This is a genomic window from Borborobacter arsenicus, from assembly GCF_003934165.1.
GTDB classification, from domain to species: domain Bacteria; phylum Pseudomonadota; class Alphaproteobacteria; order Rhizobiales; family Rhizobiaceae; genus Pseudaminobacter; species Pseudaminobacter arsenicus.
In genome coordinates this window covers 172,237-229,060 of the sequence record NZ_RKST01000007.1, presented here as the reverse complement: position 1 = coordinate 229,060, position 56,824 = coordinate 172,237, and the positions used below count along the sequence as shown (strand labels likewise).

Annotated in this window: 55 protein-coding genes and 4 pseudogenes (2 of these 59 running past the window's edge); 20 read left to right on the top strand and 39 right to left on the bottom strand. The window is 61.1% G+C overall.

The annotated features are described in order from the left end of the window. The 9 genes from EET67_RS13350 to EET67_RS13315 form a co-directional block, all read right to left on the bottom strand. Positions 1-109: the beginning of a hydantoinase/oxoprolinase family protein gene (locus EET67_RS13350; protein WP_128626664.1), read on the bottom strand. 1,955 nt of this gene lie to the left of the window's left edge; 109 of the gene's 2,064 nt are visible here — the first part of the coding sequence; the start codon lies at positions 107-109; the stop codon falls past the left edge of the window. A gap of 676 nt (positions 110-785) precedes the next feature. Then, positions 786-1,181 carry a Rid family hydrolase gene (locus tag EET67_RS13345; RefSeq protein ID WP_128626663.1) on the bottom strand — a complete coding sequence of 132 codons (396 nt, stop codon included), beginning with the start codon at positions 1,179-1,181 and terminating at the stop codon, positions 786-788. A gap of 78 nt (positions 1,182-1,259) precedes the next feature. Continuing rightward, the gene (locus EET67_RS13340; RefSeq protein ID WP_128626662.1) at positions 1,260-2,225 is read right to left on the bottom strand and encodes an ornithine cyclodeaminase family protein; all 966 of its coding nucleotides are present in this window, start codon (positions 2,223-2,225) and stop codon (positions 1,260-1,262) included. Then, on the bottom strand, positions 2,225-2,662 hold the full coding sequence (locus EET67_RS13335; RefSeq protein WP_128626661.1) for a RidA family protein: 438 nt from the start codon (positions 2,660-2,662) through the stop codon (positions 2,225-2,227). Before EET67_RS13335 ends, EET67_RS13340 begins: the two co-directional genes overlap by 1 nt. Beyond that, positions 2,659-3,798 (bottom strand): ABC transporter ATP-binding protein, encoded by a 1,140-nt coding sequence (locus tag EET67_RS13330; RefSeq protein ID WP_128626660.1) that lies wholly within the window; start codon positions 3,796-3,798, stop codon positions 2,659-2,661. The genes EET67_RS13335 and EET67_RS13330 overlap by 4 nt, the downstream gene beginning before the upstream one ends. Continuing rightward, a complete protein-coding gene (locus tag EET67_RS13325) occupies positions 3,791-4,618 on the bottom strand; it encodes an ABC transporter permease (protein WP_210211125.1) in 828 nt (275 codons plus the stop codon). Before EET67_RS13325 ends, EET67_RS13330 begins: the two co-directional genes overlap by 8 nt. After that, a complete protein-coding gene (locus tag EET67_RS13320; protein ID WP_165899897.1) occupies positions 4,615-5,436 on the bottom strand; it encodes an ABC transporter permease in 822 nt (273 codons plus the stop codon). Before EET67_RS13320 ends, EET67_RS13325 begins: the two co-directional genes overlap by 4 nt. A 439-nt stretch (positions 5,437-5,875) precedes the next feature. Further along, positions 5,876-6,004: a hypothetical protein gene (locus tag EET67_RS26405; RefSeq protein ID WP_281011076.1), complete on the bottom strand. Its 129-nt coding sequence runs from the start codon at positions 6,002-6,004 to the stop codon at positions 5,876-5,878. A 245-nt stretch (positions 6,005-6,249) separates the two neighbouring features. Then, the gene (locus EET67_RS13315; RefSeq protein WP_128626658.1) at positions 6,250-7,068 is read right to left on the bottom strand and encodes an IclR family transcriptional regulator; all 819 of its coding nucleotides are present in this window, start codon (positions 7,066-7,068) and stop codon (positions 6,250-6,252) included. Positions 7,069-7,581: 513 nt separating this feature from the next. Here EET67_RS13315 and EET67_RS13310 point away from each other — a divergent pair. Together EET67_RS13310 and EET67_RS13305 are read left to right on the top strand one after the other, a co-directional pair. Next, positions 7,582-9,432: an acetolactate synthase catalytic subunit gene (locus tag EET67_RS13310; protein WP_245450904.1), complete on the top strand. Its 1,851-nt coding sequence runs from the start codon at positions 7,582-7,584 to the stop codon at positions 9,430-9,432. 18 nt (positions 9,433-9,450) lie between these two features. Next, on the top strand, positions 9,451-10,023 hold the full coding sequence (locus EET67_RS13305) for a MarR family winged helix-turn-helix transcriptional regulator (RefSeq protein WP_128626657.1): 573 nt from the start codon (positions 9,451-9,453) through the stop codon (positions 10,021-10,023). Positions 10,024-10,095: 72 nt separating this feature from the next. On the opposite strand, the gene EET67_RS13300 is transcribed toward EET67_RS13305, so the two are convergent. The 9 genes from EET67_RS13300 to EET67_RS13260 all read right to left on the bottom strand — a co-directional run bounded on the left by EET67_RS13300 (position 10,096) and on the right by EET67_RS13260 (position 20,463). Beyond that, entirely contained in the window at positions 10,096-10,524 is a 429-nt protein-coding gene (locus EET67_RS13300) for a hotdog family protein (RefSeq protein WP_128626656.1), read from the bottom strand. Further along, a complete protein-coding gene (locus tag EET67_RS13295) occupies positions 10,521-11,036 on the bottom strand; it encodes an FAS1-like dehydratase domain-containing protein (RefSeq protein ID WP_128626655.1) in 516 nt (171 codons plus the stop codon). The genes EET67_RS13300 and EET67_RS13295 overlap by 4 nt, the downstream gene beginning before the upstream one ends. Beyond that, a complete protein-coding gene (locus EET67_RS13290) occupies positions 11,033-12,601 on the bottom strand; it encodes an AMP-binding protein (RefSeq protein WP_128626654.1) in 1,569 nt (522 codons plus the stop codon). The genes EET67_RS13295 and EET67_RS13290 overlap by 4 nt, the downstream gene beginning before the upstream one ends. Before the next feature lie 176 nt (positions 12,602-12,777). After that, positions 12,778-13,572, bottom strand: a complete 795-nt coding sequence (locus EET67_RS13285) for an ABC transporter ATP-binding protein (RefSeq protein WP_128626653.1) — start codon at positions 13,570-13,572, stop codon at positions 12,778-12,780. Further along, entirely contained in the window at positions 13,569-14,603 is a 1,035-nt protein-coding gene (locus EET67_RS13280; protein ID WP_128626652.1) for an ABC transporter substrate-binding protein, read from the bottom strand. Before EET67_RS13280 ends, EET67_RS13285 begins: the two co-directional genes overlap by 4 nt. Positions 14,604-14,632: 29 nt before the next feature. Continuing rightward, positions 14,633-15,394 carry an ABC transporter permease gene (locus tag EET67_RS13275; RefSeq protein ID WP_165899896.1) on the bottom strand — a complete coding sequence of 254 codons (762 nt, stop codon included), beginning with the start codon at positions 15,392-15,394 and terminating at the stop codon, positions 14,633-14,635. A gap of 14 nt (positions 15,395-15,408) precedes the next feature. Further along, positions 15,409-16,335 carry a cyclase family protein gene (locus EET67_RS13270; RefSeq protein WP_128626650.1) on the bottom strand — a complete coding sequence of 309 codons (927 nt, stop codon included), beginning with the start codon at positions 16,333-16,335 and terminating at the stop codon, positions 15,409-15,411. 55 nt (positions 16,336-16,390) lie between these two features. Beyond that, the gene (locus EET67_RS13265; RefSeq protein WP_165899895.1) at positions 16,391-18,358 is read right to left on the bottom strand and encodes a hydantoinase B/oxoprolinase family protein; all 1,968 of its coding nucleotides are present in this window, start codon (positions 18,356-18,358) and stop codon (positions 16,391-16,393) included. Positions 18,359-18,363: 5 nt separating this feature from the next. Then, positions 18,364-20,463 (bottom strand): hydantoinase/oxoprolinase family protein, encoded by a 2,100-nt coding sequence (locus EET67_RS13260; RefSeq protein WP_128626648.1) that lies wholly within the window; start codon positions 20,461-20,463, stop codon positions 18,364-18,366. 103 nt (positions 20,464-20,566) lie between these two features. On the opposite strand from EET67_RS13260, the gene EET67_RS13255 reads away from it, so the two are divergent. The 8 genes from EET67_RS13255 (at position 20,567) to EET67_RS13220 (ending at position 30,158) form a co-directional block, all read left to right on the top strand. Next, on the top strand, positions 20,567-21,166 hold the full coding sequence (locus EET67_RS13255) for a flavin reductase family protein (RefSeq protein ID WP_128626647.1): 600 nt from the start codon (positions 20,567-20,569) through the stop codon (positions 21,164-21,166). Between the two features lie 92 nt (positions 21,167-21,258). After that, positions 21,259-22,074 (top strand): IclR family transcriptional regulator, encoded by an 816-nt coding sequence (locus tag EET67_RS13250; protein ID WP_128626646.1) that lies wholly within the window; start codon positions 21,259-21,261, stop codon positions 22,072-22,074. A 374-nt stretch (positions 22,075-22,448) separates the two neighbouring features. After that, the gene (locus EET67_RS13245) at positions 22,449-24,047 is read left to right on the top strand and encodes a class I adenylate-forming enzyme family protein (protein WP_245450902.1); all 1,599 of its coding nucleotides are present in this window, start codon (positions 22,449-22,451) and stop codon (positions 24,045-24,047) included. Between the two features lie 29 nt (positions 24,048-24,076). Next, a complete protein-coding gene (locus EET67_RS13240; RefSeq protein ID WP_245450900.1) occupies positions 24,077-24,853 on the top strand; it encodes an SDR family NAD(P)-dependent oxidoreductase in 777 nt (258 codons plus the stop codon). A gap of 22 nt (positions 24,854-24,875) precedes the next feature. Continuing rightward, a complete protein-coding gene (locus tag EET67_RS13235; protein ID WP_128626644.1) occupies positions 24,876-26,096 on the top strand; it encodes an acyl-CoA dehydrogenase family protein in 1,221 nt (406 codons plus the stop codon). Next, a complete protein-coding gene (locus EET67_RS13230) occupies positions 26,093-27,154 on the top strand; it encodes a phosphotransferase (protein WP_128626643.1) in 1,062 nt (353 codons plus the stop codon). The genes EET67_RS13235 and EET67_RS13230 overlap by 4 nt, the downstream gene beginning before the upstream one ends. Beyond that, positions 27,151-28,341 (top strand): beta-ketothiolase BktB, encoded by a 1,191-nt coding sequence (gene bktB, locus EET67_RS13225; RefSeq protein ID WP_128626642.1) that lies wholly within the window; start codon positions 27,151-27,153, stop codon positions 28,339-28,341. The genes EET67_RS13230 and bktB overlap by 4 nt, the downstream gene beginning before the upstream one ends. A 71-nt stretch (positions 28,342-28,412) precedes the next feature. Next, positions 28,413-30,158: an acyl-CoA dehydrogenase family protein gene (locus tag EET67_RS13220; RefSeq protein WP_128626701.1), complete on the top strand. Its 1,746-nt coding sequence runs from the start codon at positions 28,413-28,415 to the stop codon at positions 30,156-30,158. A 112-nt stretch (positions 30,159-30,270) separates the two neighbouring features. On the opposite strand, the gene EET67_RS13215 is transcribed toward EET67_RS13220, so the two are convergent. Then, the gene (locus tag EET67_RS13215; RefSeq protein WP_210211124.1) at positions 30,271-31,872 is read right to left on the bottom strand and encodes an FAD-binding oxidoreductase; all 1,602 of its coding nucleotides are present in this window, start codon (positions 31,870-31,872) and stop codon (positions 30,271-30,273) included. 200 nt (positions 31,873-32,072) lie between these two features. Between EET67_RS13215 and EET67_RS13210 the strand changes: the two genes are divergently transcribed. Continuing rightward, a complete protein-coding gene (locus tag EET67_RS13210; RefSeq protein ID WP_128626641.1) occupies positions 32,073-32,891 on the top strand; it encodes an IclR family transcriptional regulator in 819 nt (272 codons plus the stop codon). A 46-nt stretch (positions 32,892-32,937) separates the two neighbouring features. Here EET67_RS13210 and EET67_RS13205 read toward each other — a convergent pair whose 3' ends face one another. The 9 genes from EET67_RS13205 to EET67_RS13165 form a co-directional block, all read right to left on the bottom strand. Beyond that, the gene (locus EET67_RS13205; RefSeq protein WP_128626640.1) at positions 32,938-33,633 is read right to left on the bottom strand and encodes an ABC transporter ATP-binding protein; all 696 of its coding nucleotides are present in this window, start codon (positions 33,631-33,633) and stop codon (positions 32,938-32,940) included. Continuing rightward, positions 33,626-34,366: an ABC transporter ATP-binding protein gene (locus tag EET67_RS13200; protein ID WP_128626639.1), complete on the bottom strand. Its 741-nt coding sequence runs from the start codon at positions 34,364-34,366 to the stop codon at positions 33,626-33,628. Before EET67_RS13200 ends, EET67_RS13205 begins: the two co-directional genes overlap by 8 nt. Positions 34,367-34,419: 53 nt before the next feature. Then, positions 34,420-35,361, bottom strand: coding sequence for a branched-chain amino acid ABC transporter permease (locus tag EET67_RS13195; RefSeq protein ID WP_128626638.1), 942 nt, complete (start codon positions 35,359-35,361; stop codon positions 34,420-34,422). Positions 35,362-35,364: 3 nt separating this feature from the next. After that, the gene (locus tag EET67_RS13190; protein ID WP_128626637.1) at positions 35,365-36,252 is read right to left on the bottom strand and encodes a branched-chain amino acid ABC transporter permease; all 888 of its coding nucleotides are present in this window, start codon (positions 36,250-36,252) and stop codon (positions 35,365-35,367) included. A gap of 4 nt (positions 36,253-36,256) precedes the next feature. Further along, a complete protein-coding gene (locus EET67_RS13185) occupies positions 36,257-37,408 on the bottom strand; it encodes an ABC transporter substrate-binding protein (RefSeq protein WP_128626636.1) in 1,152 nt (383 codons plus the stop codon). A gap of 337 nt (positions 37,409-37,745) precedes the next feature. After that, positions 37,746-38,639: an isocitrate lyase/PEP mutase family protein gene (locus EET67_RS13180; RefSeq protein ID WP_128626635.1), complete on the bottom strand. Its 894-nt coding sequence runs from the start codon at positions 38,637-38,639 to the stop codon at positions 37,746-37,748. Between the two features lie 11 nt (positions 38,640-38,650). Beyond that, complete coding sequence (locus EET67_RS13175; RefSeq protein WP_128626634.1) at positions 38,651-39,163, bottom strand: LeuD/DmdB family oxidoreductase small subunit; 513 nt, start codon at positions 39,161-39,163, stop codon at positions 38,651-38,653. Positions 39,164-39,173: 10 nt separating this feature from the next. Next, positions 39,174-40,430, bottom strand: a complete 1,257-nt coding sequence (locus EET67_RS13170; protein WP_128626633.1) for a 3-isopropylmalate dehydratase large subunit — start codon at positions 40,428-40,430, stop codon at positions 39,174-39,176. 180 nt (positions 40,431-40,610) lie between these two features. Beyond that, positions 40,611-40,991 (bottom strand): hypothetical protein, encoded by a 381-nt coding sequence (locus tag EET67_RS13165; RefSeq protein ID WP_128626632.1) that lies wholly within the window; start codon positions 40,989-40,991, stop codon positions 40,611-40,613. A gap of 502 nt (positions 40,992-41,493) precedes the next feature. Between EET67_RS13165 and EET67_RS13160 the strand changes: the two genes are divergently transcribed. The 3 genes and pseudogenes from EET67_RS13160 (at position 41,494) to EET67_RS13150 (ending at position 43,523) form a co-directional block, all read left to right on the top strand. Further along, on the top strand, positions 41,494-42,156 hold the full coding sequence (locus tag EET67_RS13160; RefSeq protein WP_128626631.1) for a DUF433 domain-containing protein: 663 nt from the start codon (positions 41,494-41,496) through the stop codon (positions 42,154-42,156). After that, positions 42,153-42,503, top strand: coding sequence for a hypothetical protein (locus EET67_RS13155; RefSeq protein ID WP_170313233.1), 351 nt, complete (start codon positions 42,153-42,155; stop codon positions 42,501-42,503). The genes EET67_RS13160 and EET67_RS13155 overlap by 4 nt, the downstream gene beginning before the upstream one ends. Before the next feature lie 218 nt (positions 42,504-42,721). Next, a pseudogene (locus EET67_RS13150) lies at positions 42,722-43,523 on the top strand (IS30 family transposase). 65 nt (positions 43,524-43,588) lie between these two features. On the opposite strand, the gene EET67_RS13145 reads toward EET67_RS13150, so the two are convergent. The 8 genes and pseudogenes from EET67_RS13145 to EET67_RS13110 all read right to left on the bottom strand — a co-directional run bounded on the left by EET67_RS13145 (position 43,589) and on the right by EET67_RS13110 (position 49,071). Further along, positions 43,589-44,800, bottom strand: a complete 1,212-nt coding sequence (locus EET67_RS13145; protein ID WP_245450898.1) for an MFS transporter — start codon at positions 44,798-44,800, stop codon at positions 43,589-43,591. Further along, a complete protein-coding gene (locus EET67_RS26515; protein WP_128626629.1) occupies positions 44,797-45,393 on the bottom strand; it encodes an FAD-dependent oxidoreductase in 597 nt (198 codons plus the stop codon). The genes EET67_RS13145 and EET67_RS26515 overlap by 4 nt, the downstream gene beginning before the upstream one ends. Before the next feature lie 51 nt (positions 45,394-45,444). Further along, a complete protein-coding gene (locus tag EET67_RS13135; RefSeq protein ID WP_128626628.1) occupies positions 45,445-45,768 on the bottom strand; it encodes an ArsR/SmtB family transcription factor in 324 nt (107 codons plus the stop codon). A 64-nt stretch (positions 45,769-45,832) separates the two neighbouring features. Beyond that, a complete protein-coding gene (gene arsH / locus EET67_RS13130; protein ID WP_281011075.1) occupies positions 45,833-46,564 on the bottom strand; it encodes an arsenical resistance protein ArsH in 732 nt (243 codons plus the stop codon). A 115-nt stretch (positions 46,565-46,679) separates the two neighbouring features. Beyond that, entirely contained in the window at positions 46,680-47,102 is a 423-nt protein-coding gene (gene arsC / locus EET67_RS13125; protein WP_128626627.1) for an arsenate reductase (glutaredoxin), read from the bottom strand. Next, a complete protein-coding gene (arsB, locus tag EET67_RS13120) occupies positions 47,099-48,205 on the bottom strand; it encodes an ACR3 family arsenite efflux transporter (RefSeq protein ID WP_128626626.1) in 1,107 nt (368 codons plus the stop codon). Before arsB ends, arsC begins: the two co-directional genes overlap by 4 nt. Positions 48,206-48,220: 15 nt before the next feature. Next, positions 48,221-48,725: pseudogene (locus tag EET67_RS13115) on the bottom strand (arsenate reductase ArsC). 13 nt (positions 48,726-48,738) lie between these two features. Next, on the bottom strand, positions 48,739-49,071 hold the full coding sequence (locus EET67_RS13110) for an ArsR/SmtB family transcription factor (protein ID WP_128626625.1): 333 nt from the start codon (positions 49,069-49,071) through the stop codon (positions 48,739-48,741). Between the two features lie 285 nt (positions 49,072-49,356). Here EET67_RS13110 and EET67_RS13105 point away from each other — a divergent pair, with 285 nt between their 5' ends. Then, positions 49,357-49,722 (top strand): helix-turn-helix domain-containing protein, encoded by a 366-nt coding sequence (locus EET67_RS13105; protein WP_245450895.1) that lies wholly within the window; start codon positions 49,357-49,359, stop codon positions 49,720-49,722. Continuing rightward, positions 49,719-51,017: a type II toxin-antitoxin system HipA family toxin gene (locus EET67_RS13100; protein ID WP_128626624.1), complete on the top strand. Its 1,299-nt coding sequence runs from the start codon at positions 49,719-49,721 to the stop codon at positions 51,015-51,017. Before EET67_RS13105 ends, EET67_RS13100 begins: the two co-directional genes overlap by 4 nt. A gap of 854 nt (positions 51,018-51,871) precedes the next feature. Here EET67_RS13100 and EET67_RS13095 read toward each other — a convergent pair. Together EET67_RS13095 and EET67_RS13085 are read right to left on the bottom strand one after the other, a co-directional pair. Continuing rightward, positions 51,872-52,354 carry an SRPBCC family protein gene (locus EET67_RS13095; RefSeq protein WP_128626623.1) on the bottom strand — a complete coding sequence of 161 codons (483 nt, stop codon included), beginning with the start codon at positions 52,352-52,354 and terminating at the stop codon, positions 51,872-51,874. A gap of 78 nt (positions 52,355-52,432) precedes the next feature. Beyond that, a pseudogene (locus EET67_RS13085) lies at positions 52,433-52,767 on the bottom strand (transposase); the annotation flags it as partial. Positions 52,768-52,794: 27 nt separating this feature from the next. Here EET67_RS13085 and EET67_RS13080 point away from each other — a divergent pair. Further along, a pseudogene (locus tag EET67_RS13080) lies at positions 52,795-53,210 on the top strand (PIN domain-containing protein). A 158-nt stretch (positions 53,211-53,368) separates the two neighbouring features. Continuing rightward, positions 53,369-53,761, top strand: coding sequence for a GFA family protein (locus EET67_RS13075; RefSeq protein ID WP_128626622.1), 393 nt, complete (start codon positions 53,369-53,371; stop codon positions 53,759-53,761). Between the two features lie 54 nt (positions 53,762-53,815). On the opposite strand, the gene EET67_RS13070 is transcribed toward EET67_RS13075, so the two are convergent. Then, a complete protein-coding gene (locus EET67_RS13070; RefSeq protein ID WP_128626621.1) occupies positions 53,816-55,333 on the bottom strand; it encodes a winged helix-turn-helix domain-containing tetratricopeptide repeat protein in 1,518 nt (505 codons plus the stop codon). 134 nt (positions 55,334-55,467) lie between these two features. Between EET67_RS13070 and EET67_RS13065 the strand changes: the two genes are divergently transcribed. Both EET67_RS13065 and EET67_RS13060 read left to right on the top strand, forming a co-directional pair. Then, positions 55,468-55,680: a DUF1127 domain-containing protein gene (locus EET67_RS13065; RefSeq protein ID WP_128626620.1), complete on the top strand. Its 213-nt coding sequence runs from the start codon at positions 55,468-55,470 to the stop codon at positions 55,678-55,680. Between the two features lie 12 nt (positions 55,681-55,692). Next, positions 55,693-56,824: the 5' portion of an MFS transporter gene (locus EET67_RS13060; protein ID WP_128626619.1), read on the top strand. The gene runs 47 nt beyond the window's last position; 1,132 of the gene's 1,179 nt are visible here — the first part of the coding sequence; its start codon is at positions 55,693-55,695; its stop codon lies off the right edge, out of view.

The window sequence follows — 56,824 nt, the reverse complement described above, 5'->3', positions numbered from 1 at the left end:
CGGCGGGCGTGGAGGGCACCTTCGCGGTCAGCACATCCCCCGCCTCGCCGACGCAGACGAGATCGGTGAAAGTGCCGCCCACATCAACGCCGATTACGTAGCCGCTCATGCCTGTTCGAGCCCCATGCTCGAGAGGGGGGCGCCTGGCTTCGCCGTGGCTGTCAAACCCCGGACCGTGTCATCAATTCTGTGTCCCACCTCTACCCACTCCTTCATTTGAGATCTCCCAACCCGTCGTCGGCGAGCTTGCCGCGCGTTCGACGAGATGGCGGCCGCACGCCTATAGTTCGTATTCCGAACTCAAGTTCGTATTGCGTTAAAATCTTCTCCCATCCGCTGGTCTCTGTCAAGGGCTCTACGCCGAGTTTTGCGACTTCGCAGAGCCCGGCAGCACGCCCGCTCGGCGCGTTGAAGGTGGAGTTGGAGGCCTTGCTGAAGCAGCGGCAGTTGACCTGTTGAAGCAACGCAAAGTGAGCTCGGATCGGGCCGTTGCCGCCGCGAGGATGTCCTCTCCTAAGGCACTGGCCGGTCAGGACAGTTTTCGAGCAAGCCATGGTGTTTTGCATGGTAGCCGCACCGGCAAGCTGCCTTGATCGGCTCTTCGCCGGCCGCGGTGACGGTACTAACCCTTTAGGCCGCCATTGCCGTCAGCGGCGCCATCGATTATCGGGCGACAGCCTGTGTCGTCGGCTTCTGCGCGCCCCTTCGGGAACCGGGCAGGCGGCCGCGTCGAGGGGCCGCCGACTGGCCGAGAGCCCGGCTGCCGCCCCTGCTCGCACGTCGGGTCATCGCGCATCCTCGACATACGCGGTGCAGACGATCTCGATCTCGACGCCCTTCAGGGGCCATCCGGCGGTGAAGATGTAGTCGAGCGCCGGACGTGTCTCGGCGAAGAACTCCCGGTGCACCTCCCCCACGGCGACCCAGTCCTGCTGATCGCGCATATAGTATGATATGCGAACGACGTCCGCCAGCGTGGCCCCAAGCTCGCGCAGGGCCCCGTCGATGATGCCGATGATGTGACGCGCCTGGCCAGCCACATTGCCAAGGTGGACGATCGTCCCGTCTGGCTGGGCGGCGCATGTGGAGCTGACCTCGATAAGAGGGCCGACGCGCACCGCGCGCGAATATCCTGTCTCCAGCTCCCACCGATTTCCGCCCGAGGTCCTGATGCCACCCATGTCGCTATCTCCTTGTTGTTCATCAGGCGAGCGCGACAAAGTGCCCGCAATATCCGTGATGCGAGCCCGCGCCGTGCATCATTGCGCCGTGCCGACGAACGGGATCTCGTTCCCGAGGCCGGCGACGCGCGCCTGCCGATATGCGTGGGCGGCGACGACGACGTCCTGGGCGCCGAGGCCGAGCGATTCGAAGATGGTGATTTCTGCGCCGTTCCTTCGCCCCTGCCGCCGCCCGGCGACGATGTCACCGAGTTCGGGGAGCGAATCGACGTCAAGCCATCCCCGCTGATGCGCAGCGAGCAGATCGCCGGCTTCGGCGCGGGCCTGCACGCGCGAGTCGACGACGATGGTGCCCGCTCGGTGCACCAGGCCGTCATCGATCTCGCGGCGCAACAGCGAGTTCGAGCCGGCAGCGTTGATATGCGCGCCGTCGGCGACATCGGCGGCCTCCAGAACGGGCACCGTCGCGTTGGTGGCAGTGCAGATTACGGTTGCCCCTGCGACCGCGTCCCGCGCCGAGGCGCACGCTAGGCAGGCCACGGCGAACTCATCCTCGACTTGGCGGGCGAAGGCCGCACGCTGCTCGGGCCGGCGGCTGAAGACGCGTATCTCGCTCACCGCACATGCGCTGAGCACTCCTTCCACCTGCCCGCGTCCCTGCCAGCCGGTACCGATTATGGCCAGCGTGTGCGGACCAGGGGCCGCCAGATGCCTGGTCGCCACGCCGGAGGCCGCGCCGGTGCGGATCATGCCGAGATAGTCGGCCTCGATCATCGCCAGCAACGCGCCGCCGTCGAGGTCGAACAGCAGCACCACGAAGCGGGCAACCCCGCCCACGGCGATGTACGTTTTCACGCCGGCCACGCCGAGCGTCAGATCGACGGCCGGCAGGACATTGAGCGTCCCGGCCGGGAAGCGCACACGGGTCCGCGGCTGGCCGCGCATCTCTCCCATGCCTTGGCGCCCGAACGCCTCCTCGACGCAGCGTACGGCGTCGGGCATCGTCAGCACCGCGCGCACATCCGCCTCACGCAGCAGCAACATCAGACAACCGCCGCGGTCGGGGCCAGGTTGGACGGCGCGATGGCCGCCACCGCCTCGATCTCGATCCGCACCTCCTCGGTGACCAGCCGGCTGACCTCGACGGTCGATGAAACCGGCGGATTGGTCGCCCAGAACTGCCGGCGAATCTCCTGGACCGCATGGACGTCATCCATGTCCTGGAGGAAGACCGTCATCTTCACCACGTCGTCGAGCGTGGCCCCGACCTCGCCCAGCACCGCCGCAAGCTGCTCCAGGACCCGACGCGTCTGGCCCCGGATGTCGCCCGGAGCGACGGTGTTGCCCTCGGCGTCACGAGCGGTCATGCCCGGGGTGAAGAGGATGCCGTAGCCGGGCGGGATCACGATCCCCGCCGACCATGGCGAATACTCCTTGGGGCGACCGAAAAACGTTGTAGTGACTACCTGCTTGCCGCTCATGCTGCGCCCGTCACGATCGCCGGCGCCGTCCGCTGCTCGAGCAATACGGAGTCCCCTGGGTGCCAGCCTATGTCGACGGCATCGCCCTTCTGCACCGGGGACCACATGCCGGACTGTTCGCGCACTGAAAGATGGATCCAGGGCGAGACCTCGACGTCCACCCGGCGCGCCGATCCCAGATAGACGACGCGCTGGACAACGCCGCGCAGCGCGTTCGTCCCAGGCGAGCGCTCAAGACCCGCAGGCATGGCCCGGAGCCGCTCGGGCCGGATGACCACGGTTGCGCCATCACCGGCCGGCATCTGCGTATCCTCCGGCAGCCGGACGGGAACATCCAGCCCCGCCACGACCGCAATGCCGGGCTGACATGTGCGGGCCACCGACAGGCTGTTGGACTCGCCCAGGAACTCGGCTGCAAACAGCGTTCTGGGACGATCATAGACGTCCGACGCGGTACCGACCTGCTCGATGCGACCGTTATTGAAGATCGCAACCCGGTCGGACATGGTCAGGGCCTCCTCCTGGTCATGCGTGACGTAGACGAAGGTGATGCCGAGCTCGACATGGATGCGCTTGATCTCCATCTGCATATGCTCGCGCAGCTGCCTGTCCAGCGCTCCCAGCGGCTCGTCCATGAGCAGCAGCGAAGGCCGGAACACGATCGCGCGGGCCAGCGCGACGCGCTGCTGCTGCCCGCCGGAGAGCTGACGCGGGTAGCTGTGCGCGCGATCGCCGAGCCCCACGAGTTCGAGCGCCTCCAGAACCCTCGTCCTGATCTCCGCGCCGCCACACTTGCGCTGCTTGAGAGGAAACGCGACGTTTTCGAAGGCAGTCATATGCGGAAACAGCGCATAATGCTGGAACACCATCCCGATATTGCGCTTGTGTGGCGGCAGATGATCGATCTTGCCGCCGTCGAGCTGGATGCGCCCCGAGCTCGGGGTCACGAAGCCAGCTATCATGTTCAGCGTCGTGGTCTTGCCCGACCCGCTCGGACCCAGCAGAGTGAGGAACTCGCCCGGATCGGCGCGCAGATCGACGCTCTCGACCGCAACATAGTCGCCATATCGCTTGTGAAGCGCCTCCAGCTCGAGGGCCACGCCGCTACGGATACCCATGTGAAGTCTGCTATCCATGTGAGGTCCGTCTCCTGGCCTGAACGAGAACGCCGATAATCAGCAGCAAGGTCGTGCCCATGAAAATGACGGTCGCTGCCGCGGCCACCGTCGGGTCAATCTCGCGTGTCATGCTCTCATACATCGTGACAGGGAGAGTGCGCCTGGCAGGGGTGACGAGGAAGATGGACACGACCGTCTCGTCGAACGAGGCCATGAATGCAAAGAGGGCTCCGGTCAGCATTGACGGCGCAATAAGCGGCAGCGTGATGACGCGAAACGCCTTGATTGGAGACGCCCCGAGGCTTGCCGCCGCGTCGGTCAGGCGCGGGTCCATACCCTCCAGTCCTGCCGCCACCGTCACGAATACGAAGGGGATACCCAGCACGCAATGCGCGGCGACGAAGCCGGGAAGCGTGCCCGTCAGCCCCCAGGGCAGGAATACCGCGTACACCGCCACGGCGAAGATCACGACCGGAACCACCATGGGAGCGAGCAGGAGCACAAACATGACCTGCCGGCCGATAAACCGGCCCCGCATGCCGAGCGCCGCGGCCGTTCCGAGCACTGTCGCGACAATGGCGGACAGGCTCGCCACGATGAGCGACGTGACGAAGGCCCGAATCCATCTGCCGTCATGGACCAGATTGGCGTACCACTCGGTCGACCAGGACGTCGGCGGGAACCGGAAGGTCGGCGCGCCGGCGAAGCTTAGCGGGATGACGGCCAGCGTCGGCAACAGCAGCCACACCGTGACCAGGACCACGAATGCGATCAACGCCACCCGCCCGGGCCGCACGCGGCGCATGACCGGTATCCGAGCGCTCCACGCGACGGTCATGACCTCTCTCCGGAAGACGTCAGCGCCGCGTTGCGCCTTGTGGCCAGCGAGGCGAGCCAGATCAGGACCACCGTGACCAGGAGCAGGACCATCGCCATCGCGCCCGCGTGGCCCCAGTTGAGAACCCGTGAGACCTGGGTGACGATGAGCTGCGAGAGCAGGCTGTTCTGCGGGGAGCCGATGATTGCCGGCGTGAGATAGAAGCCCAGTGAGAGGACGAAGACCAGGAGGGACCCGGCCACGACGCCCGGCGCCGACAGCGGCAGATAGACCCGGACGAACGCGACGGAGGGGCGTGCGCCCAGCCCTTCGGCGGCTGCCAGAAGTCGTCGGTCGATGTTTCTCAGGGTGGCGTACATCGGCAGGACCATGAACGGCAGGAGTATCTGGGACATCGCGACCACGACGCCTGCGACAGTGCCCAGCAACTGCAGCTCACCGAAACCGAGCTTCCGGGTGATCGTGGCAATGGTGCTGCTGGGCTGCAGCAGCGCAAGCCACGCCAGGTTGCGCGTCATCAGGCTGGTCCAGAACGGAATCAGCGCGAGAATCAACAGTAAGGCGCGCCAGCGCGTGCCTACCACCGTCATCAGGTAAGCGTAGGGATACCCCACCAGGACGCAGACGAGCGTCACGATCATTGCCGTGGTGAAGGTGCGCAAAAGAACCTTGATGTTGACGCTCGTCTCGAAGAACCAGACGTAGTTCTCCAGGGACAAGCCAGAGGCCTCGCTCGAGAAGCTCAAGGCGAGTATCTTCGCCATCGGGTAGGCAAAAAACGCGAGGAGGAAAAGGCCCACGGGCGCAAGCAGCGCCACTCGCTGCCACCCGCGCCATCGGCGGAACCCGGAGCCGGCATCGCGACCGCTGGGCCCTTGCCCGCGAGCCGATGCAAACCTTTCCGACGTGGCGGAAGCGCTCATCGGGCGTCGGCCCGCGCCTGAACGCGAGACGGACCGGACTGTTTATCCAATTTTTTGTCCATCTCTCCCATTCCCTCGTTTGAGGTTTCCCAACCCGTCGTCGGCGGACTTTTGCCGCACGTTCGACCAGGCCGTGGCCGTATGGCCATAGTTCGTATTCCGAACTTTGGATCGTATTGTGCTAAAACTTCTCCCATCCGATGGCCACTGTCAAGGCCGATCTACGCCCGGTTTTGCGGTTCCCGGCACCGGACCGGCAAACAACCCTGAAGCGGTGCCGCACGCGCCGCGCCGGCCGTTACCATGGCCGCTCCACGCGCCATCCTCCCGGCCGCTAAAGCGAGCGCGTCGTCTCCGCCAGCGGCCATCCGAGCAGTGCCAGCACGGTGTCGAGGATCGTCACACGCCGGGTTGAAAGCGATGCAGCCATCGGTGAAGGAGCGCCGATTACGGAGCCGCCCATGCCTGTTCGTGCCCATGTTCGAGGGGGATTCGATCGGCTTTGCCGGGATCGATAAAAGCCGACACCGCCGTGGACGCAGCACCGGCTAAGGATCTGGCCCTTGGTCCGGGCACCTCGTCGCAGATCGGATCCGCGACGCGCATTTGCAGGCTGCGAACCGCTCGCTGCGCTGCCCGGCACGATATCAGCCCGCGCGCCCGCCGGGTACGGAGCCGGCCAAGGACATTCGCCCCGGCCCTGCGCCATCAGCCGGAGTTTCTCACGGACGAGGCTGAGCCGGAATAGCCAAGCTGCTCGGACAGCTTGGAGGCGGCCTCGACGACCGCATCGATGATCTCACTGCGCCGCGGCGGCTCGAACCGCGTGACGACGCCGTCGATGCTGATCGACGCGATCGCGACGCCACTATTGTCGAACACCGGCGCCCCGACCGCCGCGACCCCGGCCTGGTAATCCTCCAGGCTGAGCACGTATCCCTGCTCGCGCACGGTCGCTAGTCGCTGCTGGAGTTTATCGAAGCCGGCGTCGGTCCGAACTGCGTGTCCATGGAACTTGTCGCGATCGATCTTGGCGAGCAGGTCGTCCCGGTACGCCAGGATCGCAAGCGGCGGCGCGGCGAAAGAAAACGGCAGGCTCATCCCGATGTCGAAATTCGTGACCTTCACCGGGTGGTCGCCCTCGACTCGGTCCAGGCAGACGAAACGCTGTCCATCCGGCACCATCAGATAGCTCGTGTCGCCGAAGCGGGCCGCCAGGCCGCGCAGCAAGGGGCGCGCTGCCTCGCGCACGTCGAGCCGGCCGATCGCGGTCGAGCCGATGCGAAACAGCTTCACGGTCGGCGCATACCGACTGCCGCCCACCCGCTGCATCCAGCCCGCCTGCACCATCGTCGTCATCAGCCGGTTGCAGGTGGCCTTATGGATGCCCGTGCGCTCGGCAAGCTCGGCCACGCTGAATTCCGGCGTCTCGGGCGAAAACGCCTCGAGCAGCGCCAGCACCTTGAACACCGACTTGACGATGCTCTTCTCGTCCCCCTGCGGTTTGACGGTCTTCATGGTGGTCATGATATTTTCGTGGCCTCGTGCTCGTTCTGCGGCGCAATGCGGAGGTCCATGCTGTCGCCGGGCCCCATTGTCATCGGATTCCGAACTTTGACTCGGATGTCGCGAATTTAGGCGGTCGTGTCAAGGGCGGCTGGGCCGCTGACCATCGCACGCTTCGTCTACTTTGCTCAAGGTCCGACACGAAGTCGCGGCAATTGCCGAAACGGCAAACAGGGATCCGCATATCGGCGGTAGACCGCTATACGAGGCTCGAGACGTTCGGTCCGGTGCGCCGATCGAGGCCCTCTGGTCAAGACAGGGCGAGGCAAAATGGGCGCGGACCACTGACTTTCCGCCACCCGCTCGGCGCCCGCGCGCATCGCGCCATTGACACCTGAATTTCGTGAGTATACTCATTAAATATTCTGATGATCGGCAACCTTTCGGTCGCGCTGACCTTGAGACGACGGCACGCACTGGGTCTTCACCGGGACGGAAATCTTTATTGCTGACGCACATTGCCGCGACCGGTGGATGGTCACACCTTCGACGCTGCGCGCCGGCTCTACCTTCCAGCTTTGCGAGGTTGAAATGAACCAGACCGCCGATCCGACCAGATCATCGAGATATGATCCATCCGTCAATTCGGTCGCCGACGAAATCGCCCGCGCGCTCCATGATGCCGGCATCCGCGAGATATTTGGACAGAGTTGCCCAACCGCACTGATGCTTGCCGCCGAGCGGCTGGGCATCCGACAGATCGGTTATCGCACCGAGAATGCCGGCGCAGCCATGGCCGATGCCTATGCCCGCGTTTCGGGCCAGATCGCCTGCATCGCCGCGCAAAACGGGCCGGCAGCGACGCTGCTCGTGCCCGGCATGGCCGAGGCTTACAAGGCCTCCGTGCCGATGCTTGCACTGGTGCAGGACGTCCACCGTCGTCAGGTCGATAAAAACGCTTTCCAGGAATTCGACCATCAGGCGCTGTTCTCGTCCTGCTCGGTCTGGTTCCAACGGCTGACAGAAGGCGGGCGCGCCTACGAATTCACCCGCAAGGCGATCATCGCCGCCACCAGCGGCCGGCCGGGGCCAGCCGTATTGATGCTGCCGATGGACATACTGATCGAACCGGCGCGGCTGACCGAGGCGGCACCCGAGCCCTTCAGGCTCGGCCGCTTTCCCATGCTGCGCACCCGGCCGGCCGATGCCGAGATCGACACCGCCCTCGGCCTTCTGCTCAAGGCCAGGCGGCCGCTGATCGTCGCCGGTGGCGGCGTGCATTCCTCGGAGGCGCATGATGCACTTGCCGCCTTGCGCGACGCGCTCGCCATTCCAGTGGCCACGACCAATATGGGCAAGGGTGCCGTCGACGAAACGCATCCGCTGGCGCTTGGCGTTGTCGGCAGCACGATGGGCACGCGAAGCCCAGCCAAGTATATGAGCGAATATATTTCCAAGGCCGACGTGGTGTTTTTTGCCGGCAACAGGACCAACGAAAACGGTACCGGCGCCTGGAAGCTGTTCCCGCCAGACGCGGCATTCATCCATGCCGACATCGATCCCTACGAGACACAGCGCAACTACCGCGCCCTGCCGCTGGTGGGCGATCTGCGCGAGACGCTTGAGGCGATGCTGGTCCGCCATGCGGCGCGGCAGACCAGCGCCGTGGCAGCGCCCGGTGCCCGCGAGCGCCGCATCGCTGCGGAGCTTGCGCCGCTGCGCGAAAGAGCGGTGGCCAACCTGCAGCCATATCTTCAGCCCGGCAATCCGTTGCTGCGGCCAGAAAGGCTGGTTCGCGAGATCGAGCGCCATGCGCCAGAAGACAGCATCTTCGTGGCCGATGCGAGCTATTCGACGCTGTGGCTGACGCAGTTCCTGACCTGCAGGCAACCCGGCCGGCGCTATCTGTCGCCACGCGGTCTGGCCGGCCTCGGCTGGGGCTATCCGATGGCGCTCGGCGCCAAGCTGGCGATGCCGCAGCGCACGGTCGTGGCGCTGGTTGGCGATGGCGGCTTCGCGCATTGCTGGGCCGAACTCGAATGCGCGGTCCGGCACGACATCGATGCCAAGGTGGTGGTCCTCAACAACGCGGTGCTCGGCTTCCAGCGCAATGCGGAGCTTGGCTACTACCGGACCCATACGGATGTTTGCCGGATGGTGCGGGTCGACCACACGCTGGTTGCGCGCGCCGTGGGATGCGCGGCCTTCGCGGCATCCGATGACGAAAGTCTCGAGGCGGCCCTTCGCCAAGCCTTCGCGACTCCGGGTCCCTGCCTGATCGACGTGATGGTCGATCCGGAGGCATTTCCACCGATTACAGCGTTCGAGCGCCAGTTCGTCCGCTTATCGGAAAACGCAGCGACGCCCGTTGGCGACGATGCCTGATTGCGCCTGGAGACCGAAATGAATGCAGGACCAAAGAGCGGCCCCCTGGCTGCACCCAGCCAGAAAGCCGCCAGATCTGCGCGCGACAAAGCGGCTCCAGCATCCACGCCGGCTACGGAACGCGTCAAGCTGCCGAAGAGTCCCGGCTTCATGGTGAGGCGCCTGCATCAGGTTTTCGTTGCAAGTTTCCATCAGAAGCTCGAGCCGCTAGGGCTGACGCCGGCGCAGGTCACATTGCTCAGCATCGTGCGCGTCAATCCTGCGATCGACCAGGTCTCCTTGGCCGCCGAGGCCGTGCTCGACACCAGCACGGTGGCCGATGTGGTGCGGCGAATGGCAGAGCGTGGGCTGGTCAAGCGCGAGGCCGGTGTGGTTGACAAGCGCACCCGCACGGTATCGCTGACTCCTGAGGGCCACAAGGTTCTGGCGCAAGCTCAGATACTTGTCCATGACGCGCGCACGCAGCTTATGGCACCACTGAGCGGCGCCGAATTGGAACAATTCCTCGGCCTGCTCGAACGGCTGCTGGTCGCACATGAAAATGGCTCGTCGCCCTGGAGCCGGCTGATCGAGCCGGAAAAGGCCGGCTAAATCCCTTTGTTTTACGCATTTTCGGACGCAAAACCGCTAGGCACTTTTGCTGAAAATGCTCTGGCAGGCGCGTCACCCACGTCTGGGCAGCAGGATACGCGCCGAGCCGACCGCACATATCACGTGCTGATGGTTGCGTTCCCAGATATCGCATCCGACGATAGCGGCCGCATCATCCAGTTCCGTCACCGTCCCACCCAATGTGAGGATGTCGCCGGGCATCGCCTTGCCCCGGTTTGAATAGGTGAACTCAGTCACGCGCCCGGCGGGGCCTGCAAAGCCGGTGATTATCTGCAACAGGAAGGCGCCGTGCATCGTTGCCTGCACCAGCACTCGGTCATGTCCTTCCGAGCGCGCATAGGGTTCGTCGTAATGGATGCGGTGCGCATTCCAGGTGACGGCGCTGAACCGGAACAACATGCTCGTCGTCGGCTGCTTGACCAGTTCGGGAAGGACCAGCCCGACATGAACGTCTTCGATGCAGATCTGCTTCCCGGTCAAGACGCACCGCCTTCCACCCACTGGCATAGAAGGGTGTTGCGCAGCGTGAGCACAAGCTCGCCCGGTTCGGTCAGATACCGGAATTCATCTTCAATGATGACCAGCGGACCCTTGCGGCCCTCTTTTTCACTGACCCGGACAATCGTGCGCTCACCGATGATGCGCTCACCGCAATAGGCGGGCGCATAGAAGACCAATGTCTGCCCGCCGCCCATGCCGATCAGATTGGTCAGCGGTGGTCGGGCGGAAGGCGCCATGCCGTCACCCAGAAGCTCGCCTTCCGCAGGACCGAATCCCTGCTCTCCGCGCAACGTCGCCAGATAGTTCGGCGGCGCGACAATGCCGCGATAGCCATGGCTGCGGGCATAGGCATCATCAAAATAAAGCGGATTCATATCGTCTATGGCCGCCGCGTATCGCTGCGACCAGAGCGGATCGATGACACCGATGCTGAAATGCTCGGTGCGTCCGATGACGGTGTCGGCCCAGTGCTGCAGTTCGGGTCTCATCATCGCTTTGCCAGTTCCGGAGCAAATTCCACCGGCGGAAGTGAATCCAGCTCGCGCTTCAGCACCTTGCCGCTGGCATTGCGCGGCAATTCCGCAACGAAGACGATGAACTCGGGCACCTTGAAATAGGCAAGCCGCTCACGGCAGAACTCGCGAAGCTCGTCGCTTGTCGGCCTGCTGCCCGCCCGCAGCACCACAAAGGCCTTCACAGCCTGGTCGCGCACCGGATCGGGAACGCCGATGACAGCGACGTCCTTTACCGCCTCATGGCCGATCAGGGCGTCCTCGACCTCCTGGGCCGAGATATTTTCACCGGCACGCTTGATCATGTCGCCACGCCTGCCCTGGAAATACAGATTGCCCATCTCGTCGAACCATCCAAGGTCGTTCGTGTGCAGAAAGCCGCCTTCGAAAGCGGCTTTCGTCGCAGCCTCGTCCTTGTAGTAGCCGAGCATGACATCGCGCCCCGGCCGCCCGCGCAGCACGATTTCGCCCAGCTGAAGAGGCGGCAAGATGCGATTTTGATCGTCGACGATGAACACCTCGCGCCCCAGTCCCGGCCTGCCTATGGATGGATAAGTGGTTGGAGAGGTCACGGATTCCACACTGATATAGACCATCGCCTCCGATTGGCCGTAACCATTGCGGATGCGCATGCCGAAGCGCTGGCTAAACTCCGCTATTTCCTGCTCTGAAATATTGATGCCGTAGCCAGCAAATCGTATCTGGTGAGAACGGTCCAAGGGGCTGGACGGCTGCTTGAGCAGTGTCCGACACAGCATCCCCGAGAGGCTGCAGATCGTGGCCCCATGCCGGATCAACTGGTTGATGTAGCGCGATGCGCTGTAGCGTTCGCCGACAATCGCGGTTGCCCCAGCCATCAGGCAGGACAACACCGTCTCCTGACAATTGACATGGAACAGGGGCTTGTTGTTGAAGCTGCGGTCGGCTGGCGAGAGACTGGTATTGGCGACACCCGCAATGCCGCACCAGATCAGGTTCGCATGGGTCAGCATCACGCCCTTGGGACGTGACGAGGTTCCCGAGGTGAACAATATCTCGGCGAGGTCGTCGCTCGATAGCGAGACAGGCGTGAAATCCGGCGAGCGCTCTACGAGCGTGGCAAGTTCGATACAATCCGCCCCCCCGTCTGTCGACACTATCGCAGTGCGGCAACCGGAGCGTTCCACAACCTCACGGATCAGCGGCAGGAATTGGGATTCGGTTATTATTACGCTCGGCTCGGCAACCGTTGTCAGATGCTCGACCTCAGGCGCGGTCAGATAGATGTTTCCGGGCACCACGACGCCCCCGGCCAACATGACGCCAAACCACAGCGGCACAAAATCCGCGGTGTTCCTGAGAAACACGAACACCCGGCCGCCTTTCTCCAGCCCGACCGATTGCAATGCCCCCGCACAGGCCTGCGCACGTTCCCGCATTTCAGTGAAACTGAACGACGTCACCACGCCTTCCAGATCCTCGTGGACGAGGAAAGTGCGGTCGCCGTGAAGCGCTGCCTGCTCGTCAAGTATCACTGGAAAAGCGCGTTCGCCGACACGGTCCATTTGTCGCCTCTTCCAATTTTTTGACAGATGGAAACAGGATCAGCTCGGATATTGCCGACTTGCAAGCATGTGGCCTGCTCGCATCATCATGAGTATGCTGATTAGTTTTTTTATGTCAACACAACGACGCGGCTATCGGCGAGCATGAAGCCCCTACATTTTTGCACGGTGAACCTCTATTCAAGCCGCGCCCACAGATCGGCAACGATTTCATGGAACTCCGGATTGGAATGAAGATCCTTGACGCGTCGTGGCCGCGGAATATCAATCTTCACATCAGCCACTATACGTCCCGGACGGGGCGACATCACCACCACTCGGTCCGACAACGCAGCAGCCTCAGACAGATCGTGAGTGACAAGAACCACTGTCGAGTTGGTTTCGCTCCACAGTCTGATCAACTCCTCCTGGAGCGTGATCTTCGTGAGTGCGTCGAGCGCGCCAAATGGCTCATCCAGAAAAACGAATTCGCTATGCAACGAAAACGTCCGGACCAAAGCGACCCGCTGGCGCATCCCTTGTGAAAGTTGCCTTGGGTATGCATGCGCAAAATCCCCGAGTCCAACGGCAGCCAGAAGGGCAGCTATCCTGCGTCGGCGCGTCGCCGCGTCGGCGATCCTGGTCTTGAGCGCATAGTCCACATTCTGCTCAGCCGTCAGCCAAGGCAGCAGCGCGTCCCGAGCAAACATCCGGGCGGTATCAGGGCGTCCGGCCCTGGGCGGCAAACCACCGACGGTCACCGTCCCCTGCTGCCCTTCCGTCAGACCGCACATGATGTCCAGCAAGGTCGTCTTGCCGCAACCGCTTGCACCAACGAGGCTGACGAACGAACCAACCTCTATATCGAGATTGACCTCCCTCAATGCCTGCACCACGCGGTCTCCACCACCATAGATGTGGCTGACCTGATGCACCTTGATCCCCTGGCCTGGGGAAAGATTTTTCCCCAGGCCAGCAACATCAGCACTCATTGACATGGATCTGTACACTTCGGAGCACCTTCATAAACCACACGGTCGAATTGGACAGGAGCCGAAATCAAACCGTTACGGGCCGCATATTCGTTCCAAAGATCGATCGTCCCGGAGCTGATTTCATAACCCCAGAAGCGGTCATACTGATCGACGACATCGCGCAGCACCTGCTCATTTCCTTCAGGGAGCATCGATATCGGCGTATGTTCCTCGGCCAGCGAAACAAGTTCCTGCCTGTTGTCCGCCGACTTCATCCAATCGATTGCCTCTTTCATCGCGCTGATATAGGCGTCCATCTCTTTCTTCTTGCCGCTGATATTGCCCTCGGTCGTGACCCATCCTGAATACAGGTTGCGGAACTTGAGGATATCCGGCCCGTCATCGGCAAGAACCAGAAGCGGCTCAGCCAGACCGAGCTTTCCAAGCAGTTGAGGCACCGGGGGGAATGTCAATTGCACGTCCACCGTTCCTGCCTGCCAGGCTGCAAGCGTATTTGACGCCGTTCCCGTGGCTACAAATTGAACGTCGCCCTCGCTGAGCCCCGCCTCCTTCAGCATCATGACCGCTGCCAGGTGCAAAGTGGCGCCGATGGCATTGACACCGAAGCGCTTGCCCTTCAGCTCCCGGAATATTTCCGGATAGGACTTGCCTTTTGCAGCTTCAACAAATTCCTTCGACCCAATGAATGTCACATAGTTCTTTGCTTCATTGGCCATCAGGTACTTTAGCGGTATTCCTTTCTCGATGCTGGAGAGGACGAGATCCGCGCCACTTTCCACAATATCAAGGCTGCCGCCCAACATTGCCGCAATGGCAGCGGATGACGATTGAGCCGGCACCAGCTCCACATCCAGACCATTCTTGGTGAAGAAGCCCTTCTCCTGAGCCACATGCAGCGACATCGACGTGTAAGCGCCAGGAAACACATGGACCCGAAGCGTCCCAAGTTTCTCTTGCGCATGGGCGGTCCATGACACAGCCAATGACAGGACCGCCGCGATTGTGACAAATACTCTACGATACTTCATCTATTCAACCTCCCATTTTTTACGATTTACTAAATGCTTCTCCAGCGCCCAATCCAATTTTCGATGATGGACATCACATAGGAAACAGCGCTTGCAAGCAAAACCAGTACGATAAGAACGGCAAGGACTCCATTTGTATCAAATATATTTGAGTAATAACTTACACGCGTACCTAACCCTTCCCCGCCAGCTAGCATTTCTGCTGTAATGACTCCCAATATCGTATAAATCATACCCAGTCTCAGGCCCGAAAAAATGGCCGGAACAGCAGTCGGGATCACAATGGTCGTGAAAATCTTCCAGCGCGGGATTCCCAGGCTTCGCGCCAGCACAACATGATCCGGGTCCACGGACTTTGCGCCTGCGATGGTATAGGAGAGCACGATAAAGAACATTATCGACACCCCTGACGCCACCTTCTGGGTCATGCCCAGGCCAAACCAGATAATAAACAACGGTATTAGCGCAACACGCGGAAGCGAGTTGAATGCGTCAACGAAAGGGGAAAGAACTTTTCCTATAATTGGCGATGCCGACATGACCATGGCGACAAGCAGTGCAGCGACTGCGCCTACTACGAACGCCGCCAAAGTGGCTTGCATTGTCACAATGGTTGCTTCCAGATAACTTCCATCCCACAGGCTAATCCAGAATTGTCGGATAAATTTGGATGGCGTTCCAATGAATGCTGGCGGAAGCAACTCCGTCCTGGCAATCCATTCCCAAGCGCCCATCCATAAGCCAAGGAAGAGAGCGCGGCCGGTCCAGACTATCAGTGTGTCCTGCGACATTGTTTTATCCCGCATCAGATCACCGCCACCGGCGCCACCACCGATCCTGTCGCCCCCACAAGGTGCAACGGCGAAACCACGAAAAGGAAGTGAGTTCTACTGTGCCGAAGAAGTTCTTTCGCAAGCTTTTCTAAATCTAGATTATGTATAAGATGAATGCCGTAATATACGAGAGCGAGCGTATGCACCGGCGAACGACAGATGTGCTCATAGGGTGACGGGAACACATCGTTGCCCGTGTCGGAACCAAGCAAGCTGACGTCACGGGTGGCGAGCATTTCCACGCATTCAGGATGCAAGCCAGGCCAGGTGCCGTGTCTATTTTCGCCCGCGACAGGAGCCCTTCCTCCTATCAGCGTTCCACCCACCCTGATCAGTACGGCGTCGCCCGGCTCGATAATTGACAGATGTGGTTCGATGTCTTCCGGCCGGGCGCAGTCGCCCGGCTCGATATGGTCCACGCCCCTCGCGGCCGCGACATCTATAAGCAGCCCTCTTGTGACCGTACCGACTGCGGACACAACATCGCCGTGCTTCACCCCTTCCGACATCGTGACCATGTCGTCAAAGGGACGGCCGTTGAACCCCTTGCCCATGTAGCCCACATGGGCCAACGCATCGATATGCGTATTGACCATGCCGTGAGTTCTCACAGAGATCCTGTCACTTGCATTGAGCGATTCCGTGCGCTCCGGTTCAAGATCCCAAACACCTGCCGTCAGCATTTCGTGCTTGAAGGGCTTTTCGCCGCCGCTCCTCAACGGCTCATGATCCGACACCGGCCTCGAGCAGGAAATGGCCACACCTTCCCGGACGGTGCTCACTGCTCGAAGAACGACGGATGGATCGATGGTGTTCAAGGTTCCACGATCATCATTCCAACGGCCCCAATTGCCAGTGTGGCCCGGCCACCGTCCATCTTCAAACATCTGGCTACTCATGCGCTCCTCCTGCTATTCCTTATGGCTTGCCTGCAAGGTTTAGCTCGGTCATTTTTCAACGTTGCAATTCGTCAAGGTATCTTTCGGCCGCTGCGCGCGAGAGGCCTTCCGGGTGCTGCTGCCTCAGGGCCAGGAACGCGCGGACCTGGAAATCACGTCGGCTCCTTTGCGGCAGCTTGATTGCGCGAAGGTGGACCGCATCATAGGCATCGGCCCAACGGCGCTCCCATTCATCCCTGCCCGCCCCCCAATCGAATTGATCGCTGCTTCGGGTTCCGCTCATGTATTTCCTGGAGAGCTCGGTCTCGGTCACGTCCAGCGACCCATCCGGCGAGAAGACCACGCCATACACGTCCCGAGCCCGCCCAACCGAAATCAGGCCGTCCAGGACATCGCTCGAAACCTGGCCGGGCTCGCGTTCATGCGGCAAGCCCACACCGCCTCCACCGCCTCCGGCGACGGTTATGATGTCGCCTTGATCGGCAAACCAGAGCGCCTTCTTGCCAGTCGATTTCCGGCGTCCGTCACGCGCCGCCACGTAAGCATATGCACAGGAAGCAGCGCCGCCACCTGCCACGCCCCAGGCCGCAAATTTGTGGCGATCCTTGCCGCGACTGACGACGGTCACACCGTCCTGAAGTATCTCGAACACATATTCAATTCCGAAGCCGCCCCGCAATTTGCCCGGCCCCTCGCTGTCGGCACGCAAGCCAAATCTATGGACGCGAACGGGAGCTTCGGTCTCCAATACCTCGACGGGCACATTCTTCAGGGCTGCAGCCGGAAAATCCGTGCCCGATACGCCGTCGAGCCCACAGCCGGCCCCAGAGCCGCCGACCACGGCATTGGCACTGACGACCCGCCTTGCGCCATCAGCCGCGTGAAACGATAGCGACGTGATGGCAAGCTGGCTGCCGCCTGCTGCCGGCACATTGCCTGGGATAACGGCTGACAATGCGCCGAGCGTCAGGTCGTGAAGTCTCATGACGCTGATGACGCGGGCCCCACAGGCGGCCGGATAAGCGGCGTTTACGACCGATTGTTCCGGCAGCACCAGCTCTATGCATCGGATGATCCCGGCATTCACATCGATGTCTGCCGATTTGGTGATCGCGTAATTCATGAGCGCGACAGACAGCATGGGGTGATGTCTCTGGCCGCCCGTTGGCAGATTGACGGCGGAGGCGACTTCCGGGTCCGATCCCGTGTAGTCCAGGGTGCAATGCCCATCCGGCGCAACCGACAATGTCAGACAGAAGCGGACGGGCGTATCGGTGCTGAAATCATCTTCCAGATATTCAGTGAACCGGTATTTTCCGCTCGGGACCGTGGACAGGGCCAGGCGGGCCAGCTTCTCGGACCGATCCAGGACCGAATACATCGCTGATTTTATAGCACCGGCTCCATATCGCTCGACCAGGCGCAGTACACGTGTCTCGGCCATATGCAGAGAGGCAACAACCGCGGCCAGATCGCCCCACATCAGGTCGGGGCCACGGCAATTAGCTTGAAGGATGGCCTTGACGGATTCATTCACGGTCCCGCTCGAATACAGCTTGAGCGGCGGCAACCGCAGACCTTCCTGGAGTATCTCTTTATTTTCGCTGTCAATACTGCCGGGAACGCTGCCTCCCACATCGCTGCAATGAAGAAACGCCCATGCAAAGCATATTATCTTGCCGTCGACGAAGATCGGCCTCAGCATGAATATGTCATTCAGATGCATGACCATGCCGTCGGACGAATATGGATCATTCGTGACAGCCACATCACCCGGACGCCAATCGGTGATTGCGTCAATCAATGGCTTGATCGGAATGCCAATCAGCGAGATCCCGCCGGTATTGTTCGGAACCGCGAATTGTTCGCCCTCAGGCGTGATGAGCGCCGTGCCGAAATCCTGTGTTTCCCGGATAAAAGTCGTATGAGCCGCGCGGCGCACACGCCACGCCATTTCATCCACTATTGCTCGAAATAGATTTGAGAATATTTCTACAGAGATGGCATTGGTTTTGTCATTCATTATAGTCAACCCGCCCTGTGAAGAACCAACGCGCCACTTTGATGACACTCGCAAATCCAGCCATCGGGTATCAAAGTGGTGGTATCCATCTGCTCGATGATTGCCGGGCCTTCCAGGCGGCTGCCAATCTCCAGATTTTCTCTTGAGTAGACAGAGGCGTGGACGGCCGCGCCGCGCAGTCGGATGGTACGCGCCCTGGGGGCACATGGCTGGGCGGCTTCAGCCCCCTTGTGCGCATGGACTGTCTTGGCCAGATAGCCAACCGCGTGAGCCCGCAGTTCCTTTATCCAGACCCTCGCACTCTCACTTGCATAGCCGAACTCCGCTTGATGCGCGTCGTGAAAGCGCTTCAGAAGAACGGATCTGTCAAAACGCTCCAAGGTTTCCCGATCAATGTCGACAGCGACATCGAAGCCCTGGCCTTCATACCTCATGTCGAGGGAATAGGTGATGTTCATGCCGGTAACGGGCAGCCCCTCGACCTCCTCACCAAGCCAATCTCTTGCGTCGCGACTTATGCTGTCGAGCTGGCTGGCGAACTGTGTCGGGTCGATGATCTCGACTTCCTGATAGATGGGCCTGAGGAAATCGCCATGAATGTCCGAGCGGGCGGCTCCCATCGCACTCAGGGCACCCGGAAGCGGAGGGATGAGCACGGTGTCGATGAATACTTCCTCGGCAACCAGCGCCCCAAGGAGGGGACCGGCGCCCCCATACGCCACCATTCTGAACTCCGGCGCATCGACCCCTCGCCTGGAAAGCGTCGAAGTCGCCTCCGCTGCCATCATCGCAATGGCAATCTGAATGGCGCCATCGGCAATGCCCTCTGCAGGCACCCCGACCCTGTCGCCGAGCCTGGACATGGCCTGCAACGAGCGCTCCAGGGACATGACCAGCTTGTCCCCGAGCTTCCGATCGGCAGACAAGTAACCGACAACCAGAAACGCATCGGTCAAGGCGGGAACCAATGCATCGCTTCGGCCATAGCAGGCAGGGCCAGGATCCGCCCCCACGCTCCGCGGGCCAACCTTCACCGAGCCTGTGGGGTCAGCCCAGATGATCGACCCGCCGCCGGCTCCGATCGCCGAAACCGCAACCGTTGGGAACAGAATGGGAAAGTCCGCAATATGCTCTTCCGAACTGAGGATCGGCTTTCCGCGCCTTATCACTCCGATATCGGCGCTGGTGCCGCCAATATCCAATGTCATGAGGTCTGCATCGGCCCAGCCGGCATCGAGGGCAACGGAAGCTGCGCCAGCCACACCGGCCGCCGGACCAGAAAACAGAGCCACCGCAGGCTTTTGACCCATGGATGACAGCAGCTCCCGCCCTCCATTGGACCTTGCGCCGCGCGGCGCGGATGAAATGGACCGGGAAAGCAGCCCCTGCGCCAGGACGGTCACATATCGCTCAATTCGGGGCCTGACATATGAGTTGATTGTCGCCAGCATTCCGCGCTCAAACTCGCGGGCCTGCGGCCAGACCTCCGACGAAATGTCGACGGGGAGATCCGGGAATTTCTCGCCTATGATCTCTCTTGCCCGGCGCTCATGAACCGGGCTTCGGTAGCTATGCAGGAAACAAATAACGATCCCTTGAGCCCCGGCAGCGACTATCTCGGCAGCCGCTTCCAATAACTGGGAAGCATCCAATGGCGTCTCGATGCTTCCGTCCGCATTAAGACGCTCGCGCACCTCGCGAACAAGCCGCCTGGGAACGACTGCCTGCGGCCTTCTTGAGGAATAACGCATCGGGTCAGGTATGGAGAGCCTCTGGATTTCCATGAGGTCACGAAACCCCTGCGTTACCAGCATCCCAATATTTGCGCCTGTTCTCTCGATCAATGTATTCAGCGCAAGGGTATTGCTGTGCGTATGATGAATACTTTGAAATTGCCTTGCGCCGGCAGGCCCGATCAGTTCGTCAATACCCTGAAGAGTGCTCAGCGCCGGCTCACCGGGGGTGCTGGGAACCTTGACGCAGCGCACCGCGCCGCAGCCATCGATGAGAACGAGGTCGGTAAAGGTTCCGCCGACATCAACACCAATCTGGCACGAGGCTAACGGGCTGGGGGCAACGTCCCTCACAGGCTCAAGAATGCGCATGCGCTTTTTCCAAGTTGACCAACCACAGATCAAACCATATCGTTTTTCGTGTCAATAGGCAAAATACGTTTCGTATCGTGAAATAGCCAGCCGGAACCCGCCGATGTTCTACGAACCCCGTCACCGCGACACAGACAAGTTACCGCGCAGTCCAATCAATGCGATTGTGGCGCCCCGACCTATCGGATGGATTTCTTCCGTTTCCTCGCAGGGAGATATCAATCTGGCGCCATATTCTTTTTTCAATGTTTTTTGCAGCAACCCGCCAATTGTCGGGTTTTCAAGCATTGGCGTCAAAGACACGCTGAGTTTTATTAGAGACACGATGGAATTTACTTACAGTATGGCAACTGCCGATTTGATCGATCAGGTTCACATCACCTCATCGCAATCACCTCGGGGCGCGAGTGAATTCACGCTTGCCGGACTGACGACAGCCCCATCGAGGCTGGTATCTGCGCCGCGCGTTGCTGAATCACCGGCCGCGCTGGAATGCCGGGTGACGCAGGTGACCAGATTGATCGACGCTGCCGCGCAAGAGTGCGACGCCTATCTGGTGCTCGGTGAGGTGATCGGAGTCCATATCGATGACAGGCTGCTGGAAAATGGGCGGTTCGTCACCGGCAAGGCGGCGCCTTTGTCACGTTGCGGCTATAATGACTACGCGACAATATTGTCCTATGTATCCAGAACACCTGCCTGACGGGTCGGGGAACTGCCCAAGCTGGCGTCAGTCAGGCTGAAAGATCCCGAGCGCCTGGATATATTCAACGACACTTCGAGAAGGCCTTTTTAATGCTGGTTGCAAGCAACATGAGTGTCAGATCTGTTGCACGAGCAGCAGAAATCATAAAATCCTTCAGGCAAAATAAAATTCAATCCTTGTCTGAGATCAGCAGCGCCACGCAGCTTGACAAGGGAACAACAAGACGCATTCTTGTGACGCTTATCCAGTCAGGACTTGTCGTACAGGATTCCATCACCCAGAAATACGCGCTGGGATGGTTGATGCGCGTCCTGGCGTCATGCGTCATCGAACATCACGATCTGCGCATGGCTGCCCTGCCCTTCATGGAGCAGCTTGCTCACACCACGAAGTCTACCGTCATTCTTTCGGTGTTTCAGAACCGCTCCGCCATCTGCCTGGAGCGGATTCATGACATCAATGGTCTGGACATCAAGTGGTGGCAGGTTGGCGGCACTTTGCCCCTCAATCGCGGAACTGCGCCAAGGGTCCTGCTGGCATATCAAGACAAGAACGTCATCGAGGAGGTGCTAGGCTCCTTGTCGTTCGGCGACGATGTCGAGAACGTCCAGGCTGCAAGAGATGAACTTCGCTGCGAACTTGAAAAGATCAGAAGTCAGGGGTGGGCGATATTCGTAGATGGCGCCATCCAGGGATTGACCGCATTGGCGGTGCCCATAGTCGACAGCAATGGCCGTATCATCTGCGCCCTTTCGATGAGCACGCTGACTCCGGAAATGGTTAGGGATGATACGCCAATTCATCTTCCATTGATGCTGGAGACCGCTGCCCTTATTCGTCATGCACTGGGAGTTGACGACAATATTGAAGGCTCAAACCGATATATTGCGCCCCCTGCGAATTGAATCGCTTTATCTGGCAGGGCGCTGAAAGAGCGCCCGGCCGCAGCCATTCCACTTGCTGCATGCGCCCCCGACCAGGTTTCGGCTTGATCCATGCCGTCCGGAAATGTGGCTAAGACAACACGATAGGGCGGCTCTGCCGGTTCGCGACAAGTAGAACCGTGCCGGGGCGCTGCCGGGCACGCCGCCCGCCCATAAACATCATGTGCATGCGGACTGATCGAACATCGATACCCCGAGGCGGACGCCGGAGTAGTGCACGAGGATCGGCGCGCGGCCTGAACCAGAGCTTGCGCCTGAATGAATTGTGTGTCATTTACCAACACTCATGTTGTAGAATGGAATTTCTCGGGAAGACCGAGTCTGAAGGAGGCCCCTTGGCGTTCCGTTGGGAGGAGAGATTTCCAAAGCGTCGCGAACTGTTGTTCGGCGGCAGGGTCGTGCCTTGCTATCGTGATCGGCCAGGTTCGATCTATGCGATGGCAAAGGCGGCCATGGAACGGGCTCGAGACGCCGAGGCTGTGGTCGATGGCGAACGCCGTTTGTCCTATGGCGACCTTGATGTTCTGGTCGAGCGCGTGGCCTCCGGCCTGTCGGCGCGAGGGATCGCGAAAGGCGACCGGGTCGCCCTGCTCCTTGTCAACCGCCTGGAGTTCGTCGTCGCCTTCCTGGCGATTAGCCGCGTCGGCGCCATTTCGGTTCCGATAGGAACGCGTGAGTCCGGATCGAATATCGCTTTCATTCTCGGCAACTGCCGGGCCAGCGCGGTGATCTTCGAGGCAGATCTGATCGGGCGCGTTCCCGCGCCTGGTGAGGCGCCGGACCTCAAGCTTCGTGTTTGCGTCGGCGGGCCGGCTGCGGGCGCGGAGGAATTCGATGCTGTCGCGGCAAGCGAGCAACGGTCGGCCCCTGCCGTGGTTTCCGAGGAAGACGGGGCGGTCATCCTTTACACATCCGGCACGACCGGGCAGCCCAAGGGAGCTGTGCTTTCGCATGTGAATATCATACATTCCTCGATGCATTTCCAGGAATGCTGGAATTACGAAAGTGGAGAACGCTCCGTTCTTGCGGTGCCCGCATCGCATGTGACGGGCCTCGTGGCGATCATTACCAGCATGATTCAGGTGGCTGGATGCACCATAATGATGCGCAGCTTCGACGTGGCGGCCTATCTGGAACTGGCCAGCCGGGAGCGCATGACCACGACTGTTCTCGTTCCAGCCATGTACAACCTCATCCTGCTTCGTGGTGACTTCAGCGGGTTGGATCTGTCATCGTGGCGCATCGGCGGCTTCGGTGGCGCGCCGATGCCGGAGTCCAGCATCGAGGCAATGGCCGAGCGCCTTCCAGATCTGCATCTGCTGAATGCCTACGGTTCGACCGAGTGCGCGACGATCATCAGCGTCGTTCCCGTGGGCCATACGCGCCAGTGTCTAGATTCCGTCGGCGCCGCGGTGCCCTGTGGCGACCTGCGCATCATGGATGACGACGGCCGGGAGCTGCCGACAGGCCAGGCCGGGGAGGTGTGGGTTCGCGGCCCCATGACGATCCGCGGCTACTGGGAGCGGGAAGATGCGACCCGCGCGTCCCTCGTCGACGGCTACTGGCGTTCCGGGGACATCGGCTCCGTCGATGCCGACGGAATGCTCCGGCTGTTCGACCGCAAGATCGACGTCATCAACCGCGGCGGCTACAAGATCTACAGCATCGAGGTCGAAAACGTTCTGTCGCGCCACCCCGGAGTGGTCGAGGTTGCAGCCGTTTCACATCCTGACGCCGTCCTCGGCGAGAAGCTGCATGTCTTCGTCGTGCGCAAGGACGCCGGCATGGATGAAGACGCTATCCGCGACTACTGCCGCGCGCATCTGGCGGACTACAAGGTCCCCGATTTCGTGACCTTCCTCACGGAAGGGCTGCCCCGCAATCCGAATGGCAAGGTACTGAAGCGCAGTCTGCGCGACTGCATTGGCCTCTAGCAGGCCGCCGCAATCAAAGGGAGCCCTTCGTGGAATTGGACAACCAATCGCGCTTCTCGCTCGCGGGCCGGACGGCACTGGTGACGGGAGCATCGAGCGGCATCGGTCGTCATATCGCGCTCACCCTGGTGTCGGCAGGTGCCGCTGTCGTTCTCGCTGCCCGTCGCCTCGGCCAGCTCGACGAGACGCGCAAGACGATCGAAGAGATGGGTGGACGGGCGCTTTGCGTCGAGTTGGACGTCACCGATCGTGATAGTGTCGAACGTGGCTTCGAGATTGCGGTGGCGGAATTCGGAGCGATAGATGTGCTCGTCAACAATGCAGGAATAGCGGATACGGCTTCGTTCCTCGAAATGACGGAGGAGGCCTGGAGCCGCGTCGTCGAAACCAATCTTACCGGGGTCTGGCGGGTTGGGCAAGTGGCAGCGCGCATCATGGCGCGCCAAGGCAAAGGCTCGATCATCAACATCGCTTCCGCACTCGCAATAGGCGTGCAGAAGAACCAGGCAAACTATGCGTCGGCCAAGGCCGGAGTGCTGCAACTGACTCGCGTGATGGCAATGGAACTTGGTCGTTCGGGTGTAAGGGTCAATGCGATCGCTCCGGGCTATTTCCAGACCGAGATCAATTCCGATTTCTTTTCGAGTTCGCAGGGCCAAGCCTATGTCGAGAAGCTGTTCCCCCGCCGGCTGGGAACGCTCGATGAACTCGATGGACCGATCCTGCTTCTCGCCTCCGATGCCGGCAATTTCATCACCGGATCGGTTCTGGCCGTGGAAGGCGGAGCTTTGCTGAAAAGCTTTTGAGACCGTATTGAGGAGACCCGCTGTGGATTTCACCCTGTCTGAAAGGACGCGTTCCATCGCCGATCGCCTGACGGCGTTCATGGAAGAACACGTCTATCCCGCCGAAGCCTCCTATCATGCCCATGTCATGACGGCAGCGGACCGGTGGACGATCCCGCCGGTCATGGAAGAGCTGAAGGCAAAGGCCAGGGAACAAGGACTCTGGAACCTGTGGCTACCGCAATCCGACTATGGCAAAGGCCTGACCAATCTCGAATACGCGCCCTTGAGCGAGATCATGGGGCGTTCGATGATCGGTGCGGAAGTCTTCAACTGCAGCGCCCCCGATACGGGGAATATGGAAGTCTTCGTGCGCTACGGGACCAGCGCGCAGAAGAAGCGCTGGCTCGAACCGCTGCTCGAGGGCCGCATCAGATCAGCCTTCTGCATGACGGAGCCTGAGGTGGCCTCGTCGGACGCGACCAATGTGCGCTGTTCCATCGTAGCGGACGGGGACAGCTACGTCATCAACGGGCGCAAATGGTGGGCGAGCGGCGCACTCGATCCGCGTTGCGAGATCATGATCGTAATGGGAAAGTCCGACCCGGATGCCGAACGCCACAAGCAGCAATCGATGATCCTGGTGCCGACCGCGACGGCCGGCGTCACGATGGTCCGTCCGATGCAGGTGTTCGGGCATGACGACGCGCCGCATGGCCATGCGGAGATCGTCCTGGAGAATGTGCGGGTACCCCGTGAGAACATGCTGCTGGGCGAAGGACGTGGATTCGAGATTGCGCAGGGTCGTCTCGGACCAGGGCGCATCCACCATTGCATGCGGCTGATCGGTTGCGCGCAGCGCGCCCTCGAACTAATGTGCCAGCGCGCCCATCAGCGGGTCGCATTCGGCAGGCCGCTGGCAGAACAGGGCACGGTGCGCGAGGACATCGCCCGCAGCGCCTGCGAGATAGAGCAGGCCCGCCTGCTGACGCTTGCGGCGGCCGACAGGATGGACCGCGAGGGCAACAAGGCGGCGCGCGATGCGGTAGCCATGATAAAGATTGTCGCGCCGTCCATGGCGCAGACGGTGATCGACCGGGCGATCCAGCTCTTCGGCGCCATGGGCGTCAGCCAGGACACGTTCCTGGCGGAGGCCTGGAAATATGCACGCACGATCCGTATCGCCGACGGTCCGGATGCCGTCCACCTGATGACCCTTGGTCGTCATCTTCTGCGGCAACACGGAATGGCGCGGCAGGCATGAGCGGGCCGCTACTCGATCTCGATCGGCTTGTCCCCTATCTGGAGGCGCATCTGCCAGGATTTCGCGGCCCGGCGGTGGCCAGGAAGTTTGCCGGTGGCCAATCGAACCCAACCTTCCTGATCGAGGCCGTATCCGGCAGATATGTGCTGCGCCGTAAGCCACTTGGCGTTCTGCTGCGTTCCGCGCATGCGGTGGAGCGGGAATTCCGCGTGATGAAGGCGCTCGGGCCGACAGCCGTGCCGGTCCCGAATGTAGGCATCCTGTGCGAGGACAGCTCCATCATCGGAACTGCATTCTTCACGATGGATTTCCTCGAGGGAAGGGTCTTCTGGGACCCCGCTCTTGCAGATATGCCACGGGAAAAGCGGGCGGACTACTATGGGGAAATTGCGCGTGTTCTGGGTGAATTGACGCGCGTCGATCCGACCGCGGTCGGCTTGGGCGACTATGGCCGGCCCGGCAACTATGTCCAGCGCCAGATCGAGCGCTGGATCGACCAGTATCGCGCCTCCGAAACCGAGACCCTCCCCGATATGGAGGAATTGATCGTGCGCCTGTCTGGCTGGCAGCCAGCAGACGACAGCATTGCGCTGGTGCATGGCGATTTCCGCATTGACAACCTGGTATTCCACCCTTCCCAGCCAAAGATCATCGGCATACTGGACTGGGAACTTTCGACCTTGGGAACGCCGCTGGTCGATATCGCCTATTTCTGCACCATGCTGCGCCTTCCCCGTGACGGCTATGTGAAGGGCCTGGGTGAACTGGATCGGGAAAGCCAGGGCATTCCCTCCGAAGACGCGTTCCTGCAATCGTTCCTGCAATCCAGCCGGCTGGATTTTCCGCGGGAATGGAACCTTCTGCTGGCGTTTCATGCGTTTCGTTTCGCCGCGATCACGCAAGGGGTCAAGAAGCGCCACCTGGATGGAAACGCTTCGAGTGCCGACGCCGGGGCCGCCGCTGCAATGACGGAAGTCGCCGCCGCGCTCGGTCGCCGATTGGCCGACACAAACAACGTGCCTTACCCCTCAACTTCATCGAGGCAAACCCGATCATGACCTCGTCCAGCAAGGATATCTTCATCGCAAGTGCCACCCGCACGGCTATCGGCGTGTTCGGGGGGGCTCTCAAAAACCATCCGCCGACAGAGTTGGCGGCTCTCTGCACGGCCGAGGCCGTGAGGCGCTCCGGCGTCGATCCAGCGGCCATCGGGCATGTGGTTTTCGGCCAGGTCATCAATACTGAACCACGGGACATGTATCTGGCGCGCGTCGCAGCCCTGAAGGCGGGGCTGCCGATCAAGACGCCGGCGATGAATGTGAACCGGCTCTGCGGCTCGGGCATTCAGGCGATCGTCAGCGCCGCACAAGCAATCGCGGGCGGAGAGTGCGACGTGGCCGTGGCGGGCGGTTGCGAAGTGATGAGCCGCGCGCCGTATTTCCTATCGTCCGCCCGGTGGGGCCAGAAGATGGGGGACACCGCGGCCGTAGATGCGCTGACCGGCGCTCTGAATGACCCTTTCGGCCATGGACATATGGGCGTGACTGCCGAAAACGTGGCCCGCAGCAGGCAAATTTCACGCGAGGAACAAGATGCCCTGGCGGTCGAAAGCCACCGGCGCGCAGCGAGGGCTATCGAGGAGAAACGGTTCGCCAGTCAGATCATGCCTGTCACGGTCAAGGACGGGAAAACGGAACGTTCCTTTGATGTGGACGAGAATGTTCGTCCCGGAACGAGCATCGACAAAATCGCCTCGCTTCGACCGGTTTTCGAGAAGGATGGGACCGTTACCGCGGGCAACGCTTCGTCGATCAATGACGGCGCTGCGGCGCTCGTGCTTGCCAGCAGCAAAGCCATCGACCGTTACAGGCTCTCGCCAATGGCAAGGATCATCGGATGGGCTCACGCCGGAGTGGATCCCGAGGAAATGGGCATGGGACCGGTACCGGCCGTACGCAGACTGCTGGCGCGAACTGGACTGACGATTGACGATTTCGACCTTGTCGAATCCAACGAGGCTTTTGCCGCCCAGGCTTGCGCGGTCGCGCGCGAGCTTGGCCTGCCGGCTGACAGGACCAATATTAACGGAGGCGCTATCGCCCTCGGCCATCCGGTCGGCGCCAGCGGTGCCATTATCACCGTCAAGGCCGTCTACGAACTGGAACGCATTTCTGCCCGCCGCGCGCTCGTCACCATGTGCATCGGTGGCGGACAAGGCATTGCCCTTGCCCTGGAAAGGGCCTGACGCTTCATGCAGCATATGAATATTGGTTGGAGAACCTCTTGACTGCCTATTGCGCCCCCACCGACGACATCATGTTTGCAATGAATGAGATCGGCGGCCTGGGCCAATCGATCGCGGATGGGCTTTGCGGCGACATCACGAAGGACCTGGTTGCTGCCATCGTCGAAGAGGCTGGGCGTTTTGCAAGCGAGCGCATCGCGCCGCACAATCGAAAGGGCGATGAGGTTGGCGCGCGATTGGAGGGCGATCGGGTGATCTCGCCTCCAGGCTGGAAGTCCATCTATCAGACATGGATGAAGGCCGGCTGGAATTCGCTTTCCTGTGATCCCGAATGGGGTGGGCAGGGATTGCCGCTGCTCCTCCAGGTCGCATGCACCGAAATCTGGAACTCGGCATCGATGGCTTTTGCGCTCGGTCCGATGCTGACCGCTGGAGCCATCGAGGCGATTGCGGCGCATGGGTCTCCAGCCCTCAAGCAGCAATATCTTGAAAAGCTCGTGTCGGGAGAGTGGATGGGCACCATGAACCTGACGGAGCCAAATGCGGGCTCCGATCTTTCGACAACAAGAAGCAGCGCGAAACAGGCCGGGGACGGCAGCTACAGGATCAAGGGCCAGAAGATATTCATCACCTATGGGGAGCACGATCTGACGGACAACATTGTCCATCTCGTGCTGGCAAGGATAGCGGGTGCTCCTGCGGGCACGCGGGGAATTTCGCTCTTCCTCGTCCCTAAAATTCTGCCCGACGGCACTCGAAACGATGTGCGTTGCGGCGGCATCGAACACAAGCTCGGCATACATGCGTCCCCGACCTGCACGATGATCTTCGGCGACGGTGAAGGCGCAGTGGGCTGGCTCGTCGGCGAGGAAAACCGTGGCCTCAATTGCATGTTCACGATGATGAACAATGCGCGTCTCGGTATGGGCCTACAGGGCGTTGCCATTGCCGAGCGCGCGTTCCAGCAGGCGCTCGCCTACGCACGGGAAAGACGCCAGGGCTACTCAAATGGCAGTGTGGACGCTGTTCCGATCATCCAGCACCAGGATGTTAAACGGATGCTGCTTGCCATGAAATCGAAAATTCATGCCAGCCGTGCCATCTGCTATTTCACTGCGGCATCACTGGATCGGGCTCGTGTCGAGACAAATGGGGAGACAAGAAGCCGTGCCGCCGAGACAGCTTCGCTTCTCATTCCCGTGGCCAAGGCCTATGGAAGCGATGTCGGCTGTGAAGTCGCGTCTCTCGGGGTGCAGGTTCACGGGGGCATGGGCTTCATTGAAGAAACCGGAGCGGCGCAACATATGCGCGATGCCCGGATCGCTCCCATCTACGAAGGGACGAACGGCATCCAGGCCATCGACCTTGTGACGCGCAAACTCCCGGTTTCCGGCGCCGCCGCGGTTCGTTGCCTCATCGAAGACATGTCCAGCATCGCAGAAGAGCTTGTCACAAGCGGCCATTCAGATCTCGTTGCGACAGGCATCGGCTTGAGAGAAGCGAATGCCAATTTCACATCCGCAACAGACTTCGTCTTGAACGCCGTTGCTCGCAATGCTCGTCAAGATGCTCTTGCGGGGGCCACGCCCTATCTTGCCTTGTTTGGTCATACGCTAGGACTTGCACTGTTGTCGCGCATGGCGCTTGCGGCCCATCGGCAGATTCTGTCTGGGACGGATAACCCGACAAAAAACGGGCGCATTGTGCTGGCCCGCTTTTTTGCAGATCAGGTAGCATGCCAGGCCCCCGGCCTGGCACAGGCAGTTTTGCGCCCTTCGACGATTACGGATCACGCCGAAACCGCGCTGTATTGTTGAAGATGCGCTCCAAGACCCAGACGAAGCAAGGCAGGATCGCCGCAGCCCAGGCTTTTCCCTGAACCGCAGAAACGACCCATCCTGTGTTTACGCAATTCCGGACGCAAAACCGCTACGCACTTTTGCTGGAATTGCTCCAGACGATCGGCGACGAACGTGTCAGCCCGAAGCCCAGCGAGCCGGGGTTCATCAGGCCGGCAGGATCGAGTGCGCGCTTGATCGCTTGCGCGAAGGCCCAGGTTTCGGGGTCAAGCAATTCAGCATATGGATAGTCGCGCGCGATCTGCCAGTTCACCCCGCCGAGGCCGGCATAGAGCTGTTGGGCGCCGCGACGCAATTCGGCTACCGCCTTTCGGGATTCCGGATTCGCCGGACGACCCATCCAGGGACGAACCATGTCTTCGCCGACACTTCTGGCATGGAGCGGCGTGATCTCGTCGTGCCAGTAGAAGGCCGGTTCAAGGAAGAACTCGTTCCCGACGGTCATGCTCATGACGGAGTACTGGATGCCATGTTCGCCCATGAACCACTTACGCTCCGCAAAAAACGCCTCATTTGCCTCGGTTACCTTCCGTGCTGCGCTCAAGGGAAACAGGGCATGGATCGGCACCCAGCGCTCGCCATTGCTACCAAGCATGCCCCACACCGGCGAAAAGGGTTTGGAGCGCATGGCTTCAGGCAAGGTGTTCTCGATCTCGACGCCATTCCTGCTGCCAATCTCGCGCAGCACGTCCATCTTGCGGCACAGCTCCTCCTGCGTATCGGCCTCCGTCACGATGTGGAGCATGTAATTGTGGGCCGTCAGGACGGGCATGCCGCCGGCGGTGCCTGTGGCCGCCTCTCCCGCGCTTGCCGCCACTGGCAATCCGTCGCAGATGCGAAGCATGTCGTGGCCGGCCTTGTTGCGGTCGATGCCGAAGCCTTCCGAAACAAGGCGGGTGCGCGCCATGTCGGTCTGGGCTAGGACCATGTCGAGCATGCTGTTGAACCCAAAAGACAGGCAACCGGTCGCGGGAGGCCTTGGCCCGAGCCGCAAGGTCGCAGCCACCTTGATACCGAATGCACCATTGTCGCCAAGGAACATGCCAGTGAAATCGGGGCCACCATGGCGCGAGAACGGCCTGGCACCCTTCCGCCCGCCCGAACCCGTGGTGATCTTGTCGCCACTGGCCAGGACGACAGTCACGCCAAGAACCGTCTCGGCTACCGTTCCATTGAGGGCCGAGCCGAAAAAGGCGCTGTTTTGCGACAGGGCGCCGCCGACCGTGGCGTTTGCGCCCGAAAGTGGCCCCCAGCAGCCTGCCCGTAGCCCGGTCGGCTCAAGCGCGGCATTCAACCTGTCCCAGGTGCAACCCGCGCCAACAGTGGCATAGAGGTCGTCGGCATTCAGCTCGATGATATCGTCAAGCCCGCAAGCGTCGATCACGACGGAATCGGCACGGTCGGGCAGATAGCCCTTGGTGCAGGACATGCCGCCACCGCGCGGCACGATGGACAGGCCCTCTGTAACGGCCATCTTCACCGCTTCAACCACTTCGGCTACCGACTTCGGCACAATGACCGCCAGCGGCGGAATGCCCGGCTGCCAGAAAATATCGTTGGCGTAATAGTCCCGCGTCGATTGATCCGCCAGCACGCGGTCATCACCAAGCGCCTGGCGCAGCATCTCGACTGCCAGGAAATCATCTGCACGGACATACTCCGTCATCCACATCTTATACCTCCCCTATACGGCTGGAAATTCTTCCCGCGTTCTTGGCATCAAGACCGTCTCATCCTACGAATAGCCTGGACCGAACCACTCCTTCCACAAAGTGTCAAACCACAATTTCTGTGTTATGCTACGACATATTTGAGAGACTTGAGCATTGCGAACGTCACCCCGTGAATTTCAACCGCAGCAGGATAGAGACATTGACCACCACTGACGTCATTGCCGAAGAAAAAGGAAATACACACAATGTCAGGGCGGTGACACGCGCCCTCACCGTCCTGAAATCCTTCGTCGGAAAGGACGGGCAGACATTGGCGGAAGTGACCGTGGCCACAGGCCTCGACAAGGGTACGACCCGCCGCCTTCTGTTGACGCTGATGGACAATGGCTTCGTGACGCACGACGCCCGCGCCCAGCAATATCGCCTTGGCCTGGCGATACGGGAACTGGCCGCGAGCGTCACCGGCGAGTTCGACCTCAAGGCACTTGCCCTGCCGGTATTGAACGATATCGCATCCGAATTCCACATGACTGCCTTCCTGTCCGTCTACGACAAGGGCGACGCTGTCTGCCTGGCCAGAGTGCATGACATGCGGGGGATCGAGGTGCATTGGTGGGCGATCGGCGGGACATTGCCGTTCAATTGCGGCGGTGCGCCCAAGCTGTTGCTGGCCTATCGGCCGGAAAGCGAGATCGCAAAGGCCATGAAGCGCCCGATGGTCGCGCTCACTCCCAAGAGCATAACGGATCCGGCAAAGCTGGAGGCCGATCTGGCCAGAATTCGCAAACGCGGCTGGGAACTTGCGGTCGACGACGTTGCGCTTGGCCTCACGGCGCTGGCCGTGCCGGTGAGAGACAGCCAAGGCAATGTCGTCTGTTCGGTCAGCGTGGCAGGGCTGACACCCCAACTGGCCTCGCGCGGGCGACCGGCATACCTGGATCGGCTTCTGAGCGCGGCCGCCGAACTGGAGCGGCGCCTCAAGGCGTCCACAATGACGCAGCTTGATGTTACTGGATGAACCTCGGTGGCCGAGATGCTGACGCGGGCGTCAAAACGACCGGCGCTCAGGTCAGATAGGCTTTGAGAACCTCCGGGTTCTGGCGCAGTTCCTCGGGCTTGCCGCGCACGACGACATGGCCGCGCCGCATGACATAACCGAAATCGCAGACCGAAAGCGCCAGCGTGGCGTTCTGTTCGACGAGCAGGATAGACTGGCCCTGCTTGTGTAGCGCGACAATGGCATCAAAGACCAGATCCACGATCGCCGGGGCCAACCCCATCGACGGCTCGTCCAGCAGCAACACTTCGGGGCGGGTCATCAATGCGCGCCCGATGGCCAGCATCTGCTGCTCACCGCCACTCAGAAGCCCAGCATGTTGGCGGCGGCGTTCCTTCAGGCGGGGGAACAGCTCGAACACGCGCGCCAGCGTGTCGCCATCCCTGTTGCGGCCGGAGAAACGCGACAGTTCCAGGTTTTCTTCCACCGTGAGCGGTGCAACCACCATGCGCCCCTCGGGCACCAGCGCAAGGCCGGTGCGCACCACGCTATGCACCGGCATGGGCGAAATCTCCCGGCTTTCCAGCGTGATGCTTCCAGTTACCGGCCGGTGCAGGCCCGCAATGCAACGCAACGTCGTAGACTTGCCTGCCCCGTTCGAGCCCAGAAGCACGCAAAGCGACCCCTTGCGTACCGACAGGTCCATGTCGCGCACCGCGCTGATTGCCCCATAGCCGGCCGACAACCCCCTGATTTCAAGCATGCTTTTTCCGTCCAAAATAGGCGGCCTGCACTTCGGGGTCGGCCAGGCATGTGGCAGCGTCGCCGGTGATCAGCAGGCGTCCGAAATTGATGACCGTGCAGCTTTGGCAGAACTCCGTCACCATACTCATATTGTGCTCGACCATCAGAACAGTCAGCCCGGCGTCGCACAACTCATGGACAAGCTTGCCGATCTCGCGCGCCTCGGATTGGTTCATGCCTGCCGCCGGCTCATCCAGCAGCAACAGCTGGGGGTCGGACCCGAGCGCGCGGGCGATCTCGATTCGGCGCTGCTCGCCATAAGACAGCGTCTCGGCCAGCTCATCGGCACGGTCGGCCATGGAGACACGCTCCAAGAGGTGCATCGCCTTTTCGCGCACGCGCCGCCAGTTGGCGCGAGCTATCGGCATCCCCAGAAACGACTGGAACAGGCTGCTGTCGCGGTTGAGGTAGCACCCGGTCATAACCTGTTCCAGCGCGGACATGCCACTGAACAAGCGCACGTTCTGATAGGTGCGGCTTATCCCCAGCGCCGCGATTTCATGCGGTTGCTTGCCATCCGTGCGCTTGCCGGCGAAATGGATCGTACCCTCGGTGGGAAAGAACATGCCGGTAATCAGGTTGATTACCGTAGTCTTGCCCGCGCCGTTGGGGCCGATCAGCCCGTGCACGCTCCCTTTCGGGATGGCCATGGTCAGATTGTCCACCGCAACGACGCCGCCGAAACGCATCATCACATTGCGCAATTCATGCAAGGGGGCACCCTGGTCCTGATGTGCCGAGACGGTCATGCTTTTGCTTCTTTCGAAGTTTTGCCCGGCAGGATGGTGTCGTGCGACGGTTCAAGCGGGGCATGATGGTCGCGCAGGGTCTGACGTTCCCGCGCCGCCTTGCGCAGTTTGCGCGCCCGCGGGTCGACCAGGCCACGCGGCAGGTAGATCATGATGACCAGCAGCACGACGCCCTTGGCCACGTCCTGGATGCTCGGCACGATCGACTGCATCAGGGTCGGAAGGGCAGTAAAGATAAAGGCACCGACGATCGGGCCGAACCAATGGAAGGACCCGCCCAGAACCGTCGAGGCGATCATGGTAAAGGCCGCCCCCAGGAAATAGGTATCCGCCGAGATGAACTGGAGCGTCACGGCCATGCCGGCGCCGCCGATGCCGCCCACGGCGCCGCTGATGGCAAAGGCGATGAACTGGATGCGCCAGGTCGAGATGCCCATCGTTGCCGCGACCGAAGGGTCTTCGCGCACCGCGCGCGTCGCCAGCCCGTACCAGGAATGATGAAGCCGGTAGAATACCAGCGCCACCAGCGCCAGCCAGATCGCCATCTCCATGACGCCGACGCGGACGGGCACCAGCATGCCGTTGACGCCTCCCGTCAGTGCCGGCGCATTCAGGACCACGACCCGCGTTATCAGCACCAGCGCCAGGCTGGCCAATGCCATCCAATGGGTTTCGAGCCGCAGGAACAGCGGCGCCAACAGGACCGACGCCGCCAGCCCGGCCAATCCGGCGCCCATGATCGCGACCGAAATCGGAAGCCCCGCGCCGGCAATCATCTGCGCCGCCATAAACCCTCCGATCGCCGCAAAGACGATGGTGGTAAAGCTGAGAATGCCCGCCGAGAGTACGGCATACATGCTGAGCGCGATGAATGAATTGACCATGGCGAAAACCACGGTCGACGAATAGGCCGCCCAGAAATCCAGAAGCATTTCCATCCGTCAGGCCCTGATGAAGCTGCCGCTTCCGAACAGTCCGCGCGGGCGCAGGAAGAGGAAGCCGAGAAGCAGAACGTAGGTGACGCCATCGCGATAGGTCGAGGACAGATATTGCGAGACAAACACCTCGGTGACACCGAGAAGGACGCCGGCGATGATCGTTCCACGCACATCGTTGAACCCGCCCACGACAACGGCCGCGAACCCCTTGAGCAGCAACCCCTCGCCCAGCTGATAGCTGATATTGGCTGTGGCGGCGCCGCCCAGAACCCCCGCCAGCCCCGATGTGGCCCCGGCCAGAAACGCGGTGATGAGGATAACGACACGGGCGTTGACCCCGCCAAGAGACGCGGCTTCTTCGTTCCAGCCGACGGCTCGCATGGCCGCACCGATCCGTGTGCGCTGGACCAGCAGGTGCATGCCGATGCCAACGATCAGCATCGCGGCAATAATGATGACCTGCATCTGGGGCACTCGGATCGGCCCGAAGTCAATCAACCCGTCGGGATAGTGGCCGGGGCGGAACGCCCAGCTTTGATGGCCGGTCGCGGTGCCGGCCAGACTGTCCAGAACGATTAGGAAGGCAATGCTGGTGATCAATGCCCCGAGCATGCCTCCCTTTCTTCCCCGAAGCGGCTGAAAGCCGACCTGATCGACGATGATCGCGATCAGCCCGCCCCCGACCGTGCCGATCACAACGGCCATGGGAAACGGCACCTGAAGCCATTCGACGGCATAATACCCCAGGATGGCCGCCCAGCTCGCATAGGCACCATGCGCGGTATTCAGGATTCCGAGGGTCGCAAAGACCAATCCGAACCCGATGCCGAAAAGTGCATAAAGCGAACCGAGCGAGACGCCGTTGATCAGTTGCTCGAGGAAGAGCTGCATGATCTTACTTTTCCCAGCGCTTGACTTCGCCTTCTTTCGTCCAGTTGACGATCAGCGTTCCAGGCGTGCGCGCCTGACCGTTTTCCATCTGCTGGCCGCCATAGACGTTGTGCTCGATTTCGGTGATGTTCCAGATGGCTTCGGCCAGCGCCTTGCGGGTCGGCTTGCCATCCAGGGACTTCATGCCCTGCGCGATCAGGTGGATCGCGGTATAGCCTTGCGCGGCATAGACGTCGGGCAGCTTGCCATAATCTGCCTTGTAGGCATCGATGAATGCCTGGGCGGTGCTGGAATCCGAGACGCCCGGCTGGAACGACACGGCGAAAGGAATATTGGCCACGGTGGCGCCGGACTTTTCGAACACGGCAGGCGGAGAGATGATGTCGGAGGTCACGATCTGCCCGTCATAGCCGCGCTGACGCAGGGCGGTGATGACGCCGATGCCGGCCGTCTGGTTTGCCCAGACAAAGATCATCTCGGGCTTGGTCACCATTGCCTGTGTCGCCGGCCCCGAGAAATCGGTGTCGGCGCCAAGAACGAAGACCTCGGCTGAGGTCTCGACGCCCACCGCCTCCATCACCTTTTGCACCTTGGTTGCGCGGGCGCTCTGGATGTCGCTGTCGCTTTGCTTGATATAAGCGACCTTCTTGGGCGCGAATTCCGCGGCCATGCGCTCGGCCAGCAGAACCTCCTGCGGACCGGGCAGCGCCACGACCGAGGTAATGTAGGGTTCTTGAGGCAGACCCTCGCGCGTCGCCCCATAGATGACGACGGGCAGGCCGGACTGTATGGCGAACTGACTGACACCTGCGGCGTTCGGGCTGAGAACGCAGCAGATGATGGCAAGGATGTTGCGGTCGGCGGCAAACTGCGTAGTCGCCTGGACGGACCGCGCGGCATCGCTGGCGCTGTCCTTGACGCTGAGGGTAAAGGTCACGCCCTCGCCCGCCAGGCCCTTCTCGTTGATTTCCTTGATCGCCAGATCGGCGCCGTCATGATACGAGATCCCGGCCGAAGCAATCGGTCCGGTGTCGTCGCTGATGATGCCCAGCTGGTATTCGCCCGCATCGGGCGCGGCGATGGCAGCATTGGCAAACCCAAGGCTCGTCGCAATGCCGATCGCCAATGCCTGCCTGAATAGTTTCGATGATTGCATCGGTTCCTCCTCAAAAACCCATGTCGACCAGCCCCGAAAACCATGACGGACGCTGTCGGCCTCCAACACCGCGACGCAAGATCAATCCTCTCCCTTGCGCGCGAATGGCCAGCAAGGGACGAAAATCGCAGGGCGCACAATACATGTCAACAAGTAATTGCTGTTTCATCAGATAACATATGTGGAGGCACACTCCCATCCTGCATCTGAGGTACAAGCCGGCCATCGAAACAATGCAGATCGGCGCATCGTCACGGTCCATCACCGGCAAGACCAGAACCGCAGCGCTGCCGTGCGGTTTGCGACAAAGCCCGATCTCGTTGGCTGGCAGCCTCTGTCAGGCCACCTTCCAGCTCTTGGACGGAACATCCGGAAGATATTTGAGCTGGTTTGCCTCGATCTCCTTGAAGCCGATGAACTCCACGAACGGATCGTGAGCGGCGACGGGACGCGGCAGGTCGCGCGAGGTCTTGGTTCGCGCCAGCTGGGCCAGGTTTTCCTCCATCGCCTTGGCCGCGGTCATCAGCGGAACAAGCGCGAAGGTCGCCATGCCGGCCACGCTTTCGATCTCTTCGGGCTTCAGGTCCTTCTCCAACCAGCCAAGGATCTGCAAGGACAGCGGCACACCGCAAGCCTCACGCAGCGCGCGCAGGCCCTCGATCGAGCGGAAACATTTGCTGATCGGCTGGATGATATCGGCGCCGGCAGCCACATAGGCCTTGGCCCGATGGATCGCTTCTTCTTCGGTTGCGGCGTCGGTGCGCGCAATGATCACCAGATCGGGATTGGTGCGCGCGGCCACGGCGGCCGAGATCTTGCCGACCGCCTCCTCGACCGGGATGGTCTCCACGCCACCGACGCAGATCGGGCAACGCTTGGGAGAGACCTGATCTTCCATGATAACGGCCGAGCAGCCAGCGGCTTCGAATTCGCGGATGGTGCGCATGGCATTGATGGCGTTGCCATAGCCTGTGTCGATATCGGCGATCAGCGGAATCTTCACCACATTGGCCACGTTGCGCACGACAGCCAGGTTCTCCGACATTGTGTAAAGCTCGGCGTCCGGCATGCCGAGGAACGATGCCGACACGCCGAAACCGCTCGTCATCACGGCATCGAAGCCCGCCTTCTGGATATAGAGCGCCGAAAGCGCGTCATAGGCGCCAGCCGCCCATACGGTCTTCTGGTTGAGCACGCGTTGCTTGTAGTCATTGCTTGGCGACTTGGGCATGATTTGACCTTTCAGGAGACGGGCATGGGGCGCTTGAGATAGCCGATCAGGCCACCGGCATCGAGCATCTCGCGGTCGGCGAATGACAGGGGTTCGATGGGCAAGGACGTGCCCCGCGTCAGGTTGCGCACCTCGTTCTTTTCCCAGTCGACTTCGACCTCGTCCCAGCGCTTGACCAGATCCAGAATCCCTGGGCAGCTCACCTGTGGAAAGCCCATGGAGATTTCGCCGCGCCAGTATCCGGGCGAGAAGGATTCGGCGATCACGCCCGCAATTCCCAGATGCTGCATGGCGCGCATCGGCGGATAATGCGGGTGGCCGTAACCGAAATTGTGGTTTCCGACGATGATGTCGCCAGGCTTCACCTTGTCATGGAATTCCGGGTCGTAGGACTTCATCGCCGCGGCGGCGAGTTCTTCGATGTCGGTGATCTTGATATTCTTGACGCCGACGATCTGGTCGACGTCGAAATTGATCTCATCGAAGACGAAGGCGACGCGACCGTGCAGATTCTGAAGGCTCATGGCAGCACCCTCACAGATATTTGCGGGGATCGGCCAACGCGCCCTCGATTGCCGAGGCCGCGACCGTCGCCGCGTTGCAGAGATAGATCTCCGAATCCGGGCTTCCCATGCGACCGCGCACGTTGAGCGTGCCGGTCGAGACCGCGCGCTGCTTCGCCGTCATTGTCGCGATGCGGCCGAAGCAATAGTCGCAACTGGGCGAGGACACGAATGCGCCCGCTTCCACGAGCGTGGAAATCAGTCCCTCGCGACCTGCCGCCGCCATGATCTCCTGGCTGGTAGGCACGATGTTCAGCTGGAAGCCGGGCTTCACCTGCCTGCCTTCGAGGATTTTGGCGGCAATGCGAAGGTCGTCAAGGCGCCCCGACGCGCAGGAGCCCAGATAGCCCGCATGGATCTCCAGCCCGAGAAACTCGGACAGATTGTGCGAATTGGCCGGTGTCGGCGGAATGACCACCAGCGGTTCGAGATTGTCGAGATCGATCTCGTAGACTGCCGAATAGCTGGCGTCGGGATCGCTGCAGACCGGCTCGAGCTGCTTCCTGGCCCGCGCCAGCGCATAGTCCAGCCGCTCCTTGTCGGGATTGACGATGGCCGTAACCGCGCCGGTGAACATGGCAAGGCCGGTGATGGTCTGCAGGCCTTCGGTCGATATCTGCGACAGGGCGGGGCCGCCGATTTCCAGAACCTGAAAGCGGCAGGAGGCCGGGCCCATGGTGCGCACCAGATGGTGGAACACGTCGCGCGCCATCACGCCCTTCTGAAGCGTGCCGGTCAAATTGACACGAACCGTCTGCGGCACCTTGATGGAGATACGCTCGCGCACGAACGCTTCCAGCAGGTTGCGGCGGATACCCATAGCAAGCGTTCCGAATGTGCCCAACTGGCTGATATGGCCGTCGAAATGCACCACGAAGGCGCCCGGCACCGCATATCCGACCTCGGCAGCCACCTGATGGCCGATGCCCCGGCGCTCATAGAGCGCCACATTGTTCTCGGCGCACCAGGTGCGCGTGCCGATATGCAGCTCCTCTTCCTTGGGCGCGGTCGCCGGCACCATATGATCGATGAAGATGGCAAAACGATCCGGTTCGGCAACACGCTCGATGCCGAAATCCTCTTTCATTTGCCTGAAATAGACGTCGGTGTAGCCCGGGAAATCATAGGCGATGACATAATCTGGCTTGGCCATCACCTCGTCGCCGGCTCGAACGCTGTCCTTGCCCGAAACACGAGCCAGGATTTTTTCCGCAATCGTGAACCCCATCAAAATATCCTCATCTGGCTAAGAACTTCGGGGCCTTCCCCGTCGTCTAATGCGCAAACTCATCGCGGCCGAATATGCAGCGGGCGTCGGGAAAAGTGGCGCCAGGCGACCCGCTATTCCGCGGGCGTTCCAGCCGACATAGTCGATGTGACGACGATACAGAAAACGACATCGTTATCTTCAGCCATGAATGAAAAATCTAGCACCGTAGATCGCGGGGCCGATGCCCAAAAAGACATTTGCCGGCTCAAAGCCTTCCTCAATGCGCGCAATCGTCACGCCTGCGAATTGAAATCTTGTCACCTTCCCGACGCCGGATGACGCCCCGACATGCATCATCCGGATGACATTATCACATGCACCTCTTGTCTGCCAACCTATAAAATGCATGTTGTAGAATGACACGATTGGAAGGCGCGCGACGAGAAACGGCTTTTGAAGTTGTAGCGTGAACTGCAAACGGCGAAGCTGCTCATTGTGAATGAAATGCTCGCGGGGCAGGAGCTCGACATCGACGCTCTCGATGCGCTGATCGAGTCGGCCGAACTGGTGATCGCGCACAATATCGGTTTCGATCGGCCGTTGGCTTCGAGGACAACAAGCTCGGCTATCTCATCGACAAGTCCGGTCTCTTCCATGAGGGCCATCGCGCGACAGACGATTGTCATGCGCTGCTTGAAGTTCTAGCACGACCGGTGGGCGGGGGGGATGATCGTGCCCTTTGCCGAGTTGCTCCGGTCAGGTGCGCGCAGCAGGGTGCGGATCTTCGCCGATAATTCGCCTCTCGACATGAAGGATCATCTGAAGGCGAGGGAATACAGGAGGTCGGACGGCAACGACGATCGACCCAAGGCCTGGTAGACCGAATTGACGAAGAGCTCCACGATATGAGATCCGCTATCTGCGCGCGGGCATCTATGCTGGGAGGATGCCGAACCACTCACGGCACGCCTGACTGCCCAAGATCGGTTCCCGGCGTGATGCTGAAAGAGACTCCCTTATAAGTTCGAGGGCTCTATTATATATTTCGATCTGTCGGAAGATTTAATTTGGAGCAGGTGACATGCCCGCAGTTGCGGAAATGCTCAAGCCAACCGAGGCGGCCGTAGTCTCGCGAGTGAGCCTGCGCGACGTCAATCGCGCCATCGACGAGCGCATTTTGCCGGAGGCCTTCGTATCGGTCGACAACGGCCGACACGTTCTGGCCGGCGCCTGCTCGTTCATCAGCTTCTACTTCGAGACCGCAAAGCGACTGACCTCAGAAGAGCGACTATTTGCGATCAGGACTGTAGAGTCGAAGCTCACACGCGCGCGCGGACTCGCATGGGCTGCACTGTTGCGCGAGGATTGGACAGTGCGCGATGAGTTTCTCACGATCGATCTCAGGCCGTTCCTCAAGAATACGAGCGACCGCATGTCCGATCTCGAGGCTTCCCGGGAAATGGTAACGTCCTCGAGTGATGTGCTCGGCGGAGCGCCCGTTATCCGGGGCACGCGCATTCCGGTTTACGATGTCGCTGCATCGGTCGCGGCTGATCATCCGATCGACCGGATCCTGGAGGCTTACCCCAGCATCGATGTTGAGAAGGTCAGGCTGGCGAGCATCTACGCCGAAGCCAACCCGCTCCGTGGCCGCCCTCGCGCCACCGGCGACCTTCCGGAAGGCTCCGTCATCGTCAGCGATCGCCGTGTTCCACGGCTCAGGAAGGCAGGACGAAGTTCCTGATTGATGAGTGCCTAAGTCCGGAGCTCACAAAAATCGCGCATGAAAAGGGCCACGGCGAGGCCAATCATGTCGTATGGCTGGGGCTCGCCGGGCTCAAGGATTGGGAACTCAAGCCGGTCATCCTCGATGGCGACTGGACCTTCGTCACCAAAAACTCCGTCGATTTTCGGGGCCCAAAGGATAATCCAGGCGCCAAAGGTCAATATGCTGACGTCGTAATCCACGCTGGACTCGTCTGCCTCAACGGCCCGCCAAGCATGGATCTAGACATGCAGGTGGAGCTTTCGAGCAGGCGCTGGTCGAGCTCAATCACGATGGCGATCTTGTCAATCAAGTCCTCGAAGTAACACTTGAGGACGAGGAGACGCTGCGCATTATCCGCTACGCGCTTCCGAAAGAGTGACCCACTAGGGATGTCTGTCATCATACAAATTTAATTTATTAATATCAATATCTTAGCTCCATAAGAGATCTTATGCGACTTGTTTATGTAGCGGGGTGCGTTCTATCTTGAAGTGCGACTTTGCAGCGATACCAACGGTTTATCGCATGCAGGGAACCGCACATGAACCGCACCTACTCCCAAATCACTTTGGATGAACGCCGCAAGATCGAGCGCTGGCGCCAGGCCGGCGTCAGTGTCGATACAATTGCGGAGAAGCTCGGCCGTCATCGGTCGGCGATTTTCCGCGAGATTGCGCGCAACAAGTTCGAGGACCGGGAGATGCCGGATTTGACCGGCTATTTCTGCGGGGCGGCCAACAGCCGGGCCAAGGAACGCCGCAGCCGTTATCGTAAGCTCATCCGACATCCGAAACTTCGCGCCTCGATCATCGAGCGTATCAAGCATGGTTGGTCGCCCGAGCAAATCGCCGGTCGATTGGCTTATGAACGCAGCGGCGTCCGCGTCTGCCACGAGACGATCTATCGCTTTGCCTATTCGGCCGATGGCCAGGAGATAAAGCTGTGGCGCTATCTGCCTGAAAGCCGCGCCCGCCGCCGGCCGAGGCACGTCAGGCGGCGTCATGGAAGGGCTGATCAATGTTCTCGGCCCCCTTCCCCATGCCGCCCGCCGTTCCATCACCTTCGATCGCGGCACCGAGTTTACCGACTGGCCTTATCTCCAAGCCGGGCTCGGCGCTCGGACATGGTTCTGCGATCCGCAGGCGCCATGGCAGAAAGGCACGGTGGAAAATACCAACCGTCGTGCACGCAAATGGCTGCCGCGGGACCTCGATCCGTTGTCAATCGAACATCGGGACCTCTAGCAGCTGTGCGCCCATCTCAACGCAACGCCACGCAAATGCCTGGGCTTCAGGACGCCGGCCGAAGTGTTCGGGCAAAAGCTGCTGGCCGACAATCGGTGACACAGCTACCCTGCCCTGACTGAAAAGTCGCACTTCGGCGAGAACTCACACTCTCTGTCACACGTCTATCGGCTCTTTGCGGCTGCAAACCAGAAGCCAAGACACAAGGTGAGAGAACCCGCAAAAATGGCCACCAGGACGGCATCGTAGCCGCCGCTGGCCTGCCATATGACGGCCGCCGCAAGAGGTGCCGCCGCCTGCATGAAGTTCATCGGCGCGACGAGAGAGCCGTTGACTGCGCCGTAAGCTTGCCGCGTCACCATTTCAGGCACGGCTATCCCCCGCACGATGGTGATCGTGCCGTTGGCTGCCCCGTAGAAGGCGGCGATTGCGGCGATCACCGAAACCTCGGGTGGGGCGAATGACAGGCCGATCACGGCAAGGGGGAACACGATCACGACCACCGATCCGATCGCCTTCACGGGAGCGCGAGACGCGAACGCCATGATCGCAATCCGCCCGATGACTTGGGCCGGGCCGATCACGGCCATGACCGTCACGACCCCTGCAGCGTCCAGGCCGCGCTCGAGGAGCAAAGGGTAGAGGTGATAGGTGAGCGACGAGAAGGCCGCGGCGTAGGAAACCCAGGCCAGCATCAGCCCCCAGTAACACGGCTTCCTCATGGCTGCCGCCACGGCGTGCTTCCCAGCCAGCGGCGCCGCCTCGTCCGGGTGCGCGATCCGCGCCGGGGAATCCTTGGAAGGGTCAATCGCAGTCAGATACAGGCCGCCGCAGACGATGCCGTTCACGGCGGCCATCCCAAGGAGCGCGCCCCGCCATCCATAGATGTCGATCAGCAACTGGATGAGCGGAATGAACACCGTACTGGCGAAGCCGCCCCAGAGCGTCAGGGCCGTTATCCCCCGCCGCGCGTTCAGGGGTCCCACCCGCCGCGCGATCACAGCAAAAGCGGGCTCGTAGAGTGTCGCCGCCTGCATGCATCCTAGAACCGCCATGACGGCATAGAAAGCCGTCAGGCTGGAAACCTGAGACCATGCGACAAGCAGCACTCCGGCGATCACTGACGCGCCGGACATGAGCGCGCGGCCGTGGCCTCTGTCGATCGCCGAACCGACCGGATACGCAGCCAGTCCAGCGAGGAACATGCCGAGCGTAGCCGCGCCATAAAGCTCGGGCTTGGACCAGCCGAGGCCGGTCCGCATAGCCTCCGCGATCAGGGGGAAGCCGTAGAACAGCGTTCCCCACGAGCATATCTGGGCGGCTCCCAGAGCGCTGATGAACCATCCGGTTCCCGCGCCTTCTCCCGCTGGCTTCACGCGGCGCTCCGGCAGCACCCGGCAGCCGCGGCGGGTTCGGATACCCGCTCTCCGCATCCGCACCCTGCGTCCCCAAGTTCCTTGGCCACTGCGTCGTCAACGCAACAAGCGTCGACACCTTCAGGAACAGGACCGCCGCAACACCCTGATGCGCCATCGCCGCCCCCAGCTGAAGGCGCAGCATTGCAAACGCCCGTCTCGGGCAGCACCAAGTAAACTTCGCGCGCGGCCTTCACCGTCGCCCCGAGCTTCAGGTTCGACGCGAGCTTCAGGTTCGACGCGATCTCCGGAACCGCCGCGAGCGGGGCAAGGTAGTCGCGCACGATCTCGCCCCCGGTCGGAAGCCAGTCGGGATCGGGAACGCACCAGCCGGTCCGTCCGAGGAGACCGCGCGCCGCCTCGTCGACGTTGTATCGCCAAGGAGAGAAGACCCGGACGTGCCCCCACTCGAGAAGCGCTGCCCCGACGCTCGCGCCCTTCTCAAGGACCAGCGGCCGGAGACCTCGGCTGGCCAGATGTGCCGCGGCGGCAAGGCCGACCGGGCCTGCGCCGATGACAGCAACCGGAAGATCGAGAGGGGACGCTATGTTCATAGATTCGATCCTTCTGGCATGTTCGAACTAATTGCGCAAAAAAGAGAACGATCAGGTGAGTTCGGCTTTCCTGGCGACTGGCGGACAGGAACCGTCGGCGCAGCATTCGTCGGCGAGATAGCCGATCAGGGACTGCATCGCAGGATAATGGGCACGGCAGATCAACGTGGTCGCCTGCCGCTCCTGCGAGACGAGGCCCGTGTCGACAAGCCGTTTAAGGTGATGCGAAAGGGTGGAGGCCGGGATGTCGAGCTTGTCCTGAATCCGCCCGACGGGCAGGCCCTCGTCGCCAGCCCGCACCAGCGTGCGGTAAAGCTGCAGCCGCGTCGGATTGCCCAGGGCTTCGAGCTGCAATGCTGCTTTTTCGAGTTTCATGGAATTAGCCTACATATCCGCTATGTCGCCGTCAAATGGAATTTCCAGAAGTCTCGAATTAGCGTCATTGCGACCGCTGGTTCACCCGCCTGGAAACCTCCTCCGCGGTCTCGACGCGCTCCGAATAGCGGTCCGTCAGGTAACCAGTCCGGTCGCGCAACAGCAGGGTGAGCTTCATCAGTTCCTCCATCACGTCCACGATCCGGTCGTAATAGGACGACGGCTTCATCCGTCCCGCCTCGTCGAACTCGTTGAATGCCTTGGCGACGGAACTCTGGTTGGGGATCGTGAACATCCGCATCCAGCGGCCGAGAATCCGAAGCTGGTTGACGGCGTTGAAGCTCTGGGACCCACCGCTGACCTGCATGACCGCGAGCGTGCGGCCCTGGGTCGGGCGAACGCCGCCAAGCGACAGCGGCAGCCAGTCGATCTGGGCCTTCATGATGCCTGTCATGGAGCCGTGCCGCTCGGGCGAGCACCAGACCTGTCCCTCCGACCACAGCGACAGCTCGCGCAGCTCCTTGACCTTGGAATGATCGGCCGTCGCCGAATCCGGAAGCGGCAGTCCGGAAGGATTGAAGATGCGTACTTCGGCACCGAGCCTCCGCAGGATTCGCGCCGCTTCTTCCGTCGCCAGCCTGGAATAGGAGCGTTCCCGCAGAGACCCGTAGAGCATCAGGATGCGTGGCGGGTGCGTGGCTCGCGGCCCGTCGAAGAGCGCGGCCGGATCGAGAGGCTGGAATTGGTCCTCATCAATGTTCGGGAAAGTGTCCATCGGACATGCGGCGTCGGTCATCGGCGAACTCCAGGCACTCGTGCGCGATGCAATGTGAGCGTAATTTCGATTTACTTGGAAATATAGATGGCATCGCATGCAGGTCAACCCTGCTTCGACAAAAACCGAAATAGCGTCAGCGCACGCGCCTGCCCGACGCGTCGATCACGACCTCGCCGTTGTCCTTGGTGAAAGGACCGATGTCGGGATTTGGCAGGACATCCAGGACCGTCTCGGAAGGACGGCACAGCCTGGTGCCCTGGGGCGTGACGACGATCGGCCTGTTGATCAGAATCGGATAGGCGAGCATGAAGTCGATCAGTTCGTCGTCCGTCCATTTGGGGTCGCCGAGTCCGAGTTCCGCGTAGGGCGTGCCCCTCTCGCGCAGCAGTTCGCGCGGGGTGATGCCCATCGCGGCAATCAGCTCGATCAGCTTCTCGCGCGACGGCGGGGTCTTCAGGTATTCGATCACCTCCGGCTCTTCGCCGGACTGGCGGATCATGGCGAGAGTGTTTCTGGACGTGCCGCAGTCCGGGTTGTGGTAGATGGTCATCGTCATTCGGCAGGGTTCCTGATCGCGGTCGGAGCAACGGCCGAGCCCGCCTCGTACCAGTCCTTGCTGCGGTTCACGATCCAGACGACCGACAGCATCACCGGAACCTCGACCAGCACGCCGACCACGGTGGCGAGCGCCGCGCCTGAGTTCAGGCCGAACAGGACGATCGCGGCCGCCACCGCAAGCTCGAAGAAGTTGGACGCGCCGATCAGCGCCGACGGGCCCGCCACGCAATGCCGCTCCCCCGAGATCCGGTTGAGCAGGTAGGCGAGACCGGAGTTGAAGTAGACCTGGATCAGGATCGGCACGGCGAGAAGGGCGATCACGAGAGGCTGGGCTATGATCTGCTCGCCCTGGAAGCCGAACAGCAGGACCAGCGTCGCCAGCAGTGAAACGAGCGAGACGGGCTGGAGCCTGGCGAGCAATCCGTCGAGCGCTGCCCGTCCTCCGGTGACCAGCAGCCGTCGGCGCACGACCTGCGCCACGACGACGGGCAGAACGATGTAGAGGACCACCGAGAGCAGCAGCGTGTCCCAAGGAACCGTGATCGCCGAGAGGCCGAGCAGCAGGCCGACGATCGGCGCGAAGGCGACGATCATGATCGCGTCGTTGAGCGCTACCTGCGACAGCGTGAAGTTCGGGTCGCCCCGGGTCAGGTTCGACCAGACGAACACCATCGCGGTGCAAGGTGCTGCCGCCAGGATGATCAGGCCCGCGATGTAGGAATCGATCTGCGCTTCCGGCAGCCAGGGCCGGAACAGCCAGCCGACGAAGAGCCAGCCGAGCAGCGCCATCGAAAACGGCTTCACCGCCCAGTTGATGAAAAGGGTGACGCCGATACCGCGCCAGTATGTGCCGACCTGCGCCAGGGACGCGAAGTCGACGCGCAGCAGCATGGGCACGATCATCAGCCAGATCAGCACCGCGACCGGAAGGTTCACCTTGGCGATCTCCGCCGCGGCAATCACGCCAAACAGGCCGGGCAGCATGTGCCCGAGCGCGATCCCGGCGACGATGCAGAGCGCAACCCAGACGGTGAGGTATTTTTCGAAGAAGCCGATCCTCGCCGGAGAGGCTTCGTCGGAAATCGGTACATGGTCAGTCATGGCATGCCTGTCAGTTCATCCCGCCTTCGGCAGGTTCCGGCCGATTTCGTCCAGCCGCCGCTGCAGCGCGAGCTTGTCGATCGATGCCATCGGCAGGCTGGTGAAGATAGAGAGCCGGCTGTTGAGCAGCCGGTAAGCCTCGGCGAAGGCCAAATGCTTCTCGGCGTTGGTGCCCTCCGCCGCTGCCGGGTCCAGAACGCCCCAGTGCGCGGTCATAGGCTGGCCCGGCCAGACCGGACAGGATTCGATCGCGGCATTGTCGCAGACGGTGAACACGAAATGCATCTCGGGCGCGCCGGGCGCAGCAAACTCTTCCCAACTCTTGGAGCGCGCGAAGGAGGTATCGAAATTCAGGCTCTTGAGGAGCTGGATGGCAAAAGGATGCACCTCTCCTTTGGGCTGGGAACCTGCCGAAAACGCCTTGAAGCGGCCCTGCCCTACCCGGTTCAGGATGGCCTCGGCAAGGATCGACCGCGCCGCCCGTGCACAGGAACAGCACGTTAAATGGATTCTCACTCATTCACAGGTTCCTTCTAACATTCGCAGGTGACGGCATCGATGACGGGGCGGCACAGCTCCGGCGAGCCGTTGCAGCAGTCCTCCATGAGGTAGGCGAGCAGGTCGCGGAACCCTGTCATGTCGGCGACGTAGCGAACGACGCGGCCGTCCCGCTCGGTACGGACGAGGCCCGCGTGATGCAGGATTTTCAGATGCGCCGACGTGGTGTTCTGAACCGCGCCGAGCCCGGAGGCGACTTCGCCGGAAGGCACGCCCTCCGTCCCTGCCTTCACGAGGAGCCGGAAGATGTCGAGGCGCGTTTCCTGTCCGAGCGCCGCCAGCGCAGCCAATGCAATCTTCTTGTCCATGTATCCGCAAATCCAGATATGATGGATATACGGGCCACATATGACACTGTCATGACCGCAGTCAACAGGATGCGGGCGACCTTCGCGGGTCACCGATCAGGAGCGTGCCCCGTGACCGCCAGCCTCGGCACCGCGAATTTTTATAATAGGTCATATATGATCTATTGTAAGGCTACATGGCCTTCAGCAGTCCATAAATGAGCTTTTGTAGATTCTACATTGACTGAAAGTCAAAAAGCTCATATATGAACCATTGAACCCAATTAGCCATTGTAGAGGTCAAATATGAACCTTAACGCAAACTATGAGGCAGCTACCTCCAGCCAAATCATGACGGAGATTGGTGACAGGCTTGAACAGGCAAGGCTTTCGAAAAACCTCTCGCAGCAGGATGTCGCCGACCGTTCAGGACTTTCGATCAGCACCGTGAAACGGCTCGAGCGCGGCGATTCCCCGACATTGGACAGCTTCATCAGGGCAATGGGCGCACTGGGGCTGGGTTCTCACCTCGACGCGCTGGTGCCAGACCAAACCGTACGGCCTGTCGAACGGGTCAAGCTCAAAGGACACGAGCGGCGGCGTGCCAGTCCCAAAGTTCGAACCCGAAGGCTCAGCAAGCCCAAGGCGTTCGCCTGGGGCGACGGTAAATGACGGACGCGACGGTTCGCCTTTGGGGAACCTCCATCGGCGCGGTCTCATGGCTACGAGACCAAGAGATCGGGGTATTCCAGTTCGACCCCGGATTCCTCGACAGCGGCATCGAGCTCGCCCCGGTCATGATGCCGCTCGGAGAAGGAACGTTCTCGTTTCCCTCGCTGCCCCGGGAAACCTTCAAGGGCCTTCCGGGCATGCTCGCCGATTCGCTTCCGGACAGGTTCGGGAACCGGCTCATAGACGCGTGGCTTGCCCGGGAGGGACGGTCGCCATCGAGTTTCAATCCTGTGGAACGGCTTTGCTATATCGGCAGCAGAGGGATGGGAGCCCTTGAGTTCCACCCCGCCATCAGCGGCATTCCCTCTTCGTCACGCGCAGTGCGGATCGATCGGCTGGTCGAGCTTGTCAACGAGATACTTCAGGAACGCGCAGGCCTCGTCGGCAAGCTGAGCGGCAGCGACGGGGATGGCGAGGTACTGGAGGACATCCTTAAGGTCGGCACCTCTGCGGGCGGCGCGGGGGCTAAGGCGGTGATTGCCTGGAACGAGAAGACGGGCGAGTTTCGGTCCGGGCAACTCGAGGCGCAGCCGGGCTTTACCCATTGGCTGCTGAAGTTCGACGGCGTCAGCAATAACCGCGACAGGGAACTCGCCGACCCGCTGGGCTTCGGCAGGATCGAATACGCCTGCCACCTCATGGCCATGGAAGCTGGGATCGACATGATGACATGCCGGCTTCATCACGAGAACGGCAGAAGCCATTTCATGACGCGGCGGTTCGACAGGACTGACGACGGTGGCAGGCTCCACATGCAGTCGCTGTCTGCGCTCATGCATTATGACTTCAACGAACCTGGAGCATACAGCTACGAGCAGGCAATCCGGGCGTTGAGGCTTGTCGACGCGTCGCATGAGGATGTCATCCAGCAGGCACTGCGTGCCGTCTTCAATATCGCCATACGCAACCAGGATGACCATGCGAAGAACATCGCGTTCCTCATGGACCGCTCGGGCCAGTGGCGGCTCTCGCCTGCCTTCGACGTCTGTTATGCCTATAATCCGACAGGAGAGTGGACCAACAGACACCAGATGAGCCTGAACGGCAAGCGCGACGGCTTCGGGCGGGAGGATTTCCTCCGGTTCTTCGAGAACGTCGGAATCAAGCCCGCGAAAGGAAGGGCAATCCTGAATGCAGCGCTCGAAGCTCGTAGCCGATGGAAAACGTTTGCGCACGAGGCAGGCGTTCCGGAGGCTGACGCCGCACGTATAGAGGCTGCCTTTCGGGCCATCTAGCATCGGTTGATGTGCCTGGTCTCCAGGAATTCATTCTGGCGTCTGCAAGTACCCGGCGGACGTCGTGAAATGGCCGCAGAGAATAGCCGGACAAGGGCGCGGTTGACGTAGCAGCACCGGGCCGCGATGTCCTGCGCAACAAAGATTTCGATTATGGTTACGGTTTTTCGCAGGATTCCGGGTCGCAGAGGTCCCCAGGCGAGCCCGCTTGCCGCCGCTCCCGCTCGGGCGGGTCGGAAGAAGTCCCTCGCCCAATCCGAAAGATGCTTTCATGGGGCGCCGGCGCTCCGACGGCTATGAGGCTGTGGTCCCACATGGATCCCAGACCCCGGCATAGGGCAGTCATCCGAACGCGAATCGTTAACGAAAGCATACGGTTGGCGGGACTTTCCGAGCATTTGGCAGGGCTTGACCTGACGTCGGAAATGAGGCGACTTCGCATCGAAGCCGGGACGCGGTCGAAGACATCAGATGACGGAAAGGCGCGGCGGAAGGGGGAGGATCGTTCACGAGGCGATCTTCCCCGGCCACGTCCGGACTCATTGTAAAAAGACCAATTCCAGCAAGGAAAACGGACGGGCGAAAACGAGGAATAGAAGGAGAAGCTTGGCCGGCGCCGCTGCACGCTTCCGACCCGTTGCGGGCGAAGCCGTGCATTTCCAACCCGAAGAAATCGCTTGCATCTGGAGGGAAACTGATGTTCCTGTTCCGTTCCATTCTGGCTGGCAATCGCGGGGCTTCCCGTATCCGTGGAGCGAGGACGTCATGCGAAGCGACGGGCCTGAACAGTTGGTATAGGCTGTGCCGATGCGAACCAGTTCCCGATCCTATTGCAAGCCGTTCCAGTATGCAGGCTAGTTGCCGCCCATTTTGGCGATCTGTTCGAGTCCGGCTTTGTAAATGTCGCTGATCACGGTCTTGGCTTCGGCGTCCGATTGGCCTTTCGCGTCAAAGCTGCCCTTCCAGTCCACCCTGGTCCGATCTCCCTCAGCCGAAACACTGATCGTAGCCTGGTAGTCCTCGACAGGAAGTGGAGATTCGATGATCTCATATGTGTAACTGGTATCGGTCTGCTCTACGAGTTTCTCCTTGATCGTGCCGCCGTCAGTGGCAGTGAGCGTGCGGTAGGTCGCCCCTGCCTCGTCGGTTTGCTCGCATTTTGACACGCCCGGATGCCAGGTCTGAATAGCGCAAAAATCGCCGATCTTTTTCCAGACGGAATCCGGTGTTCCGGCCACAGTGGTGGAACTGGCGACCTCCAGCGCGGCGGCTGACCCGACCAGAACACCCATTGCAGCAATAGTGGACGACAGGATTCCTAGAGTTCTTTTTGTCATCTGCGGATTCCTCTCTAAGAGGTGGCTCGGTTTGTCCGAATAGTTTTGGGCGTTTCGCTAAGTGGATTTCCGCCTCGATTATGCCGCTGCCATCATGGGCATCAGCGTATTGAAGTACGCCTGATCGGGCGTCCGCCAAGGGATGAATGTTGGGCGTCGGCTGTTGTAAGGTCAGATATCGACCGATGCCAGCGCGGGCCTCGGACACGGTTTGGTAGGCGTGGAGGTAGACCTCCTCGTATTTGATCGAGCGCCAGAGCCGTTCGACGAAAATCCCGCCACACGCCCTTGCCGTCCATCGATATGGCGATCTCCGCCTTCTTCAGCGCAGCCGTGAAGTCGATGGAGGTGAACTGCGATCCCTGATCCGTATTGAAGATGTCGGGCTTTCCATAATGCGCAAGCGCCGCCTCCCGCGACGAACCGCGTGATCTGTCGTTGTGAAACTCCTCCTCGATACTAATTATTGTCGGAGGTCACAAAGCCCTCCCCCGACACACGTGTCCTAGAATGGCTAGACAGGCTCGATGAGGACCGAACATTCATCAGCGTGGTGTCGATTGCTGAAATTCGGCGCGGCGTAGCCCTCATGGATGAAGGTCGACGACGCGATACCCTGGCTGAATGGCTCGCGCGGGAGCTGCCGCAACGCTTCGAGCAGAGGGTTCTGCCGGTAGACGAGGCTGTGGCTCTGGCTTGGGGAGATTTGATGGGCGTTGCGAAGCGCCGCAGCCTATCGTTAATGGATGGCTTGGTCGGCGCCACCACCATCTTGCAAAGCCTCACCCTTGCGACGCGTAACATAAAGGATTTCGACGGCTTCGGAATCGATCTCTACAATCCGTGGACGCCGTGAACCGATCAGCGATCATCGCGAAGTTATGGCACTATCTGCCCGAGCGTCGGTGCGTCGCCGGCTTCGCCATGCCCGACGACGCTATGGCCGGGGCAATTGCAATGACAATGCTATTCGTCGTAACCATTTCGACCACTTGATTTTGGAGGAGACGCAGCATGGACCGTTTCACCGGCGGCTGCCTGTGCGGCAATGTCCGAATTGTGGCGTCGGGGCGCCCATATCGGGTCGGCCTCTGCCACTGTCTCGACTGCCGCAAGCATCATGGCGCCCTTTTTCATGCTTCCGCGGTGTTCCCTCAGGATGCGGTGACGATCGATGGCGAGACGCGCGACTATGCCGGGCGGTTTTTCTGTCCCCGCTGCGGATCCTCTGTTTTCGGCCGTACCGCCGACGAAATCGAAGTGAACCTGGGATCGCTCGATGCCCCTGACCAACTGGTGCCGACCTACGAACTCTGGACTATCCGTCGCGAGTCCTGGTTGCCGCCGTTTCCGCGCAACAGACGCTACGAGCGCGATCGTGACGCCACGAACCGCTTCGAAGAATAGGTCGGATCAGTGGCTTTCGGATCGACCGGCCGTTCGGTAGGCGACGCCAGTGCGTCACTCCGGAAGGCCGGCCTTGCGGAAGCCATCTACGAAATGCTCAAGAGTCGCGGCGTCGCGAAATGGTTCCGTCGTGGCCCAGTGACGGATCGTGAAATCCGGGTTGCCAATGAGGAACAGTTCGACCTCGGCGCGCGCCGCGTCGAGCCGGCCGAGTTGTGCAAGGCTTGCCGCCAGGAAACGGCGTGAGCTTGTCCGATAGGTCTCGTCGCTGCGCAATGTCTCGACAGCGGCTTCGTAGTCGCCGGCGGCATATTGCGCCTGGCCGAGCGCCAGATAGTACCAGCTCGCCGGATAAGGGTTCAGCCGAAACGCCTTGCCTATATGTTCAAGCCCCTCCCCGATCCGCCCGGCCAGGACCGCGATGTCGGACAATGCGGCCCACGCATCGGCCTCGTTCGGATCAATCTCGATCGCGTGCCCGAATTCCGCATCCGCCTCGGCGAAGCTGCGCTCATAGGCAAGCAGGTAAGCCAGCACCCAGCGGCAGCCGGCATCGTTGGGATCGATCGAAACGGCCTTGCGCGCCAGCTCCAGGGCAATGCTGCGGGAGGACTCGGTCGGTCCGCCGGAATGCACCCATCCCATCCAGTGGTTCATGGCAAGCCAGCGATAGGCTTCTGCATATTCCGGATCGAGCGAAACCGCGCGCGTGAGCATCAGATGCGCTTCCCGCGCGGTCTGCGGCGTATCATCCATCAGCTTGCGCGCCCGCACGCACAGATCGTAAGCCTCAAGATTTCTGGGCCGATTGCGTGGCGGCGGTGCGCGTAGCCGGCCGAGCAACGCCTCCACGATCCTGGCCGTCACCTCGTCTTGAACAGCAAAGACATCTTCCAGGCTGCGGTCGAAGCGTTGCGCCCAAAGATGATCGCCGCTCACCGCATCGACCAGCTGGGCGTTGATGCGCACGCGCCCGGCGGCACGTCTCGCGCTTCCCTCCAGCAGGTAACGCACGCCCAGGTCCTCGGCGATCTCGCCCACAGCAAAAGTCTTTCCCTTATAGGCAAAGACCGAGTTGCGGGCGATGACGAACAGGCCGGAGATCCGGGAGAGGTCCGTGATCAGGTCTTCGGTCAGCCCGTCCGCAAAGGATTCCTGCTCCGGATCGTTGCTGAGATTTATGAAGGGCAGCACAGCTATCGATGGTTTTTCGGGCAGCGGCAAAGGTTTTCGCTTCGCGCCGAGCCGCTCGACGGCGCCCAGGAAGCGGTAGCCGACACGCGGAACCGTGGCGATCCATTCGCCTCCCCCTTCACCACCATCCCCGGCCGGGCCAAGCAGCTTCCTGAGTTGCGCGATCTGGACGGTGAGGTTGCCTTCCTCGACCGCCCTGCCCGGCCAGGCCGCGTCCATCAACTCGGCCTTGCCCAGGATTTCACCTTGCCGTTCGACGAGCGCCGCAAGCAGCCTCAACCCGCGATAACCCACGGCGACGGGGTTATCGTTCCGAAGCAGTGTTCCCGCACTCGGATCAAGCACGAACGGGCCAAAGGCAAAACGCGATCCCTGCATGCGGTGAATCTATAGCCCATTTGGAAGTTTTGAGAACTTTTTGGGAGAGCTTAATTACGGCGCGGCTCGTATCCCGCAGAATTCATCCTCTTTCCGGTCGAGGGCCCCGGCCCTCAAATCATATGGAGGTTGCCATGAACGATATCCGTGTGGGGCTGGCTGAAGCATCGCATCGCCACTACAGCCTGGCGGCCTTGCGAAGCATGATCGCGACCTGGGACGAGCGGATACGCTTTCGCTGGGAACTTGAGCAAAAATCGAAGGACGATCCCCATCTGATCGAGGATATCGGCCTGACGAAACGGCAGGTCGAGGCTGAGATCGCCAAGCCCTTCTGGCGACGATAAGGTGAATGCCGCATGACTGCCGAAACCACGACATCACCGCTGGAGGGCCGGATCCCCTGGGCCGCGATGGCCGGCATCATCGCGACCGTCACCGTGTTTGCCGTGGCACAGGGGCTGACCTATCCGCTGCTCAGCTTCATCCTGGAGCGGCAGGGCACGACGCCCGGCCTGATCGGCTTGTCGGCGGCGATGACGCCGCTGGGTTTCATTGTATCCGCGCCCATCATTCCGGCACTGGTGCGGCGCGTGGGCGCAGCACGGCTTGCCATCCTGTGTTCGATCCTGGCAGCAGCCGCACTCGCCGCTATTGCCTTCACCCAGGACGTCTGGGCCTGGATGCCGCTGCGCTTCCTGCTCGGGTTCTTTGCCAATCCGCTTTACGTGATCAGCGAAACCTGGCTGATCTCGATCGCGCCCGCGCGGCGGCTGGGGCGCATCATGGGCCTCTATTCATCGATCGTTTCGGGTGGCTTCGCTATCGGCCCGCTGTCGCTCGGCCTGGTGGGCAGCGAGGGTTGGTCGCCCTTCACGATCGGCATCGTTGCCTTTCTTCTCTGTGGCCTGATCGTGCTTGCGGTCGTGCCGCGCCTGCCGAAAATGCCGCATGAAGACAAGGCGACATCGGTTCACGGCTTCTTCGCGCTGGCGTCGCTGCTGTTGTTCGCGGTTTTCACCGCTGCCGCCTTCGAGCAGACCCTGCTTTCCCTGTTCGCGGTCTATGGCGCAGCCCTCGGCAGCACCGAGGGGCGCATCGCTTCGCTCATCACCTGTTTCATCGCGGGCAATGCCGTGCTGCAGATTTTGCTCGGGCGCATGGCCGAACGCTCCGGCTCGATGCGGACCCTGTTATTCTGTGCCCTGGCTTGCGTGGCCGGCTGCCTGCTGCTGCCATTGAGCTTCAGCTCGTGGCTCATCTGGCCGCTCGTTTTCGTCTGGGGCGGAGCCTCGTTCGGCATCTACACCATGGCACTGATCCAGCTCGGCGAGCGTTTCACCGGCCAAGCCCTTATCGCCGGTAATGCGGCCTTCGCGTTCGTATGGGGCATCGGCGGCATTGTAGGCTCGCCCACGACGGGCCTTGCGATGCAGCTGGTCGGACATCAGGGGCTGCCATTATCCCTTGGCCTGCTGTGTTGCGTATTGG

Excerpts from the sequence above, each read along its gene's own strand:
- EET67_RS13345 (WP_128626663.1), bottom strand. The coding sequence starts at position 1,181 with ATGGGTGGCATCAGGACCTCGGGCGGAAATCGGTGGGAGCTGGAGACA.
- EET67_RS13340 (WP_128626662.1), bottom strand. The coding sequence starts at position 2,225 with ATGTTGCTGCTGCGTGAGGCGGATGTGCGCGCGGTGCTGACGATGCCC.
- EET67_RS13335 (WP_128626661.1), bottom strand. The coding sequence starts at position 2,662 with ATGAGCGGCAAGCAGGTAGTCACTACAACGTTTTTCGGTCGCCCCAAG.
- EET67_RS13330 (WP_128626660.1), bottom strand. The coding sequence starts at position 3,798 with ATGGATAGCAGACTTCACATGGGTATCCGTAGCGGCGTGGCCCTCGAG.
- EET67_RS13325 (WP_210211125.1), bottom strand. The coding sequence starts at position 4,618 with ATGACCGTCGCGTGGAGCGCTCGGATACCGGTCATGCGCCGCGTGCGG.
- EET67_RS26405 (WP_281011076.1), bottom strand. The coding sequence starts at position 6,004 with ATGGGCGGCTCCGTAATCGGCGCTCCTTCACCGATGGCTGCATCGCTT.
- EET67_RS13315 (WP_128626658.1), bottom strand. The coding sequence starts at position 7,068 with ATGACCACCATGAAGACCGTCAAACCGCAGGGGGACGAGAAGAGCATC.
- EET67_RS13310 (WP_245450904.1), top strand. The coding sequence starts at position 7,582 with ATGGTCACACCTTCGACGCTGCGCGCCGGCTCTACCTTCCAGCTTTGC.
- EET67_RS13305 (WP_128626657.1), top strand. The coding sequence starts at position 9,451 with ATGAATGCAGGACCAAAGAGCGGCCCCCTGGCTGCACCCAGCCAGAAA.
- EET67_RS13295 (WP_128626655.1), bottom strand. The coding sequence starts at position 11,036 with ATGATGAGACCCGAACTGCAGCACTGGGCCGACACCGTCATCGGACGC.
- EET67_RS13290 (WP_128626654.1), bottom strand. The coding sequence starts at position 12,601 with ATGGACCGTGTCGGCGAACGCGCTTTTCCAGTGATACTTGACGAGCAG.
- EET67_RS13285 (WP_128626653.1), bottom strand. The coding sequence starts at position 13,572 with ATGAGTGCTGATGTTGCTGGCCTGGGGAAAAATCTTTCCCCAGGCCAG.
- EET67_RS13280 (WP_128626652.1), bottom strand. The coding sequence starts at position 14,603 with ATGAAGTATCGTAGAGTATTTGTCACAATCGCGGCGGTCCTGTCATTG.
- EET67_RS13275 (WP_165899896.1), bottom strand. The coding sequence starts at position 15,394 with ATGTCGCAGGACACACTGATAGTCTGGACCGGCCGCGCTCTCTTCCTT.
- EET67_RS13270 (WP_128626650.1), bottom strand. The coding sequence starts at position 16,335 with ATGAGTAGCCAGATGTTTGAAGATGGACGGTGGCCGGGCCACACTGGC.
- EET67_RS13265 (WP_165899895.1), bottom strand. The coding sequence starts at position 18,358 with ATGAATGACAAAACCAATGCCATCTCTGTAGAAATATTCTCAAATCTA.
- EET67_RS13260 (WP_128626648.1), bottom strand. The coding sequence starts at position 20,463 with ATGCGCATTCTTGAGCCTGTGAGGGACGTTGCCCCCAGCCCGTTAGCC.
- EET67_RS13255 (WP_128626647.1), top strand. The coding sequence starts at position 20,567 with ATGTTCTACGAACCCCGTCACCGCGACACAGACAAGTTACCGCGCAGT.
- EET67_RS13250 (WP_128626646.1), top strand. The coding sequence starts at position 21,259 with ATGCTGGTTGCAAGCAACATGAGTGTCAGATCTGTTGCACGAGCAGCA.
- EET67_RS13230 (WP_128626643.1), top strand. The coding sequence starts at position 26,093 with ATGAGCGGGCCGCTACTCGATCTCGATCGGCTTGTCCCCTATCTGGAG.
- bktB (WP_128626642.1), top strand. The coding sequence starts at position 27,151 with ATGACCTCGTCCAGCAAGGATATCTTCATCGCAAGTGCCACCCGCACG.
- EET67_RS13220 (WP_128626701.1), top strand. The coding sequence starts at position 28,413 with ATGTTTGCAATGAATGAGATCGGCGGCCTGGGCCAATCGATCGCGGAT.
- EET67_RS13215 (WP_210211124.1), bottom strand. The coding sequence starts at position 31,872 with ATGTGGATGACGGAGTATGTCCGTGCAGATGATTTCCTGGCAGTCGAG.
- EET67_RS13205 (WP_128626640.1), bottom strand. The coding sequence starts at position 33,633 with ATGCTTGAAATCAGGGGGTTGTCGGCCGGCTATGGGGCAATCAGCGCG.
- EET67_RS13200 (WP_128626639.1), bottom strand. The coding sequence starts at position 34,366 with ATGATGCGTTTCGGCGGCGTCGTTGCGGTGGACAATCTGACCATGGCC.
- EET67_RS13195 (WP_128626638.1), bottom strand. The coding sequence starts at position 35,361 with ATGGAAATGCTTCTGGATTTCTGGGCGGCCTATTCGTCGACCGTGGTT.
- EET67_RS13190 (WP_128626637.1), bottom strand. The coding sequence starts at position 36,252 with ATGCAGCTCTTCCTCGAGCAACTGATCAACGGCGTCTCGCTCGGTTCG.
- EET67_RS13185 (WP_128626636.1), bottom strand. The coding sequence starts at position 37,408 with ATGCAATCATCGAAACTATTCAGGCAGGCATTGGCGATCGGCATTGCG.
- EET67_RS13180 (WP_128626635.1), bottom strand. The coding sequence starts at position 38,639 with ATGCCCAAGTCGCCAAGCAATGACTACAAGCAACGCGTGCTCAACCAG.
- EET67_RS13175 (WP_128626634.1), bottom strand. The coding sequence starts at position 39,163 with ATGAGCCTTCAGAATCTGCACGGTCGCGTCGCCTTCGTCTTCGATGAG.
- EET67_RS13170 (WP_128626633.1), bottom strand. The coding sequence starts at position 40,430 with ATGGGGTTCACGATTGCGGAAAAAATCCTGGCTCGTGTTTCGGGCAAG.
- EET67_RS13160 (WP_128626631.1), top strand. The coding sequence starts at position 41,494 with ATGCCCGCAGTTGCGGAAATGCTCAAGCCAACCGAGGCGGCCGTAGTC.
- EET67_RS26515 (WP_128626629.1), bottom strand. The coding sequence starts at position 45,393 with ATGAACATAGCGTCCCCTCTCGATCTTCCGGTTGCTGTCATCGGCGCA.
- EET67_RS13135 (WP_128626628.1), bottom strand. The coding sequence starts at position 45,768 with ATGAAACTCGAAAAAGCAGCATTGCAGCTCGAAGCCCTGGGCAATCCG.
- arsH (WP_281011075.1), bottom strand. The coding sequence starts at position 46,564 with ATGACCGACGCCGCATGTCCGATGGACACTTTCCCGAACATTGATGAG.
- arsC (WP_128626627.1), bottom strand. The coding sequence starts at position 47,102 with ATGACGATGACCATCTACCACAACCCGGACTGCGGCACGTCCAGAAAC.
- arsB (WP_128626626.1), bottom strand. The coding sequence starts at position 48,205 with ATGACTGACCATGTACCGATTTCCGACGAAGCCTCTCCGGCGAGGATC.
- EET67_RS13110 (WP_128626625.1), bottom strand. The coding sequence starts at position 49,071 with ATGGACAAGAAGATTGCATTGGCTGCGCTGGCGGCGCTCGGACAGGAA.
- EET67_RS13105 (WP_245450895.1), top strand. The coding sequence starts at position 49,357 with ATGAACCTTAACGCAAACTATGAGGCAGCTACCTCCAGCCAAATCATG.
- EET67_RS13100 (WP_128626624.1), top strand. The coding sequence starts at position 49,719 with ATGACGGACGCGACGGTTCGCCTTTGGGGAACCTCCATCGGCGCGGTC.
- EET67_RS13095 (WP_128626623.1), bottom strand. The coding sequence starts at position 52,354 with ATGACAAAAAGAACTCTAGGAATCCTGTCGTCCACTATTGCTGCAATG.
- EET67_RS13075 (WP_128626622.1), top strand. The coding sequence starts at position 53,369 with ATGGACCGTTTCACCGGCGGCTGCCTGTGCGGCAATGTCCGAATTGTG.
- EET67_RS13070 (WP_128626621.1), bottom strand. The coding sequence starts at position 55,333 with ATGCAGGGATCGCGTTTTGCCTTTGGCCCGTTCGTGCTTGATCCGAGT.
- EET67_RS13065 (WP_128626620.1), top strand. The coding sequence starts at position 55,468 with ATGAACGATATCCGTGTGGGGCTGGCTGAAGCATCGCATCGCCACTAC.